The sequence below is a fragment of the Kitasatospora paranensis genome (assembly GCF_039544005.1).
GTDB classification, from domain to species: Bacteria; Actinomycetota; Actinomycetes; order Streptomycetales; family Streptomycetaceae; genus Kitasatospora; species Kitasatospora paranensis.
In genome coordinates this window covers 7,001,736-7,058,547 of the sequence record NZ_BAABKV010000001.1, presented here as the reverse complement: position 1 = coordinate 7,058,547, position 56,812 = coordinate 7,001,736, and the positions used below count along the sequence as shown (strand labels likewise).

The 56,812-nt window shown below is 74.3% G+C and carries 49 protein-coding genes and 5 pseudogenes (2 of these 54 only partly in view); 12 read left to right on the top strand and 42 right to left on the bottom strand.

Translation table 11 applies throughout. The annotated features are described in order from the left end of the window. The 4 genes from ABEB13_RS33550 to ABEB13_RS33535 all read right to left on the bottom strand — a co-directional run. A protein-coding gene (locus ABEB13_RS33550; RefSeq protein ID WP_345708477.1) for a GuaB1 family IMP dehydrogenase-related protein crosses the window boundary here: on the bottom strand, window positions 1-1,063 show its 5' portion. It extends 377 nt beyond the left edge of the window; 1,063 of the gene's 1,440 nt are visible here — the first part of the coding sequence; the start codon lies at window positions 1,061-1,063; its stop codon lies beyond the left edge, outside the window. A gap of 218 nt (window positions 1,064-1,281) precedes the next feature. Further along, complete coding sequence (locus ABEB13_RS33545) at window positions 1,282-1,989, bottom strand: CBS domain-containing protein (protein ID WP_345708476.1); 708 nt, start codon at window positions 1,987-1,989, stop codon at window positions 1,282-1,284. After that, window positions 1,989-2,969: an Acg family FMN-binding oxidoreductase gene (locus ABEB13_RS33540; RefSeq protein ID WP_345708475.1), complete on the bottom strand. Its 981-nt coding sequence runs from the start codon at window positions 2,967-2,969 to the stop codon at window positions 1,989-1,991. The genes ABEB13_RS33545 and ABEB13_RS33540 overlap by 1 nt, the downstream gene beginning before the upstream one ends. Window positions 2,970-3,089: 120 nt before the next feature. Beyond that, complete coding sequence (locus ABEB13_RS33535; protein ID WP_345708474.1) at window positions 3,090-4,118, bottom strand: zinc-dependent alcohol dehydrogenase family protein; 1,029 nt, start codon at window positions 4,116-4,118, stop codon at window positions 3,090-3,092. Between the two features lie 246 nt (window positions 4,119-4,364). On the opposite strand from ABEB13_RS33535, the gene ABEB13_RS33530 reads away from it, so the two are divergent. From ABEB13_RS33530 to ABEB13_RS33520, 3 genes and pseudogenes are all read left to right on the top strand, one after another. Further along, window positions 4,365-4,970 carry an Rv1733c family protein gene (locus ABEB13_RS33530; protein WP_345708473.1) on the top strand — a complete coding sequence of 202 codons (606 nt, stop codon included), beginning with the start codon at window positions 4,365-4,367 and terminating at the stop codon, window positions 4,968-4,970. Window positions 4,971-5,165: 195 nt separating this feature from the next. After that, window positions 5,166-6,622: pseudogene (locus tag ABEB13_RS33525) on the top strand (hypothetical protein). Next, the gene (locus ABEB13_RS33520; RefSeq protein ID WP_345708472.1) at window positions 6,619-7,767 is read left to right on the top strand and encodes an ARPP-2 domain-containing protein; all 1,149 of its coding nucleotides are present in this window, start codon (window positions 6,619-6,621) and stop codon (window positions 7,765-7,767) included. Before ABEB13_RS33525 ends, ABEB13_RS33520 begins: the two are co-directional and overlap by 4 nt. A 44-nt stretch (window positions 7,768-7,811) precedes the next feature. Here the strand turns inward: ABEB13_RS33520 and ABEB13_RS33515 are convergent, their stop codons facing one another. The 4 genes from ABEB13_RS33515 to ABEB13_RS33500 form a co-directional block, all read right to left on the bottom strand. After that, the gene (locus ABEB13_RS33515) at window positions 7,812-8,438 is read right to left on the bottom strand and encodes a hypothetical protein (protein ID WP_345708471.1); all 627 of its coding nucleotides are present in this window, start codon (window positions 8,436-8,438) and stop codon (window positions 7,812-7,814) included. Window positions 8,439-8,528: 90 nt separating this feature from the next. Next, a complete protein-coding gene (locus tag ABEB13_RS33510) occupies window positions 8,529-8,765 on the bottom strand; it encodes a hypothetical protein (RefSeq protein WP_345708470.1) in 237 nt (78 codons plus the stop codon). Then, the gene (locus ABEB13_RS33505) at window positions 8,762-9,121 is read right to left on the bottom strand and encodes a hypothetical protein (RefSeq protein WP_345708469.1); all 360 of its coding nucleotides are present in this window, start codon (window positions 9,119-9,121) and stop codon (window positions 8,762-8,764) included. Before ABEB13_RS33505 ends, ABEB13_RS33510 begins: the two co-directional genes overlap by 4 nt. Window positions 9,122-9,288: 167 nt before the next feature. Further along, window positions 9,289-11,427 carry an RICIN domain-containing protein gene (locus ABEB13_RS33500; RefSeq protein ID WP_345708468.1) on the bottom strand — a complete coding sequence of 713 codons (2,139 nt, stop codon included), beginning with the start codon at window positions 11,425-11,427 and terminating at the stop codon, window positions 9,289-9,291. 264 nt (window positions 11,428-11,691) lie between these two features. On the opposite strand from ABEB13_RS33500, the gene ABEB13_RS33495 reads away from it, so the two are divergent. After that, window positions 11,692-12,474 carry an arylamine N-acetyltransferase family protein gene (locus tag ABEB13_RS33495; RefSeq protein WP_345708467.1) on the top strand — a complete coding sequence of 261 codons (783 nt, stop codon included), beginning with the start codon at window positions 11,692-11,694 and terminating at the stop codon, window positions 12,472-12,474. Here ABEB13_RS33495 and ABEB13_RS33490 read toward each other — a convergent pair. After that, entirely contained in the window at window positions 12,443-13,186 is a 744-nt protein-coding gene (locus ABEB13_RS33490) for a class I SAM-dependent methyltransferase (RefSeq protein WP_345708466.1), read from the bottom strand. The genes ABEB13_RS33495 and ABEB13_RS33490 overlap by 32 nt on opposite strands. Window positions 13,187-13,359: 173 nt before the next feature. On the opposite strand from ABEB13_RS33490, the gene ABEB13_RS33485 reads away from it, so the two are divergent. Together ABEB13_RS33485 and ABEB13_RS33480 are read left to right on the top strand one after the other, a co-directional pair. Then, a complete protein-coding gene (locus ABEB13_RS33485; RefSeq protein ID WP_345708465.1) occupies window positions 13,360-14,847 on the top strand; it encodes an SDR family NAD(P)-dependent oxidoreductase in 1,488 nt (495 codons plus the stop codon). Beyond that, window positions 14,844-15,176: pseudogene (locus ABEB13_RS33480) on the top strand (nucleotide triphosphate diphosphatase NUDT15); the annotation flags it as partial. The gene ABEB13_RS33485 and the pseudogene ABEB13_RS33480, both read left to right, overlap by 4 nt. 156 nt (window positions 15,177-15,332) lie before the next feature. Here the strand turns inward: ABEB13_RS33480 and ABEB13_RS33475 are convergent. The 5 genes from ABEB13_RS33475 to rpe form a co-directional block, all read right to left on the bottom strand. Next, complete coding sequence (locus tag ABEB13_RS33475; RefSeq protein ID WP_345708464.1) at window positions 15,333-15,986, bottom strand: DUF6348 family protein; 654 nt, start codon at window positions 15,984-15,986, stop codon at window positions 15,333-15,335. Window positions 15,987-16,181: 195 nt separating this feature from the next. After that, on the bottom strand, window positions 16,182-19,241 hold the full coding sequence (locus ABEB13_RS33470; protein ID WP_345708463.1) for an acyltransferase family protein: 3,060 nt from the start codon (window positions 19,239-19,241) through the stop codon (window positions 16,182-16,184). 15 nt (window positions 19,242-19,256) lie between these two features. Continuing rightward, window positions 19,257-21,002: a glycosyltransferase family 2 protein gene (locus tag ABEB13_RS33465; RefSeq protein WP_345708462.1), complete on the bottom strand. Its 1,746-nt coding sequence runs from the start codon at window positions 21,000-21,002 to the stop codon at window positions 19,257-19,259. 216 nt (window positions 21,003-21,218) lie between these two features. Further along, window positions 21,219-22,133 (bottom strand): alpha/beta hydrolase, encoded by a 915-nt coding sequence (locus ABEB13_RS33460; protein WP_345708461.1) that lies wholly within the window; start codon window positions 22,131-22,133, stop codon window positions 21,219-21,221. A gap of 139 nt (window positions 22,134-22,272) precedes the next feature. Next, entirely contained in the window at window positions 22,273-22,956 is a 684-nt protein-coding gene (rpe, locus tag ABEB13_RS33455) for a ribulose-phosphate 3-epimerase (RefSeq protein ID WP_100887372.1), read from the bottom strand. Window positions 22,957-23,143: 187 nt separating this feature from the next. Here rpe and ABEB13_RS33450 point away from each other — a divergent pair, with 187 nt between their 5' ends. Then, on the top strand, window positions 23,144-23,998 hold the full coding sequence (locus tag ABEB13_RS33450; protein ID WP_345708460.1) for an SCO6745 family protein: 855 nt from the start codon (window positions 23,144-23,146) through the stop codon (window positions 23,996-23,998). Between the two features lie 26 nt (window positions 23,999-24,024). On the opposite strand, the pseudogene ABEB13_RS33445 reads toward ABEB13_RS33450, so the two are convergent. From ABEB13_RS33445 to def, 7 genes and pseudogenes are all read right to left on the bottom strand, one after another. Further along, a pseudogene (locus ABEB13_RS33445) lies at window positions 24,025-24,848 on the bottom strand (ABC transporter ATP-binding protein). Between the two features lie 119 nt (window positions 24,849-24,967). Beyond that, the gene (locus ABEB13_RS33440; protein ID WP_345708459.1) at window positions 24,968-25,606 is read right to left on the bottom strand and encodes a C39 family peptidase; all 639 of its coding nucleotides are present in this window, start codon (window positions 25,604-25,606) and stop codon (window positions 24,968-24,970) included. Between the two features lie 47 nt (window positions 25,607-25,653). Next, a complete protein-coding gene (locus tag ABEB13_RS33435) occupies window positions 25,654-26,574 on the bottom strand; it encodes an AurF N-oxygenase family protein (RefSeq protein WP_345708458.1) in 921 nt (306 codons plus the stop codon). A 146-nt stretch (window positions 26,575-26,720) separates the two neighbouring features. Continuing rightward, window positions 26,721-27,692, bottom strand: a complete 972-nt coding sequence (locus tag ABEB13_RS33430) for an aldo/keto reductase (RefSeq protein ID WP_345708457.1) — start codon at window positions 27,690-27,692, stop codon at window positions 26,721-26,723. Window positions 27,693-27,812: 120 nt separating this feature from the next. Beyond that, window positions 27,813-29,177, bottom strand: a complete 1,365-nt coding sequence (locus ABEB13_RS33425) for an RsmB/NOP family class I SAM-dependent RNA methyltransferase (protein WP_345709911.1) — start codon at window positions 29,175-29,177, stop codon at window positions 27,813-27,815. 117 nt (window positions 29,178-29,294) lie between these two features. After that, complete coding sequence (gene fmt, locus ABEB13_RS33420; RefSeq protein WP_345708456.1) at window positions 29,295-30,236, bottom strand: methionyl-tRNA formyltransferase; 942 nt, start codon at window positions 30,234-30,236, stop codon at window positions 29,295-29,297. A gap of 26 nt (window positions 30,237-30,262) precedes the next feature. After that, a complete protein-coding gene (gene def / locus ABEB13_RS33415) occupies window positions 30,263-30,808 on the bottom strand; it encodes a peptide deformylase (RefSeq protein WP_100887378.1) in 546 nt (181 codons plus the stop codon). A gap of 230 nt (window positions 30,809-31,038) precedes the next feature. Between def and ABEB13_RS33410 the strand changes: the two genes are divergently transcribed. Beyond that, window positions 31,039-31,620, top strand: a complete 582-nt coding sequence (locus ABEB13_RS33410; protein ID WP_345708455.1) for a hypothetical protein — start codon at window positions 31,039-31,041, stop codon at window positions 31,618-31,620. 31 nt (window positions 31,621-31,651) lie between these two features. On the opposite strand, the pseudogene ABEB13_RS33405 reads toward ABEB13_RS33410, so the two are convergent. The 14 genes and pseudogenes from ABEB13_RS33405 to pyrR all read right to left on the bottom strand — a co-directional run bounded on the left by ABEB13_RS33405 (window position 31,652) and on the right by pyrR (window position 48,085). Then, window positions 31,652-33,716 (bottom strand): annotated as a pseudogene (locus ABEB13_RS33405) (primosomal protein N'). A 91-nt stretch (window positions 33,717-33,807) separates the two neighbouring features. Then, window positions 33,808-35,016, bottom strand: coding sequence for a methionine adenosyltransferase (gene metK / locus ABEB13_RS33400; RefSeq protein ID WP_100887380.1), 1,209 nt, complete (start codon window positions 35,014-35,016; stop codon window positions 33,808-33,810). A gap of 149 nt (window positions 35,017-35,165) precedes the next feature. Next, window positions 35,166-36,368: a bifunctional phosphopantothenoylcysteine decarboxylase/phosphopantothenate--cysteine ligase CoaBC gene (coaBC, locus tag ABEB13_RS33395; protein ID WP_345708454.1), complete on the bottom strand. Its 1,203-nt coding sequence runs from the start codon at window positions 36,366-36,368 to the stop codon at window positions 35,166-35,168. Between the two features lie 159 nt (window positions 36,369-36,527). Next, window positions 36,528-36,794 (bottom strand): DNA-directed RNA polymerase subunit omega, encoded by a 267-nt coding sequence (gene rpoZ, locus ABEB13_RS33390; protein ID WP_100887382.1) that lies wholly within the window; start codon window positions 36,792-36,794, stop codon window positions 36,528-36,530. A 55-nt stretch (window positions 36,795-36,849) separates the two neighbouring features. Further along, entirely contained in the window at window positions 36,850-37,407 is a 558-nt protein-coding gene (gene gmk, locus ABEB13_RS33385; RefSeq protein WP_345708453.1) for a guanylate kinase, read from the bottom strand. A 48-nt stretch (window positions 37,408-37,455) separates the two neighbouring features. Continuing rightward, complete coding sequence (mihF, locus tag ABEB13_RS33380; RefSeq protein ID WP_100887384.1) at window positions 37,456-37,782, bottom strand: integration host factor, actinobacterial type; 327 nt, start codon at window positions 37,780-37,782, stop codon at window positions 37,456-37,458. 234 nt (window positions 37,783-38,016) lie between these two features. Beyond that, entirely contained in the window at window positions 38,017-38,856 is an 840-nt protein-coding gene (pyrF, locus tag ABEB13_RS33375; RefSeq protein ID WP_345708452.1) for an orotidine-5'-phosphate decarboxylase, read from the bottom strand. 70 nt (window positions 38,857-38,926) lie between these two features. After that, window positions 38,927-40,027: a quinone-dependent dihydroorotate dehydrogenase gene (locus ABEB13_RS33370; protein ID WP_345708451.1), complete on the bottom strand. Its 1,101-nt coding sequence runs from the start codon at window positions 40,025-40,027 to the stop codon at window positions 38,927-38,929. Between the two features lie 70 nt (window positions 40,028-40,097). Further along, window positions 40,098-43,406: a carbamoyl-phosphate synthase large subunit gene (carB, locus tag ABEB13_RS33365; protein WP_345708450.1), complete on the bottom strand. Its 3,309-nt coding sequence runs from the start codon at window positions 43,404-43,406 to the stop codon at window positions 40,098-40,100. Window positions 43,407-43,409: 3 nt separating this feature from the next. Continuing rightward, window positions 43,410-44,591: a glutamine-hydrolyzing carbamoyl-phosphate synthase small subunit gene (gene carA / locus ABEB13_RS33360; RefSeq protein WP_345708449.1), complete on the bottom strand. Its 1,182-nt coding sequence runs from the start codon at window positions 44,589-44,591 to the stop codon at window positions 43,410-43,412. Further along, complete coding sequence (locus ABEB13_RS33355; RefSeq protein WP_345708448.1) at window positions 44,588-45,178, bottom strand: PH-like domain-containing protein; 591 nt, start codon at window positions 45,176-45,178, stop codon at window positions 44,588-44,590. The genes carA and ABEB13_RS33355 overlap by 4 nt, the downstream gene beginning before the upstream one ends. Then, window positions 45,175-46,419 (bottom strand): dihydroorotase, encoded by a 1,245-nt coding sequence (locus tag ABEB13_RS33350; RefSeq protein ID WP_380231097.1) that lies wholly within the window; start codon window positions 46,417-46,419, stop codon window positions 45,175-45,177. Before ABEB13_RS33350 ends, ABEB13_RS33355 begins: the two co-directional genes overlap by 4 nt. Before the next feature lie 56 nt (window positions 46,420-46,475). Beyond that, complete coding sequence (locus ABEB13_RS33345) at window positions 46,476-47,465, bottom strand: aspartate carbamoyltransferase catalytic subunit (RefSeq protein WP_345708447.1); 990 nt, start codon at window positions 47,463-47,465, stop codon at window positions 46,476-46,478. A gap of 5 nt (window positions 47,466-47,470) precedes the next feature. Continuing rightward, window positions 47,471-48,085: a bifunctional pyr operon transcriptional regulator/uracil phosphoribosyltransferase PyrR gene (gene pyrR / locus ABEB13_RS33340; RefSeq protein WP_345708446.1), complete on the bottom strand. Its 615-nt coding sequence runs from the start codon at window positions 48,083-48,085 to the stop codon at window positions 47,471-47,473. A 361-nt stretch (window positions 48,086-48,446) separates the two neighbouring features. On the opposite strand from pyrR, the gene bldD reads away from it, so the two are divergent. Continuing rightward, on the top strand, window positions 48,447-48,950 hold the full coding sequence (bldD, locus tag ABEB13_RS33335; RefSeq protein ID WP_014134541.1) for a transcriptional regulator BldD: 504 nt from the start codon (window positions 48,447-48,449) through the stop codon (window positions 48,948-48,950). A gap of 156 nt (window positions 48,951-49,106) precedes the next feature. Here the strand turns inward: bldD and ABEB13_RS33330 are convergent, their stop codons facing one another. The 5 genes from ABEB13_RS33330 to ABEB13_RS33310 form a co-directional block, all read right to left on the bottom strand. Next, entirely contained in the window at window positions 49,107-50,078 is a 972-nt protein-coding gene (locus ABEB13_RS33330) for a hypothetical protein (RefSeq protein WP_345708445.1), read from the bottom strand. A 217-nt stretch (window positions 50,079-50,295) separates the two neighbouring features. Further along, a complete protein-coding gene (locus tag ABEB13_RS33325) occupies window positions 50,296-51,123 on the bottom strand; it encodes a thioesterase family protein (RefSeq protein WP_345708444.1) in 828 nt (275 codons plus the stop codon). A 125-nt stretch (window positions 51,124-51,248) separates the two neighbouring features. Then, entirely contained in the window at window positions 51,249-51,689 is a 441-nt protein-coding gene (nusB, locus tag ABEB13_RS33320; protein ID WP_100887393.1) for a transcription antitermination factor NusB, read from the bottom strand. A 2-nt stretch (window positions 51,690-51,691) separates the two neighbouring features. Next, the gene (efp, locus tag ABEB13_RS33315) at window positions 51,692-52,255 is read right to left on the bottom strand and encodes an elongation factor P (RefSeq protein WP_345708443.1); all 564 of its coding nucleotides are present in this window, start codon (window positions 52,253-52,255) and stop codon (window positions 51,692-51,694) included. 67 nt (window positions 52,256-52,322) lie between these two features. Beyond that, complete coding sequence (locus ABEB13_RS33310) at window positions 52,323-53,429, bottom strand: M24 family metallopeptidase (protein ID WP_345708442.1); 1,107 nt, start codon at window positions 53,427-53,429, stop codon at window positions 52,323-52,325. A 294-nt stretch (window positions 53,430-53,723) separates the two neighbouring features. Between ABEB13_RS33310 and rpmG the strand changes: the two genes are divergently transcribed. Both rpmG and ABEB13_RS33300 read left to right on the top strand, forming a co-directional pair. Beyond that, window positions 53,724-53,888: a 50S ribosomal protein L33 gene (gene rpmG / locus ABEB13_RS33305; protein WP_345708441.1), complete on the top strand. Its 165-nt coding sequence runs from the start codon at window positions 53,724-53,726 to the stop codon at window positions 53,886-53,888. A 110-nt stretch (window positions 53,889-53,998) separates the two neighbouring features. Then, entirely contained in the window at window positions 53,999-54,244 is a 246-nt protein-coding gene (locus ABEB13_RS33300) for a type B 50S ribosomal protein L31 (RefSeq protein WP_345708440.1), read from the top strand. Window positions 54,245-54,320: 76 nt separating this feature from the next. Here ABEB13_RS33300 and ABEB13_RS33295 read toward each other — a convergent pair. After that, window positions 54,321-54,895 (bottom strand): annotated as a pseudogene (locus tag ABEB13_RS33295) (XRE family transcriptional regulator). Window positions 54,896-54,990: 95 nt separating this feature from the next. On the opposite strand from ABEB13_RS33295, the gene ABEB13_RS33290 reads away from it, so the two are divergent. After that, entirely contained in the window at window positions 54,991-55,833 is an 843-nt protein-coding gene (locus ABEB13_RS33290) for an EamA family transporter (protein ID WP_345708439.1), read from the top strand. A 224-nt stretch (window positions 55,834-56,057) separates the two neighbouring features. On the opposite strand, the gene nicT is transcribed toward ABEB13_RS33290, so the two are convergent. Then, window positions 56,058-56,812, bottom strand: partial view of a Nickel transporter NicT gene (gene nicT / locus ABEB13_RS33285; protein ID WP_345709910.1) — the 3' portion only. 388 nt of this gene lie beyond the right edge of the window; only the last 755 of its 1,143 coding nucleotides appear in the window; the start codon falls outside the window, past its right edge; its stop codon occupies window positions 56,058-56,060.

Below are 56,812 nucleotides of genomic sequence, written 5' to 3'. Positions count from 1 at the left end.
CGTTGGAGGCGCCGGCGGCCAGCGCCATCGCGACGTCGCGCGGGTGCCGCACGCCGCCGTCCGCCCAGACGTGCCTGCCCAGGCGGCGGGCCTCGGCCGCGCACTCGAGCACGGCGGAGAACTGCGGACGGCCGACACCGGTCATCATCCGGGTGGTGCACATCGCACCGGGGCCGACACCGACCTTGAGGATGTCCGCGCCGGCCTCGACCAGGTCGCGCACGCCCGCGGCGGAGACCACGTTGCCCGCCACGACGGGCACCTGCGGGTCCAGGCCCCGGACGGCGCGCAGCGCGGCGATCATCGACTCCTGGTGGCCGTGCGCGGTGTCGACGACCAGCACGTCCGCGCCCGCCTCCAGCAGCGACTTGGCGCGGCCGGCGACGTCGCCGTTGATGCCGACGGTGGCGGCGATCCGCAGCCGGCCGGCGGCGTCGACGGCCGGGCTGTAGAGGGTGGCGCGCAGCGCGTTCTTCCGGGTGAGCAGGCCGACCAGGGTGCCGTCGGCGGCCACCACCGGGGCGAGCTTGCGGTGCGCCTCGTTGAGCTTCTCGAACGCCGTGTGCGGGTCGATGTCCTCGTCCAGCAGAAGCAGCTCGCGGGACATCACCTCGGAGAGGCTGGTGAAGCGGTCCACGCTCTGGCAGTCGCTCTCGGTGACGACGCCGACCGGGCGGCCGTGCTCGACCACGACCACGGCGCCGTGGGCGCGCTTGGGCAGCAGCGACAGGGCGTCGGCGACGGTGTCGCCCGGGCTGAGGGTCAGCGCGGTGTCGTGCACCAGGTGGCGCTGCTTGACCCAGCCGATCACCTCGGAGACGACCTCGATCGGGATGTCCTGCGGGATGGCGACCAGTCCGCCGCGACGGGCGACCGTCTCGGCCATCCGGCGGCCGGCGATGGCGGTCATGTTGGCGACGACCAGCGGGACGGTCGTGCCGGTGCCGTCGTGGGCCGAGAGGTCGACGCCCTGCCGCGAGCCCACGGCGGATCGGCTCGGGACCATGAAGACGTCGTCGTACGTCAGGTCGTACGCGGGCTTGAGGTCGTTCAGGAAGCGCATGAAGGGGGCTCTCTGGCTGGGCGGAAGGTACACCTCGGGTGCGGTTGCGGCTCGACCGCAGGGCGCACTCGGGCGCCCCGCACCCAACGTTCAATCCTCATCGATACCCCGCTCGAAAGCCAGTTCACGCCCGAACGCTGAAGGTCCGCACAGTCGGTCCCGTGATCATGGCGCGCAGCCTTGGAGGATCGCACGAACGAGGCGGGCCCCGGCCGGGGTCAGCCCTCCGCCGGGACGGGCTCGGCGCGCGCGGTGCGGTCGGTCACCGACACCACGCCGTCGACCGAGCGGCAGATCCGGAGCACCCGGTCGACGAGCACCGGGTCCTCGATGGTGCCGCTGAGCACCACCCGGCCCTGGTCGACCTCGACCCCGACGGCCGACGGGCTGACCCCGGGCACGGCGCCGAGCTCCTCCACGATCTCGCGGTGGATCGCCCGGTCGTCGCGGAGGAAGACCTGCAGCAGGTCGCCGCGGCTCACCATGCCGGAGAGCCGCCCCTCGGCGTCGACCACCGGCAGCCGTTTCACCCCGTGCCGGCTCATCAGCCGGGCGGCCGCGACCACGCTGGCCCCCGCCGTGGTGCACACGACGGGGCCGCTCATCAGGTCACGGGCGGTGACCGCACCCGCGCCGTGCGGCGACGCGGACGGCGGTCCGGCGGCGGCGTCCGGGCCGGCCGGCGGAAGCGGGTCGGCCGGGCCGGTCACGCCGTCGGGGCCCGGCGGGTCGTCCTCCTGGGCGGCCAGGGTCCGCAGCAGGTCCGCCTGCGAGACGATGCCGACCGGACGCCCGGCCGCGTCCACCACCGGTACGGCGGTGATCTCGAACTCGGCGAGCAGCTCCACGATCTCCCGGAACCCGGTCTCCGGCGCCACCCGGACGACCTGCCGGGTCATCACCGAATCCACCGTGCGGTGCCCCATCAACGCGCTCCCTCGGTCACGGTCAGGATCTCCGCCACCGGCCTGCGCGGGGTGGTGGGGCCGGCCGGGCCGTAGCCCAGCCGCAGCAGCAGCTGCACGCAGTCCGGTCCGGCGGCCGGATCGCGCAGCCCCCAGCGGGTGTCCGGCCACTCCACCGCCTGGTGCAGCACGGTGGCCCGCAGCCCCTGCAGGGTCGCGAGCAGCCAGACCCGCTCCAGCGCCTGACCGGCGCGCAGCCAGTCGGCCGGGCGGTCGGCGAGCGTGGACAGGGTGCAGACCTGCGGAAAGGCCTCGAAGACCCGGCTGGGCGGCGCCGCGACCGGCGGGTGGCCGCTGTACGCCCGCATCGGCACCCGCGCCGCGTGGTCCTGCGGGCCCAGCGCGTAGGTCGGGATGCCGTCGACGGCGGGCCGCTCCGGGCGCAGCCACCGCCGGGTCTCCGCCTCCCGCTCCAGGTCCGCCGAGCTGCGGCGTTCGGCCTCGACGGTCAGTTCCAGGACGCGGTGCGCCTCCGCGGGGGCGAGCGGGACGAGCCGGGCGCCCTCGGCCGCGGCCGCCGCGACGAGCTCGGCGAGCAGCGCCGGCGGCACCGGCCGGTCCTCGAACGGCACCCGGCTGGAGTGCCGCTCGGCGATCGCGGCGTACAGCTGCTCCGGACCGGCGTACGGGCTGCGCAGGTCGACCTCGGCGGCGGTCTGCGGGTCGCCGGCGTACGGCAGCAGCCGGACGACCGGCTCGCGGCCGAAGTGCCGGGCGGCGACCCGGAGGTTGAACAGGGCGGCGCCGACCGACACGTGCAGCGCCCGACCGTCCGGGTCGATCAGTGCGACGGCCCGGGACGGATCGGTGCGGACCCACACCGTCCCGCCGTCCGCCGTCACCTCGAAGCGCCACGGCTGGGTGTTGTGCAGGGACGGCGCCGCCCCGGCGGCCGCGGCCAGGGTGTGCAGGTGGGCCGTGCTGAGGCCGGGCTCGGACATGGTGGGTGCCTCCTTGCCTTCGACGCCCCGCAGCGGCCGGTGGCCACCCGGTGCATCGAGCGTGCGGCGTGTCGCCGGCCGGCGGTAGAGCCGAAGGGCCCTGCGCTGCGGCCGGTCGGGTCAGTCGGGGACGAGGACCGCGACGCCGGTGACCCGGTCGGCGGCGAGGTCGGCGAGGGCTTCGGGTGCCCGGCCCATCGGATAGCGGCGGACCCGGACGGTCGGCGGGCGGGCCGCGGCCTCCGCGAGGTAGGCACGTCCGTCGGCCCGGGTGTTGGCGGTGACGCTGCGCAGCGTCCGTTCCTGGAACAGGTACTGGTGGTAGTCGAGCCGGGGGATGTCGGTCAGATGGATGCCGGCGACCGCCAGGGTGCCGCCGCGGTCGAGTGCGGCAAGCGCCACCGGCACCAGGTCGCCCACCGGCGCGAACAGGATCGCCGCGTCGAGCGGCTCCGGCGGGCTGTCGTAGGCGTCGCGGGCGGAGGACGCGCCGAGGTCCTGGGCGAGCCGCCGGGCCTCGTCCGATCGGGTCAGCACGTGCACGCGGGCGCCGCGGCCCAGGGCCAGCTGGGCGGTCAGGTGGGCGGACGCGCCGAAACCGTAGAGGCCGAGGCGGCCACCGGGCGGGAGTTCGGCGCGGGCCAGCGCGCGGTAGCCGATGATCCCCGCGCACAGCAGCGGGGCGAGCTCCTCGTCGGGCGGGCTGCCGGGGCCGTCCGGCAGGCGGTAGGCGTAGTCCGCGTCGACGACGGCGTGTCCGGCGTAGCCGCCGGGCACGTCCCAGCCGGTGTAGCGGGAGTCCGGGCAGAGGTTCTCCCGGCCGGCCAGGCAGTACCGGCAGGCACCGCAGGTGCCGGCCAGCCAGGCGGCGCCCACCCGGTCGCCGACGGCGAAGTCCGCCGCCCCGGGGCCGGCCGCGAGCACCCGGCCGACGATCTCGTGGCCGGGCGGGCAGGCCGGGCGGTGCGGCGGCAGGTCGCCCTCGGCGAGGTGCAGGTCGGTGCGGCAGACCCCGCAGGCGCCGACCTCGATCAGCAGGCCGCGCCGTCCGGGCCCGTCCAGCGGCTGCTCCGTTCGGCGCAGGGGCCGCTCGGCGGCCGGCGCCGGGTGGTCCACCACCCAGGCCGTGGTGGTCGACACGGCAGCCATGGGCACCGCCTCCCGTCCGCCCGGCCGGGCCCGCGGGGACGCCGGACCCGGTCCTTGCCTCCAGGATGCACCACCCCGGCGGCACCGCCCGCCGGGGTGGCCGGGGGCCACGCCGCCGGGCCGGTGGCGTGGCGTGGTGCCGGTCGGGCCGGTTGGGTGGACGCTTGAGTCAGAGGGACCGGCGGTAGGAGGCGTACGATGCGCAGCCACTCCCCCAGCCGCAGCGGGTGCTCCCGACGGCGGCGGGTGTTCGATCACGTGAGGCTGGCCGCCGGGCTGGGCGGCGGACCGCTCTGCCGCTCGGTGGACCGGGCCCGCAGCCGGGCGCTGCTGGGCGCCTGGCTGGCCATGGTGCTGGCAGCGGTGGGAGCCGTCACGGCCGGAGCAGTCGTGTTCCACTCCTCCCAGGTGGAGGCGTCGCGGGTCGCCGCGCACCTGCACCGGGTCGAGGCGGTGGTGCGGACGGCTCCGCAGCAGGCCGACTTCACCGCGTCCGGGGCCACCGCGGGCGGCTACCGGGCGACCGCGACCTGGACGTACCCGCCCGGGCACCAGGTCACCGACCAGGCTGCCGTGCCGAGCACGGCCGTGCCCGGGTCGAAGGTGGCGGTCTGGGTGGACGCGACCGGCAGCCCGGCGGCCGGGCCCCGCTCGACCACGGACATGGTCGCCACCGCCGGCTTCATCGCACTCGGCGCCTGGTCGGCGGCGGCGCTGACCGTCTCGGTCGCGTACGGGGTGCGGCGCAGCCGGCTGGAGCACCGGGCCGAGGACGAATGGCAGACCGACTGGGCGGTGGTCGAGCCGACCTGGACGGGCCGGGCCGGCGGACGGCCGGGCGGCGGCGACTGACGGACGGTCGACAGCCGCCGCGGCGGCCCCGCGCCCGCGGGCGGAAATCCGCAGGAGGGCGGCGGCCCGGCTCTGTTACGGTCGTCCGGCCGGCCGCGGGACTCCGGTGCGACTTCCGGAACGTGCCTCTGAAGCGATGATTCGCAGTTCGCGCCCCCATTCCCCGGCCGGCCACCGATGTCTGCGGGGGAACCCATGGAATCCTTCGGCGACCTCATCGCCGCCGACGACGTGCTGCTGTTCGTGAACGCGGCCGTGACCGCCACCGGGCAGCGCGAGTTCCACACGGACGCCGACGAACAGCGGCTCTCCCTGGACTTCCTGCACGCCTACATGCTCGGCAACTACCGCGAGCTGTACGCGGCGGTGCTGGCGCTCGACATCAACGACCACAACGCGGCCCTGATCGTGCGCCGCCTGCTGGAGACCGCGCGCGAGGCGGACGACACCCAGCGCCGCACCGAGGGCCGGCTGATCGCGCGCCGGCTCGCACTGCTGCCGCCGCAGCGGGTCTACCGGCTGTTCGCGGCGCTGCGCCGGGCGGGCGTCAACAACCGGCGCACCCGGGCACTGATCCGGGACTGGATCGCCGCCCGGCCCGATCCGGCGCTGGACGCGGTGAAGTACCGCGGCGGGTTCCGCGGCGCCCTGCGGCACGCCCATCTGACGCTCCCGGACAGCGAGCCGGCCGACTTCGCGTTCCGTCCGGCCGCGCGCGGACGGACCTGGACGACGCCGCTGCTGGAGGCCTGGCGGCGCGCCCACTACGAGCGGTCGGCGGTATACGAGCTGCCGTACACGGTGGCCGAGGGCTTCGCCGCGAAGCACGGCATCCCGCGCGAGGTGTTCCTGGAGCGGATCGCACCCCGGCTGACCCGGCTGGAGCGGCTGCGGCTGCAGGGCTCGGCGCAGCAGCACGGCGCCCCGGCGGTCACCGCGGACCTCACCGGGATGCCGCTGACCCGGCTGGCCGGCTACGTGCTGTCGCTGCCCCGCGCGGAGCGTGCCGGGCGGCGGGCCGAGCTGACCGCCGCGCTGGAGGCCGCGGCCCGCCGCACCGCCGGTGCCCGGCGGGGCGGTTGGGGGCGGGTGACGGCGGTGCTGGACGACAGCTTCTCCAGTTACGGCTCCGGGCAGAAGCGCCGCCGTCCGCTGGCCGTGGCGCTCGCCTGCCACCACCTGCTGGGCGCCCTGGCGGGCGAGTACACCGCGCTGTGGACCTCGGGCCGCCGGGACGCGCTGCTGGCGGAGCCGTCCGGCCCGACACCGCTCGGGCGGCGGATCCTGGACGCCCTGGAGACCGGACCGGACCGGCTGGTGATCGTCTCCGACGGCTGGGACAACGCCCCGCCCGGCCTCGCGGCCGAGGTCCTGCGGATCTGGCGCACCCGGCTCGACCCGGCCGGCGCCACCCGGGTGGTGCACCTGAACCCGTGTACGACGCGGACGGCTTCGACGTGCGCCGGCTCGCCCCGGCGGTGCCCACCGCGGGCATCCGCGACGCGGAGGACCTGGTGCCGCTGGTGGAGATCGCCCGCTTCGCGGAGGGCCGCACCGGGCTCGCCGAGCTGACGGCGCACCTGGCTGCCCGCACGGAGGCGTTCCTCGCGGCCGGCCGTGACGAGCCCCGTGACGGGAGGGCGCAGCGGTGAGCGGGCTGGACCTGACGGGCCTGAGCACCCGACCCGCGCAGGTGTGGGGCGGGCTGCGGCTGGTGCCGCTCGTCCGCGAGCGGCCGATCGCCGACCTGCGCCTGCACCGGCGGGTGTACGGCGCGGAACTCGGCGTGGTCGACACCGCACCGCGCGCCGGGTACGTGTCGTACGTACCGCACGGCTTCGTCGCGGACTGGACGGCGGACGGCAGCCCGGCCGCCGCCTACGGCACGGCGCTCGCGAGCGAGGCGGAGCCCGCGGTGCGCGAGAGCGCGGCCGTCCGCAGGCACCAGCGCCTGGCCCGCCGCGAGGGCAGCAACCGGCTCCGCTTCCTGCCGCTGCACCTGGCCGTGGAGGGGTACCTGGCCCTGCACTTCGGCGGGCCGACGGTGCTCTGGGAGGAGTGGTCGCAGCGGGCGGTGCGCGCGGGCCTGTCGCCGCGCGCCGAGGAGGCGTACCTGGGTGCGCAGGTGCGCGGACTGGCCGATGCGCTGCGGGTGTTCGAGATCCACCCGGGGCAGTGCGGGGTGCTGCTGTACGTCGCGGACGCGCTCGCCGCGGCCTTCGTGGTGCCGCACCCGGCCGACTACCGGGCCCTGCACCCGACCCTGGTGCACGACCTGTTCGGCGAACTGGTGCACCACTGCGCGACGCTGATGCTGCCGGTGCCCGACTTCCGCGCCGCGATCCCCGGCCCGGGCATCCGCTCCATGGCCGACCTGCGGGCCGCCGTGGACGGGCAGGAGCGGGCCTGGCGGGAGTTCCACGACTCGACGATGGCCGCCGGGCTGCTGACGGCGGAGTACCGGACCCGCGCGGTGTACCGGATGGGTCCGTTCACGCTCGGCCGCTTCCTGCCGGAGTTCCGGCCCGGGGAGGAGAACCACATCGGGGAGACCATCACCGACCGCGAGGGCCGGATCGCCTACCTGAAGACCTTCCGGCTGTCCGAGGCACAGGTGCGCCGCGGCCACCTGCTGGACGTGCTGGCCGGACACGACTGGCACCTGGGCCGCGCGGCGACCGCACTGGGCACCGGCGTGGCGCAGCTGGGGCTGCGGCTGGAGTCCGCGGGATTCGGGTCGCTGCTGCGCCAGGACGTCCTGGACGGCTACCGCGCCCGGGCCCGGCACGGGCGGTAGTTCCGGCGTCGCCGGGCCGGGCGGGTCGCCTCCGGGTGCGGTGGTCAGGCGGAGGCCGCGAGCCGGCGGCCCTCCTCGAAGAACCGGGTGACGCCGTCGGCGCCGCCGAGGTCCTGCACGGTGCGGGCGGCACCGAACGGGGCGTTCCAGAACGGGCCGGTGCGCGGGGTGTGCGGGCCGACGTAGGCGTACGGCTCGGGCTGGAACCCGTCGCCCGCGGAGACGCCGTAGTTGACCGCGTCCAGGGTCCTGCCGATGTCGAAGTGCTCGGGCCACAGGACCGGTTCGTCGTCGCCGGGGAGGCGGCGCAGTGCGGTGTCGCCGAGGCCGAGACAGTGGGCGATCCACTGGGCGGCCTGCGGGTCGGCGTCGAGCGGGTCGTCGGGGCCGACACCGGAGCCGTCCCCGTACAGGCCGGCCGGCGGCCCGGGGTCGACGCCGACGGCGGCCGCGAGGGCGCCGCTGGTGGTGCCGGTGAGGGGCAGGCGCCTGCCGGGGGCCATCAGCTCGTTGCCGACGACCTGGAGGAACGGTTCGGCCGTGGTGGCGAAGCCGCCCGGGTAGGTACGCAGCCGGATGGTGCCGCTGGCCCGGTACTGCGGCCCGGCGAGCACCGTCTCGGCGACGGCGTGCAGGGCGCGGCGGGTGCGGACGACGGTGTCGGTGTCCATGGGTTCATCGTCTGCCAGGCGGCCCGCCGCGGCATACCCGGAGCCGCCTCATCGACAGGTCGACATGTCGCCACGGGCCGGTGGCGGGGTTCAGCCGGTGCGGCGGCGGCGCAGCACGACCAGGGCGCCGGCGATCGCCGCGACGGCCACCGCGGCCGCACCGGCCGAGAGCCACCAGAGGCCCGCGTGTCCGCCGTCGGCCGCGGCGTGCGGGCCGATGGCGCGGTCCGCCGCGACGGTCGCCGAGGTGCCGCCCGCGGACGGCGCCGGCGGGGTGCCCGGGGCCGTCGGGCCGCTGCTGGGCGCGGTGCCGGGGACGGCCGTCACGGTGAGGTCCGCCTGGCCGCGGCCGAGCGCGGGGAAGCCGGACTCGACGGTGACCTTCCAGTGGCCGGGGGCAGTGGGGTGGTGGTGGTGAAGGTGCCCGGGGAGCCGGCGACCGCCACCAGCGGCCAGGGGCCGACCGTGCGGCCGTCGTCGGCGGTGGCCGCAAGCGTGGCGGCGACCGTGTCGGTGACCGGGTCGTTGTCGTTCTCCCAGGTCGCGACGGCCTGCAGGTGCCCGTCGACCTGGCTGGTGACCGCGAAGGCGATGGTGTCGCCGTGGGCGGCGGCCGGACCTGCGGCGCCGAGCACGGCGAGGCCGGTCAGCAGGGCGGCGGTGACGGGGGTGCGCAGGCGCATGGTCGGGTGGCTCCTCGGCGGGGGTGCGACGTGCTGGTACGGCGGACCGGCACGACGTGCCGGCGCAGGGATGGGACGGTGGGGCGGGAGGGTTGGTTCCCGCCCCACCGGCTCGGGGGCCTGCTCCGTGTCCGGCCGTCTCGCGTCGGCGCCGGACACGGCCTGGGTCAGGAGGCCTGCTGGATGGTCCAGTTCTGGTACGACTGGTTGTTGGGCTGCTGGAGTTCGAGCAGCCAGCCGCCGTAGTACCAGCGCTTGCTGGTCCCGAGGACGAGCGAGGAGCCCTTGGCGGTCAGCGTGTAGCCGCTGCCGGCGGAGCCGACCTTCCAGCGCTGGGTGTCGGCGGCGGAGCAGGGCTGCTGCATCACGTACTGGCCGGCCAGCGGCTGGCCACCGATCTGCAGGCACTTGTCGGAGCGCGCCGAGCGGATCCGCAGGTAGCCGTCACCGGTGTCCTCGAAGCTCCACTGCTGGTTGGCGTAGCCGGTGCGCTGGTAGCCGATCAGCACCGCGCCGTCGCGGGTGGAGCCGCCCCACATGTCCGCGGCCTGGCCGGTGAGGCTGTTGAGCATCAGGTACCGGGTGCCGGGCTTGGTCGGGCCGACCGGTCCGGTGGCCTTGGTGGTGCGGAACGCGGTCGTGCGGCCGGCCTTGCCGACCTTGCCGGCCTGGTCCCGGACGGCCACGGCGACCTTGTACGCGGTGTCGGCGCGGAGGTTGACCAGCCGCACGACGGTGGAGGTGACGGTGGCGATGGACCGGCCGTCGACCTGGAGCGCGTAGCCGGTGGCCCCGGAGGCCGCGGACCAGCTCAGGACCACGGAGTTCTGGGTGATCTGGCCGACGGTCACGTTCGGCGCGGTACCGGTGGAGCCGGACGGGCTAGGGCTGGACGTCGGCGTGGCGCTCCCGGTCGGGCTCGGGGCCGGAGTCGGCGACCCGGTCGGGTCCGAGGTCGGGGTCGGGGTGGGCGTCGGCGTCGGCGTCGGCGTCGGGTTGGGGTTGCTGCCGCCGCCGGTGAGCAGGAACCGGTTGTTCGCGACGTTCCAGTGCGTGGTCAGGTAACTGCCGGGCGACGGGTTGGTGTTGTAGTAGTCGTCGTGGTTGCAGTCGAGCCGGTCGTCGTGGGCGCGATCCGGGCAGTGGGTCTGCATCTGCGGGTAGTACGGCGTGTCCGAGTAGCACATGATGTCCCACTCGTCGACGCAGTGGCCGCCCTTGCTGCTGTTGGGGGCACTGTTGTTGACCGCGCCGAGGTTGTGGCCGAGCTCGTGGGCGGCGGTGGAGCCGCTCCAGCAGCCGTTGTCCGTGCGGCCGTACGACGGGCCGAAGTTGCTCAGGTTGTCCTGGCCGGGGCGCTCGTCGCCGTTGAACGTGCCGATGCCGCAGTAGACCTGGGCATCCGCGAAGATCATGTACTTGCGGTCCTTGCGGTTGAAGCCCTGGGCGGCGAGCGCCTGGTTGCCCGCACCGAACTCCTGGAGCGAGGACGCCGAGAGCTCCACGTCCAGCACCGAGACGCTGCAGTCGGGCTCGGTGACGAAGCGGACGTGCCGGGTGCCGCCGGTCTCCTGGGCACTCGCGTTGTAGATGACGTCCGTGTCGGCGGCCCACTTCTTGAAGGACGCCTGGTACTGGCCGAACCGGTCGTTGCCGGGAGCGTGCACGTACAGCACCTGCACCCGGTTGCCGGTGCTGCCGTCACCGTCGCAGACCACGGTGGAGCCGGCGGCGGGGGCGGTGGCCGCGGGCGTGCCGGCGGCCGGCGCGGCGGTGCCGCCGAGGAGGTCGCCGCTGCGGGCGTCGAGCACCGGCGCGGCGTCCTGCAGCAGGTCGGCGGCGGACGGCGCGGTGTCGGCGGCCGCGGTCGCGGCCGCGGTCGGCACGGCGGGGGCGGCGCCGGCGGCGACCGCGGGCGGGGCGGACTTGTGGACGTCGACGCCCTTGGGCGGAGCGTCCGGGCCGTGCGTGCACAGGCCCTTGTCGTCGGCCTTGAACACACCGACGCACCGGTCGCCCTTGGCCGCGGGGACGAGGCCGTTGTAGATGAGACCGCGGGCGGGGTCGTTCTTGGGTATCGAGGTCACCGGAGTGGGCGCGTCCTTGTGCAGCGGCCCGGCCGCCGGCGACAGGTCGGCCTCCTGGACGACTGCCGCGTCCGCGGAAGTCCGTCCGGGCAGGCCGCCCTCGACGACGGTGCCGATGGCCACTCCTCCCACGAGGAGTCCGGCGGTCACGACTGCGGTGGTGAACAGCAGCCCGCGGCGGTTGCGGCGGCGATGCGCCTTCCTGCTCCTGCGTCCCATGTGTATCTCCCTGTCGGCCTTCGGTCGGGTGTTGCTGCCGACACCTGGGAGACCGCTGGGGCCTGAGGGGATAACAGGAATCGCACGGATTTTCTCGGAAGTTTTTTCGGACGGGCCGTCAGTGCACGTTTCGCCGCAGGTCGGAGGCGGGTCGGGCCGCAGGTGTAGGTCCGGCGACCGATGGCGCCGGCGGCCCCCGTCGGGCTGAATGGTGCCCACGGCACCGGAAGGGCTGCCGGCGGGCCGGCGACGAGGAGGAGAGCAGTGGACGAGCAGCAGGTCGATGCGTACCTGGCGCGGATCGGTGCCGAGCGGCCCGCGTGGCCGGACACGGCGGCGCTGCGCACCCTGCAGCGGGCACACCTCACCGCCGTCCCGTTCGAGAACCTCGACGTGACGCTCGGCGAGCCGATCGAGCTCACCGAGCGGGCGCTGTGGGCGAAGCTGGTCGAGCGCCGCCGCGGGGGCTTCTGCTACGAACTCAACGGCGCCTTCGCCGCACTGCTGCGCGCCCTCGGCTACCGCGTCGAGCTGCTGGCCGCCCGGGTCTTCGACGGCGACCGGCCCGGGCCGCCGTTCGACCACCTGGCACTGCGGGTGGAGTCGGACGGGCCGTGGCTGGTCGACGTCGGCTTCGGGCGGTTCAGCCACGGGCCGCTGCGGCTCGACACGGAGGCGGTGCAGTCCGACCCGGGCGGGGAGTTCACCGTGACCGCGCACGGCGAGGACCTCGACGTGGCGATGGACGGCCGCCCCCAGTACCGGCTGGACCGGCGGCCGTACGCGCTCGCCGACTTCACCCCGACCTGCTGGTGGCAGGCCACCTCGCCCGCTTCGCACTTCACCCGGTCGACGACGTGTTCGCGGCTGACGGCGGACGGCCGGATCACCCTCGCGGGGACCCGGCTGATCCGGACGGCCCCGGACGGCTCGCGCACCGAGCGCGAGCTGACCGGGGACGAGGCCCTCGACGCCTACCGCGACCTGTTCGGCATCGCCCTGGAACGACTGCCGGTCAGCGCACCGCCGCCACCAGCGCGTCACTGACCGAGCGCCAGGCCGTGCCGGCCTCCCGGAAGCCCGCCTCGGTGAGCCGGGCCGCGTGCCACTCGGCCGGGTGACTGTCGCCGTCGGCGTGCTCCCCGTAGAGCGCGTACCGCGCGGCGACGTGCCCGGTGAGGGCCGGCTCCTCGGCAGCCGCCTTCCACCAGGACGTCCAGTCGAGCACCCCGGCGGACCGCTCCTGCTGCTGCCTGCGGCGCTCGAACCCCGCGTGGGCGGCGTTCAGCAGCGGGGTCGCCGGCTGCGGCACGTGGTCGGCGTTGAGGAACACACCGCCGGGGCGCAGCAGGCCGGCCAGGTCGCGGTAGAGCCGGACGAGGTCGTCCGTCCGCAGCCAGTGCAGGGCGGTCGCGGTCACCACCGCGTCGAACGGGCCGGGCGGCAGGGCGGTGGCCCACTGCCCGTCCCGCAGGTCCGCGGTGACCAGGGTCAGCCGGGGCTCGGCCGCGAAGTGGCCGCGGGCGATGGCGAGCAGGGCCGGGTCCTGGTCGACCCCGACGCTCAGGGCGCCGGGCAGCCGGGCGAGCAGCCGTTCGGTGATCGACCCGGTGCCGCAGGCAAGGTCGAGCACCCGGGGCGCCGGCCCGGCGACGGCCTCCACGAGGTCGAGCATCACCCGGAACCGCTCCTCGCGGTCGGGCAGGTACCACTCCTGCTGGCTGTCCCAGCTGCGCTGCCAGGCGTTCCAGTCGGTCATGCGACACCCCCAGGTAAGAGCCCCTTTGCGCCTTCGGTCGTTACGATACTGCCGAGCGGTAATGCCCGCAATGGCTCTCGGATCATTACCGACCGCCGGTTTTCGCCTCGGGTTCCCGTACTCCCGTAGCATTCACCGGGACACGCGAGGCGACAGGGAAGCAGCAGCAGGCAATGACGGCGGGCCCGGACATCCAGAACGAGCAGGACATCGACTACGGCCCGGGCATCGACCCCGAGCGGCTGAAGCTCTGCCTCGGCGTCATCGCCGAGCTCGACACGATCCACGTCGACCACCCGGACGCGATCACCGTGCGACTGGCGGTCGGCGGCATCTTCCGCACGCTGAAGCAGCGGCGCCGCCAGGAGACCCGCGCCCGCAAGACGGCGAACGACCGCGAGGTCACCTCGCGCACCGCCACCGGCGCCCCCGGCCGGATCGACGACGAGACGGCCGGCGCGTTCGGTCTCACCACCGAGACCACCACCGAGATCGCCGGAATCCTGGAGCGCCCCCGCTCCTGCTACACCTGCAAGCAGCGGTTCGTCGAGGTCGACGCCTTCTACCACCAGCTCTGCCGCTCCTGCGCCGCCCTCAACCGGCAGCGCCGGCACGCCCGCACCGACCTCACCGGCCGGCGGGCCCTGCTCACCGGCGGCCGCGCCAAGATCGGCATGTACATCGCGCTCTGCCTGCTCCGCGACGGCGCCCACACCACCATCACCACGCGCTTCCCCAACGACGCGATCCGCCGCTTCAAGGCGATGCCCGACAGCGACCAGTGGATCCACCGGCTCAAGATCATCGGCATCGACCTGCGCGACCCCGCCCAGGTCGTCGCGCTCGCCGACGAGGTCGCCGCCGACGGCCCGCTGGACATTCTGATCAACAACGCCGCGCAGACCGTCCGCCGCTCCCCCGGCGCCTACCGCGAGCTGCTCGGCGCCGAGAACGGGCCGCTGCCCGCCGGCGAGCTGCCCGCCTCCACCGTGATCGGCCGCTTCGGCAGCGGCGGCGTCGAGCTGCGCGCCCTGCCCGGCCAGGCCACCTCCGGCTCCGAGCGGCTCAGCGCCGAGGACGTCACCGCCCTCGCCCTGGTCAGCGGCTCGGCCTCGCCCGCCCGGATCGAGGCCGGCACCGCGATCGACGCCGGCGGCCTCGTCCCCGACCTGGCGGCCACCAACTCCTGGGTCCAGACGGTCAACGAGGTCGATCCGATCGAGCTCCTGGAGGTGCAGCTCTGCAACTCCACCGCGCCGTTCATCCTGATCAGCCGGCTGCGCCCGGTGATGGCCGCCTCCTCGGCCCGCCGCAAGTACGTGGTCAACGTCTCCGCCATGGAGGGCGTGTTCAGCCGCGGGTACAAGGGCGCCGGCCACCCGCACACCAACATGGCCAAGGCCGCCCTCAACATGCTCACCCGCACCAGCGCCGACGAGATGTACCAGGCCGACGGCATCCTGATGACCGCCGTGGACACCGGCTGGATCACCGACGAGCGCCCGCACCCCGAGAAGATGCGCCTGCACGACGAGGGCTTCCACGCGCCCCTCGACCTGGTCGACGGCGCCGCCCGGGTCTACGACCCGATCGTCCGCGGCGAGCTCGGCGAGGACCTCTACGGCTGCTTCCTGAAGGACTACGCCAAGGCCGCCTGGTGACCGCGGGCCCGGCGGCCGGCAGCCCGGTGATCGGGGCGGGCGTCATCGTCCCGACCACCGACGGCCGGGTCCTGCTCGGCCGCCGGACCACCGCCGGCGAGAGCCCCACCTGGAGCCTGCCCGGCGGCAAGGTCGACGCGCACGGCGAGTCCTTCGAACAGGCCGCCGCACGCGAACTCGCCGAGGAGACCGGCATCGAGCTGCCCGCCGAACGGATGCGGGTGCTCGCCGTCCTCCTCGACCACGAGCTCGGCCGGCCCCGGCTCACCGCCGCCGTCCTGGCCCCGCCCACCGATGCCGCGGCGCGGGTGACCGAGCCGCACGCGTGCGCCGGGTGGGAGCGGTTCCCCCTGGACGCCCTGCCCGCGCCGATGTTCCACCCGTCCGGGCTGGTGCTCGCCCGCTGGCTGCCCGGTTACCGGGGCCGGGCGGCGCCCACGCCTACCCGGTGGCGCCGCACTGAGCAGGCCCGTCCGGCGCGGACGCTACGGCTTGTGCACCGGGTGGACCAGCAGGACGAAGGTCCGCGCGTAGGCGAGGCCGTCCGTGACCCGGGGCCAGTCGAGCGCGAGCAGCGCCTTGGACGCCGGCTCGTGGATCTCACCGTCCACCCGCACCTCGGCGGTCTCCCGACCGGCCCGGCCACCGAAGAAGATCTTCACGCCGATCAGCCCGTCCCGACCGAACCCGTCGGCGAACGCCGGTGCCAGCTGCGGCAGCAGCGGGTGGGTGACCGTCCAGTCCTGGACGGCGTTGTGCCGGTCCCCGGTGCCCCAGGCGACGATCCCGCCGTGGATGGCGTGCCAGCCCGGCAGGCCGTCCGCATCGCTCGGGTGGATGTGTCCGGCGAACCGCCCGTTGTGCGCGAGCAGTTCGAGCATCGTCACGCCCGTGGTGGACGCCCAGATCTCCACCGCCCGGCGGACGGCCGCCTCCGAGTCCGCCCCGAAGCCCGCCACGCAGTCCGCGACCGCCGTCCCGTCCGGCCGCGCGGCGTCCGGCAGGAACGTGAGGTCGAGGTGCGCCGGGCCCTCCCCGTGCGGGACGCCCAACGCCACCGCCGCGGCGCCGGGGCCCTTGGCGAGGCCGTCGCCGGCCGTCCAGCGCTCGCCGCTGATCTCGCTCAACTGCTCTGCCACGATGGCGAGTACGGCCTCGTCCGAGAGCCGCCCGGCTCCGCCGTCCTGCTGTCTGCGCGCGGCCGCGGACCCGCCGCGCAACCAAGATCCCAACCCCATGGCGCACACCGTAGCGCTGCCGGACCGGCCCCCACAACGGCGGGCGGTCACGGCAGCGCGGCACGGTCGGGAGCCGCCCCGTCGGCGGCGGCACGGTCAGCGCCGGGCGGCTGCCCGGGTGGAGACGGCGACGTAGTCGACCCGCATCGGGTGGCCAGGTGCGGTGGCCGGGCCCGGGGTGCCGCCGTGCGCGGCGGGCAGGGCGCCGCCCACGGCCACGTCCAGGATCAGGAACAGGCCGTGGTGCACGGCGCGGTCCCAGTCGGCCGGGTCCACCTGGCGCTCTGTCACCCGGTGGTACTCGCGGCCGTCGAGGTACCAGCGCACCTGCTCGGAGCCGGGGGTCAGGTCGACCTCCAGCGCGTACCGGTGGAACCCCGCCCGGCAGTCCGGGCAGGGGCGGTCGCCCGAGCCGAGCCCCACCGGCTCCCGGCACGGCCCGCCGTCCGCGGCGCCGCAGTGCATCGTGCCGACGACCGCGTCGCGGCCGTTCACGTTCTCCATCACGTCGAGTTCGCCGACCGCGGGCCACCCGGTGGACCCGTCGCGCAGCCCGGCGCCGAGGGTCCAGAAAGCGGGCCAGTATCCCGCCGCGGCAGGCCCGGTGACGTCGGGCAGGGCGATCGAGGCCTCGACGCGCAGCACCCCGCCGGGCGGGGGCGCGAGGTCGGCCCGCCGGGACTCGATCCGGCCCGAACTCCACCGGCCGTCCTCCCGGGTGGGCACGATCTCCAGCGCTCCCCGGCCGTCCAGACGGACGTTGGCGGTCGCGTCGGTCATCGTCTCGACCTCCCCCGTGCCCCAGGCGGCGGCCGGGCAGCCCGGGTAGCACGTCCCCAGGTCGTACTGCCAGACGGCGGCGGAGGGACGGCCGCCGGCCGGGCCGTCGAAGTCGTCCTGCAGGAGCGGCGACCAGCCGTCGGCGCCGGCCGCAGGGGTCGGCGCCGGGCCCGTCCCGGGGACGGCCGGGACGAGCCCGGCAGCGGTGAGCAGTCGCTCAAGCCGGGAGGTGAGGACGACCGCGGCGACGTTCGTCAGGTGGGCGTCGTCCCGGTACAGCAGGATGCGGTCCAGGACGGCCGGGCAGCTGCGCCCCGAGCCCGGGCAGAGCACGGAGTCGACCTCGACCGCCCGGACACCGGGCAGCCGGCCGGCCGCCACCGCCTGCGCCACCGGGTCGGGCCTCAGCGCCCGGCTGCGCGGGAACTCGCACGCCGCGAGGTCGCCGGTGTGCCCGGAGACGCAGGCCGGGACGTCCGCGCCGGGCACGGGGGTGTCCTGGAGGTACACGATCGGCACGCCGAGCGCCCGCAGCGGCACGAGCGTCCTCTCCCAGCCCCGGCGGGCGGGTTCGGGGTCGTCGGTGTAGCGGTTGAGGGAGGAGACCACGATCAGCGCAGGTTTCGGCTCGCGGTGCAGCCGGGCCAGGCTGTCGGCCCGCCAGGTGTCGCACTCCCGGTAGCCGCGCCCGAGCTGCGGGTTGATCACGGCAAGCTCCGGAAGCGGGCAGCCCTGTTTGACCAACTCCTCCAGCGCCCAACCCCGTCGGGCGGCGATGGCGAGCAGCGGAGAGAACCACTGGCCGGCGTGCGAGTCGCCGAGCAGGACGATCCGCTCCCGGGCCCCGGTGGCCCCGAACAGGCAGGGCGGGCTGCTGGTGACGGCCGGCGCCACCTCGCAGCCGCCGTCCGGCGGGAAGTCCTTGCGGGCCTGGGCGGCATCCGGGACGACCGGGCCGCCCGGGGCGGGCGGCCGGGCCAGCAGCGAGGTGCCGTCCGCCGCGCCGGGCGGCAGACCTTGCAGGTCGACGGGGGCGGCCGGTCCGATCAGCCGCAGTGCCCCGGTGCCGGCCACCAGCGCCAGCACCACCGGGACGATCACCGCGGCGATGCCCAGCGAGATCCCCCGGCGCGGGAGTTCGGTGAGCGTACGGTTGCGGCGCAGTGGCCGTTCGACGCCGTGCAGGACGGCGGCCGCGGGCAGGGCGGCGGCGGCCGTCAGCGCGGCCTTCGCGGGCCAGCCGAGCACCCCGAGGCGGGCCTCGGCGAGCACCAGGACCGGCCAGTGCCAGAGGTAGAGCTGGTAGGAGAGCCGGCCGATCGCCCGCGGCACCCGGGTGGCCAGCAGTCGGTCCACCCCGAATCCGCCGGTGCGGCCCACGGGTGCCGGTCCGGGCCGGCCGGGTGTACCGGCGAGGACGACGGCGGCGGCGCCGAGGGTCGGTACCAGCGCCGCCCAGCCGGGGTAGGGCGTGGTGGTGTCGTACCGGACGGCACTCCAGCCGATCGCCAGCGCGCCCGCCCAGCCGGCGAGCAGGCGCAGCGGCCGCGGGCCGGGCAGCCGGTGCCAGGGCAGCACGGCGAGCAGGGCACCGACGCCGAACTGCCAGATCCGGGACGGCGTCCCGAGGTAGGCCAGCGAGACTGAGCGGTGCGTCCAGTGCAGCGCGAGGGCGAAGGAGCCGGCGGTGAGCAGACCGGCGGCGACGGCCGCCGTCGCGCGGACGGCCGCGCCGCGGCGGGCGGCCCGGGCCGCGACGAACACCAGCACCGCGAGCAGCGGCGCCCAGAGCAGGTAGAACTGCTCCTCGACGGCGAGCGACCAGAAGTGCAGCAGCGGGCTCGGGTCCCGTCCGGCGGCGAGGTAGTCGGTCTGCTGGGCGACGAAGCGCCAGTTGGCGACGGACAGCGCCGAGGCGAGGACGTCGTACTCCAGGTCGGCGCGGCGCAGCGGCACGGTGAGCCAGGCGCCGGCGAGCGCCACCGAGCCGAGCACCACGGCGGCGGAGGGCAGCAGCCGCCGGGCCCGGCGGGAGAAGAACTCGCCGAGCCGGATGCGGCCGGTGGCGACGGCCTCGCGAATGAGCAGACCGGTGATCAGGTAGCCGGAGACGACGAGGAAGACGTCCACGCCGACGAAGCCGCCGGCCAGGCCGGGGACGCCGACGTGGAAGCCGAGCACGGCGAGGACGGCCACCGCGCGCAGGCCCTCGATGTCGGGGCGGAACGGGACGGGGCCGGGCGCCGGGCCGGTGGCCGGCGCGGGAGCGGCGCCCGGCGTGCCGGAGCCGCCGGGAGGACGGCCGGGGGCGGCGGGAGGGCGGCCGGGGGCGGCGGCCCGCCCCGGGCGGAGGGCGGCCGGTGTGGTCGATGGCATCGGTGTGACGACCTTTCACCCCAGCCAGGTCAGCATGGGGCTGACCCAGCCGGAGGCAAGCAGCGCGGTGAGCACGAGGGCGGCGGTGGCGGCCAGTGCCTCGGGCCAGCGCCGGGGCAGCAGACCGGGCAGGGCACCGGGCACGGCGGGCTCCGGGGCCGGGCCGGTGCGGCGCCCGGCGAGGCCGCCGGCCAGGCGCCGGAGCCGGCCCGGGGCGCCGAGGGCGGGGTCGGCCGGTCCGGTGGGCCGGAGTTCGCGGATCAGGTCGCGGATCAGCGGGAGGCCGATCTGGTACTGCACGGCGAGGTACAGGGCGAGGCCCCAGGTGGGCGCCCAGCCGTGGCGGGCGACGGCCAGGGCGAGCCCGGCGGTGGCCGCGCCGACGGAGGCGCAGAGCCAGCCGAGGGAGACCAGGACGACCCGGCGGGCCAGGCCGCCGGGCTTCGCCGGGCCCGCTCCGGTCGGCACCCAGGCGGCGCTGCGGCCGCGCAGGGTGTGCCAGAACGCGGCGCCGGCGGCGACGCTCATCAGGACGTTCGAGCGGATGACCTCGATCCGCCAGCGGGTGCGGCTGATCCGGGGCAGCAGGACGTGCCAGACCCAGAGCGGGGCGAGCAGCGGGAGGACGTGCCAGGGCCGGATCCCGTCCGGGTAGCAGAACAGCATCACGAGCGGTGGCAGCGGTGCGGCGAAGAGGTTCACGGCGGCGGCCAGGTAGCCGACGACGCCCTCGTAGAAGCAGAGCCGCATCCGCCACGGGGCGCCGATCCGCTGCAGGTCGGGCGAGCCGAGCAGGTGCAGGTTGCCCATCGCCCACCGGTACTGCTGGTTGACGTAGGAGGCCAGGGTGTCGGGCGAGGTCCCCTTGGCGACCAGGACGGGGACGTAGCGCGTGCGGTAGCCCTGCCCGTAGAGCGCGAGCCCGGTGAACAGGTCCTCGCTGTGGCCGAGCCGGGCGAAGCCGCCGGCCGCGTCGATCGCCGACCGCCGGTAGACCGCGTTGCTCCCGCAGCAGATGGCGGCGTCGCTGGCGTCACGGGAGGGCTGGATCCAGCGGAAGAACCACTCCTGCGCCGAGCCGGCGGCGCGCTGGATCCAGCCCATCGACCCGTCGGTGTCGAAGCACTGCGGGCTCTGCACGATGCCGGTCGCCGGATCGGCGAAGTACGGGAGCAGGTGCCGCAGGAAGTCGGGGCGCGGCGCGAAGTCCGCGTCCAGGATGGCGATGTACTCCGCGCGGCTCAGGGTGAGTGCGTGGTTGAGGTTGCCGGCCTTCTTGAGGTGGCCGCGGTCGGGGCGCACCACGTAGGTGTGGCCGTGCGCAGCGGCGAGACAGGCGACCTCGGGGCGGTCGGCGTCGTCGAGGACCCAGACCGTCAGCGCGTCGGGCCAGTCGAGGGCGGCGACGGCCCGGTAGGCATTGGCCAGCACGTCGAGCGGTTCACCGCAGGTCGGCAGGTAGAGGTCGACGGTCGGGAGCCGGGCCGGCCTCCAGGCCTTGACCAGCACCTCGTGCGAGGTCCGGGTGAGCCGGCGCTGGCGCAGTCCGTTGAACGAGGAGAGCGCGAGCGCGGCGACGTTGAGCGCGAGGACGGCGAGGAAGGCCCACAGGGCCGGGGTCCGCAGCGCGAAGGTGGCCATGGTGGCCGCGGTGAACACGAAGGCGAGCGAGGTGCAGACGGGCACCCAGCGGCGCTGCGGCCCGAAATACCAATACAGCTCCTGATCGGAGGGAGGTTGAGGAAGGTGTCGGACAGTCATGAGGCCCCCACAGCCGCGGTTCTGACAGCTCCGCCGCCACAGTACCCCATTGGTATAGACCATTGGTCCGACTCGGGGCCGCGCAGGGGTGAACAGCCGTCCAACTTCCCGACGGCGAAGGGGTACCCGGAACGGACGGCCCGGGCGCAGGGCGAGGCGGCGCGCAGGGCGGACGGCCCGCGCGCACGGGGAGGGGCGGGCCCGGGGGCCTGCGGATCAGGCCGGCCGGCGGCCCAGCGCGTCGCCCAGGAAGGCCGTGGCGTCCGGCAGGACGCGCCGCCAGAAGCCGTCGGTGTGCGCGCCGCGCGGGAAGTGGGTCTCGGCGGCGCGGTCGGCCAGCCGCCGGGCCGCCGGACAGAACGGGTCCTCGGTGCCGCACCACACGGCGAGGCGGCGGGTCAGCGGCTGGTCGAGGTGGAGCAGCGGCTCGTGCGCCCGCCAGTCCGCCTCGTCCTGGTAGCCGTCGACGGTGCGGGCGTCCGGCCAGGAGGCGAACAGCGCCGGACTGAGCAGCGCCACCGCAGCCAGGCCGCCGCTGCGGGCCCGCGCGTACTGGAGCGCGCCGGAGCCGCCCATCGAGATGCCGAGGACGCCGCTCGGGGCCGCCAGGCCACGGGCCCTGAGCCAGCCGGGCACCTCGTCCAGCAGCATCGCCATCGGGTCGTCGCCCGGGGTGCGGCGGTGCCAGTAGGTGGCCTCGCCGCCGTCCACCGCCACCAGGTGGAACGGGCGCACGCCGCGCGCGGTGGCGGCCGCGAGGAACTGCGGGAGGCCGAGGTCGAGCATGCCCTGCGCGCTGCCGCCCCGCCCGTGCAGGGCCAGGCAGACCGGCAGGGCGGCCGGGTCGGCCGTCCCGGGCGGGCTGACCACGCTGAGCCCGACCGGGCGCCCGCGGGCCGCCGAGGCCACCTGCTCGCTGCGGACGGGGCCGGGCGCGACCCGGGGCACCGTCCCGTCCGGACCGGTCATGCCGACGGCCCGGCGCAGCGCGGGCCCGCCGGGCAGCACGTCCTCGATCATCGCCCCGCCGACCACCGCGCCGCCGACCGCGGCCACCGCCAGCGACCGCAGGAACGTCCGACGTCCCGTCCTCGCCGCGGGCACCGCCCGTCCGCCGTCGGGCTCCGCCACGGCCCCGTCCACGACCCGTCCCCCGTCCACGGCCCCTCCCCCGTTCGATCGTGGGCGGTACTCTACGGGCCGTCAGGCCGCGGGCCTGCGCCGCCCTCGGCGCAGCGGCGGCGCCGAGGGCCCCGCGTCCGCCCGCGGATCAGTGCCGGCAGGCCCAGGGGGCGGTGGCGGTGGCCGCCTCGGCCCGGGCGCGCAGGGCGCGGACGGCCTCGGCCGGGTCGTCCGCGCTGTAGACGGCCGAGCCCGCCACGAAGACGTCCGCGCCCGCCTCGGCGCAGCGCTCGATGGTGGAGGCGGCGACCCCGCCGTCGACCTGGAGCCAGAGGCCGAGGCCGTGCTTGGAGATCAGCTCCCGGGTGCGGCGGATCTTCGGCAGCATGATGTCCAGGAAGGCCTGGCCGCCGAAGCCGGGCTCGACGGTCATGATGAGCACCATGTCCAGCTCGGGCAGCAGGTCCTCGTACGGCTCGATCGGCGTGGCGGGACGCAGCGCCATCGAGGCCCGGGCGCCCTTGGCGCGGATCTCGCGGGCGAGCCGGACGGGCGCGGCCGCGGCCTCCACGTGGAAGGTGACGGAGCCGGCCCCGGCCTCCACGTACTGCGGGGCCCAGCGGTCGGGCTGCTCGATCATCAGGTGGCAGTCGAGCGGGGTGTCGGTGGCCCGGGCCAGCGACTCGACGACCGGCACGCCCAGCGTCAGGTTGGGGACGAAGTGGTTGTCCATGACGTCCACGTGCAGCCAGTCCGCCCCGCGGACGGCCTCGGCCTCGTCCGCCAGGCGGGCGAAGTCGGCGGAGAGGATGCTGGGGTTGATCTGCGCCATTTCCGGGTACCTTCACAGCTCGGTGCGGTCGGCGGTCTGCGGCCGCCTCGCCCCCATCATCGCGGGTCGCGACGGCGGGCGGGGAACGGCACTGCCGGGGGTGACCCGCATCACAGCAGGGGGTGCCGGCTGCCGCATGCGCCCCGGCCCGCCCCCGGGCGCCGGTCCGCGCCAGAAAGGTCAGTCGATGGCTGAACTCGTCCATCCCGCCCGCGCCCTGTGGTGGCTCTTCGAGCCCGTGCACGCCCTCACCTACTTCTCGCCGGAGGGCCGGGCGGCCTACGAGGCGGCCGGCCTGCGCGGCTACTGGCGCGGCTACTTCGGCGGCCGGTCCGCCCCGCTGGGGGCGGTGGACGCGGCCCCGGTGGTGGCGGCGTTCTTCAACTTCGCGCCGTCGATGGTCGGGCGGGCACTGCCGGACGTCTGGGACCGGGCCGCACCGGAGGCCGCCCTGGCGGCCCGGGTCGAGGGGGCGACCGCGGCGCTGACCCGGGTGCTGGAGAGCGTGAAGCCGGATCTGATCGACCGCTCGGTGGAGCTCCTGGAACGGGCCGTCGACGGCCTGGACTGCAGCGGCCGCGTGCTGGCCGCCGCCAACGCCGCCCTGCCCCGCCCGGACGGCCCGCTGGCCCGGCTGTGGCAGGCGACCACCGTGCTGCGCGAGCACCGCGGCGACGGCCACGTGGCGGCCCTGGTCGCCGAGGACCTGGACGGCTGCGAGGCGCTCGTCCTGCGCTGCGCCCTGGACGTGCGCCGCGAGGTGCTGCAGCCGCACCGCGGCTGGACGGACACCGAGTGGGACGCCGCCTCCGCACGGCTGGCCGAGCGGGGCTGGCTGGGCGCCGACGGTGCGATCACCACCGAGGGCCGCTCCCGGCACCGGGCGCTGGAGGCCGTCACGGACCTGGCGGCGGCCCGCGTGTGGGCGGGCTTCCACCGGGCGGAGCTGGACGAGCTGGCGGCCGCCCTGCGGCCGATCTCGACCGCCTGCCGGGCGGAGCTGCCGCAGGTCAACCCGATCGGCCTGCCGACCGCGAGCTGAGCCCGGGCGGCGGGGTGCCCGCGGCGTCAGAGATCGGCGGGCGCGCGGCGGGCGGCCCGCGCCGTCCAGCGTCCCTCGTGGCGGGTGATGCTGATGGGGTGTCCGAAGCATTCACTGACCAGCTCGGTGGTGAGCACCTCGTGCACCGGGCCGGAGGCGACCGTCCGCCCGTCGCGCAGCAGCAGGGCGTGCGTGGTCGTCTCCGGCAGCTCCTCCAGGTGGTGGGTGACCAGCACCGTGGCGAGCTGCGGGTGGCGCCGGCGGAGCAGGTCCAGGCTGCCGAGCAGGAGTTCACGGGCGGTCAGGTCGAGGCCGGTGGCGGGCTCGTCGAGGAGCAGCAGCCGGGGCCGGGGCATCAGGGCGCGGGCGATCAGGACCCGGCCGCGCTCCCCTGGGAGAGGGTGGGCCAGGTGTCCTTGGTGCGCTCGGCCATGCCCATGAGGTCGAGCAGGTGCTCGGCGTGCGCGGTCTGGTCGGGGGTGGGCCGGCGGCGGGGTTCGGGTTCGATGCTGTTGGTGAGCCCGGTGAGGACGACGTCGCGCACGCTGAGCGGCGACCGCAGCGGGTGCCGCGGGTTGACGTGCCCGAGGTGGGTGCGCAGCGCCCGGATGTCGACCCGGCCGAGCTGCCGCCCGAGGACGTGGACCTCGCCGTGGGTGGGGTGCGAGACGGCGCCGAGCAGGGCGAGCAGGGTGGACTTGCCCGCCCCGTTGGCCCCCAGCAGCGCCCAGTGCTGGCCGGCCTCCACGTCGAGGCTGATCCCGCTCAGCAGGTACCGGCCGTCGCGTACCACGTCGACCGCGCGGGTGCTCAACAGCGGTGCGTCGGGGAGCGGTTCGGCATGGGTCACGGCGGCCTCCGGCGGTGCGGGTGATCACTGGGGGCCCACGCTAGCAGCGCCTCCGAGCGGGCCGGCCGGGCCGCTCACGGTGCGGACGGACGCCGCACCGCCGGGGCGCCGCGCCGCGGCTACTCGGTGCGGCGGCCGGTGGGCGGCCCCAGCAGGACACCGCGGCCGGCGTAGAAGCGTCCGAGGTCGGCCCACGGGATGCGGGCGAACTGCTGCGACCCGCCGGGGAAGCCGGACGGGTTGTGGACGAGCAGCGCCTCGTCGTCGGCCCCGACGGCGAGCACCAGGTGGCCGCCGGTGCGCGGCGGCGCCGGGTCGAGGGTGCGGACGGACGGGTGGACGGAGATCATCGGCAGCCGTCCGGCGGCGAGGTGGCCGGCCAGCTCCTCCGCGGGCAGCGGGGAGCGCGCCTCGGCCTGCAGGCCCCAGCGGTCGTGGGCGTAGGCGGCGAACGGGGCGTGGATCAGCCCGTCGAGGCGGCCGTCGGGGTGGCGGACGTAGGCGCCGGCGGCGCGGGCCTCCTCGGCGAGCGAGACGATCGGCGGGGCGACGCCCCACCAGTGGTCGAGCGCCATCCGCAGGCAGGCCATGCCGCAGGCGCGCCACGACCAGTAGGCGTACTCCGCGCGGTCGGGCGCCCCGGACTGCTCCCAGCGCGGGTCGTCGTCGGCCTCGACGGTGCCGGCGAGGATGTCGGGGACGAGGTCGGGGGATTCCCACTGGGAGTAGTACGGGACCGGGTGGCTGATCGGCTGCACATGATCATTCTGGCGTACGGCGCCGCGCCGCGCGCCGCGGGCTCCCCTCAGACGACACCCGCGGCCCGCAGCAGCCACCGGTTGGTGCGCCCGACCAGGCCGGCCCGGTCCAGGACGCCGACGACCTTGGCGGCCTTCGCGGTCTTCGCGGCACGCCAGTGCGGGTTCTCCCGAGCGGCCCGGGCACCCGCGGCGGGGTCGATGCCGACGGCGGCGTAGACCCGCGGGTGGATCAGCCGGGTGGTGGCGAAGTAGACGACCACGCCCATCAGCAGCTGCTCGACGCGGCGCCGGACGAAGCCGAGGTCCTGGCGCTGCAGCTCCTCGCGGGCGTACGTGATGTGCCGGGACTCCTCGATGACGTGGATCCGGGAGACCTGCCGGACGAGCGGCTGCAGGGCCTCGTCGTTCATCATCTCGCGCTGGAAGGCGTCGAGGATCTCCTCGACGTACATGGTGCCGCCGAAGGTCTGGCTGTGCGTGGAGATCGCCTTGAACACCCGGCCGAGCTGCTGCGCGAGCCGGCCCGGCCCGTACGCCGGGGCGCCCATCGTGGCGATCATCCGGGCGAACATGACGGAGTGCCGGCACTCGTCGGCGATCTCGGTGAGGGCGTACTGGACATGGGCGCTGGTGGGGTCGAGGTCGTAGGCGTGCCGCAGCAGCATCTGCATCAGGATCTCCTCGAACCAGATGCCGACGCTGGCGACGCTCGCCACCTCGTGCTTGCCGAGCTCGATCCGCTGCTCCTCGGTCAGGCCCGCCCAGAGGCCGGTGCCGTAGAGGGAGGTGTGCTCGGGGGCGATCCAGTGGGCGCCGGGGACGGGCTCGGCGTCCCAGTCGATGTCCTTGAGCGGGTCGAAGGAGAGTTTGGCGGACGAGGCGAGGAGGCGCTCGGCGGTACGCCGGCGCTGCCGGTGCCGCTCCTCCAGGACGCCGGTGGTGGCGGTGCGCGCGGTGGTCGCCATGGGTGGGTTCCTCGGTCGCAGGGGATGGGGGCCTGTCGAGACCGTAGGACGTATTAGACATGTCGTCAATAACTCGCGGCGAAGAAAGGCCCGCCGCGGGACGGCGGGCCTTCCGGCGACCGGCGGTACGGCCGGGGCGCGCGGGCCTACCAGGCGTAGTCCTCCGGGGCGGTGCGGTGACCGGGGAAGATCTCGTCCAGCCGGTCCAGGGTCTTCTGATCCAGCGACACCTCCAGCGCCCGGACGGCCGCGCGCAGCTGGTCCAGCGTGCGCGGGCCCACGATCGGCGCCGTGACGGCGGGCCGGGTCAGCAGCCAGGCCAGCGCCACGTCGCCCGGCTCGTGGCCGAGTTCGTCCGCCAGGTCCTCGAACGCCTCGATCTGGTCGCGGTGCTTCTCCAGCGTCTGCGCGGCCCGGCCCTCCGTCCGCCGGACCCCTTCGCGCTCCTTGCGCAGCACACCGCCGAGCAGGCCGCCGTGCAGCGGCGACCACGGGATCAGGCCGAGGCCGTAGTGCTGCGCGGCCGGCGCGACCTCCAGCTCGACACTGCGCTCCAGCAGGTTGTACAGCGACTGCTCGCTGGTCAGGCCGAGGAAGTTGCGGGCCCGGGCGGCCTCCTGGGCCTGCGCGATGTGCCAGCCGGCGAAGTTGCTGGACCCGACATAGATGATCTTGCCCTGGTTGGTCAGCACCTCCATCGCCTGCCAGATCTCCTCCCACGGAGCGGCCCGGTCGACGTGGTGCATCTGGTACAGGTCGATGTGGTCGGTCTGCAGCCGCCGCAGGCTCGCGTCCACCGCCCGGCGGATGTTGAGCGCGGAGAGCCTGCCCTCGTTGGGCCACTCCCCCATGTCGCCGTACAGCTTGGTGGCGATCACCGTCTTCTCGCGGCGGCCGCCGCCCTGCGCGAACCAGTTGCCGATGATCTCCTCGGTACGGCCCTTGTTCTCGCCCCAGCCGTAGACGTTCGCGGTGTCGAAGAAATTGATGCCGACCTCATGGGCGGTGTCCATGATCCGGTGGGCGTCGGCCTCCTCGGTGTGCGGGCCGAAGTTCATCGTGCCCAGGCAGAGACGGGAGACGGTCAGGCCGGTACGGCCGAGATGGGTGAACTCCATACGGCCCACCCTCCGTCAGCCGCGGCGCGCTGTCCAGCATTTCGTTCGGCCGGTGGATCAATTCCCGGACGGCAGGCGCGGTACGGCGGCCGCACCGCGCCTGCCGTCACAGCACCGGCGTCAGGCCGTGCGGCGCAGGAGGGCCAGGTACATCGCGTCCGTGCCGTGCAGGTGCGGGAAGAGCTGGATGTCCGGGCCCTCCCCGAGCGCCGGGACGCCCGGCAGCAGCGGACGGGCGTCGATCCACTCCACGCCCTCCTCGCCGCGCAGCACGTCGTCGACGACCGCACGGGTCTCCGCCAGGTGCGGCGAGCAGGTCGCGTAGCCGACCACGCCGCCGATCCGCGCCGCACGGATCGCGCCGCGCAGCAGATCGCGCTGGAGCGGGCCGAAACCGGCGATGTCGTCGGGGCGGCGCCGCCAGCGGGCCTCCGGACGGCGGCGCAGCGCGCCCAGACCCGAGCACGGCACGTCGACCAGCACCCGGTCGAAGCTGCCGGGCGCCCAGGCGGGCCGGGTGCCGTCGGCAGTGATGACGGTGTACGGGCCGGGGTTGCCGGCCAGCGCACGGGCCACCAGCCGGGCGCGGTGCGGCTGCTTCTCGGAGGCGACCAGGGCGGCGCCGCGCTCGGCCGCGACCGCGGCGAGCAGCGCCGCCTTGCCGCCCGGCCCGGCGCAGCCGTCCAGCCAGAGGCCGTCCGGCCCGTCCAGCGGGGCGGCGGCCAGCGCCAGCGCGACCAGCTGGCTGCCCTCGTCCTGCACACCGGCGCGGCCCTCGCGGACGGCCTCCACACCGGCCGGGTCGCCGCCCTCGGCGAGCGTCAGCGCGTACGGGGACCAGCGGCCCTCACCGGCCTCCGGCAGGGCCTCGCGGAGCTCCGCGACGGTGGCCCGGCCGGGACGGGCCACCAGGGTGACCTCCGGGCGTTCGTTGTCGGCCCGCAGCAGGTCCTCGATGGCCGCGCGGCCGGCCGCCCCGGGCTGCCAGCGGCCGAGCGCGTCCCAGAGCGAGGAGACCACCCAGCGCGGGTGGGAGTGGACGACGGCGAGGTGGTCCTCCGCGTCGGCGTCGTAGGGCGGTGCGACCTGGGCGATCCAGGCGTCCAGGTCCTGGGCGCTGATCTTGCGGAGCACCGCGTTGACGAACTTCGCCCGGCCGTCGCCGAGCACCACCCGGGCCAGCTCGACGGTGGCGGAGACCGCGGCATGCGGGGGGATGCGGGTGCCGAGCAGCTGGTGCGCACCGAGCAGCAGGACGTCCAGCACCGGCGGGTCGACCTCGCGCAGCGGCCGGTCGATGCAGGCCGCGACGATCGCGTCGTAGGTGCCCTGGAGCCGGAGCGTGCCGTAGACCAGCTCGGTGGCGAGGGCCGCGTCGCGGCGGTCCATGCCCTTCTGCTCGGCCTCGCGGAGCAGCGACGGCAGGATCAGGTTGGCGTAGGCGTCGCGCTCGTCGACGGCGCGCAGCGCGCGGAAGGCGACGATCCGGGCCGGGTCCTTCTTGGGGCGGCGGTGCGGGCGGGGGCGCGCTTGGCGCTGGGGGTGGTCACAGGAACCTCGAAATGTGCTGCGGACAAGTGAGTGGTGGAGGCGGGGCAGAGGCTACCGGTCGCCGCCCAGGCGCTCGCCGGAGTCGATCCGGACGCCCCGGGCCCAGTCTGCCGCGCGCATCGGCTTCTTGCCCTGCGGCTGGACCTCGCCCAGCTCGACCTCGTGGCTGCCCGTGCCGACCCGGACGCTGTTCTTGGCGACCGCCATCTCACCCGGCGCCAGCGACGCCTCGGCGGTCAGCAGCCGCACCGGCCCGGACAGCTTGAGCCGCTCGCCGCGGAAGACCGTCCAGGCGCCCGGCGCGGGCGCGCAGCCGCGGACGAGCCGGTCGACCCGCAGCGCCGGGTGCGCCCAGTCGATCCGGGCGTCCTCGACGTTGATCTTCGGGGCCAGGGTGACGCCGTCGGCGGGCTGCGGGACGGCGTGCAGGGAGCCGTCCGCGATGCCGTCCATGGTGGCGGCGAGCAGCCGCGCCCCGGAGTGCGACAGCCGGGTGAGCAGCTCACCGCTGGTGTCGGCGGGCCGGATCTCCTCGGTCACCACCCCGAACACCGGGCCGGAGTCCAGGCCCTGCTCGATCAGGAACGTCGACGCACCGGTCACCTCGTCCCCGGCCAGCACCGCGTGCTGCACCGGCGCCGCACCGCGCCAGGCGGGCAGCAGCGAGAAGTGCAGGTTGACCCAGCCGTGCTTCGGGATCTCCAGCGCGCCGGGACGCAGCAGGGCGCCGTAGGCGACCACCGGGCAGCAGTCCGGGGCGATCTCGGCGAGCCGGGCCAGGAAGTCGGGGTCGCTCGGCTTCGCGGGCTTCAGCACCTCGACGCCCGCCTCCTCCGCACGCTGCGCCACCGGGCTGGCCACCAGCCGCCGTCCGCGGCCGGCCGGGGCGTCGGGGCGGGTCACCACGGCGACCACCTCGTGCCGGTCGGAGGCCAGCAGGGCGTCCAGGGCGGGGACGGCGACCTCGGGGGTGCCGGCGAAGACGAGGCGCAATTCAGGAGCCTTCCGTGACAGGGGGTTCAGCGGGCGGAGCCGAAGGTGGAGTGCGGGGAGACCCGCACGGTGGGTGCCGGGCCGTCGCCCCAGTCGGCCTCGCGGATCGCCTTGAGCGCGGCCTTGCGGGCCTCGCGGTCGAGCCGGTCGATGAAGATGATGCCGTCGAGGTGGTCGGTCTCGTGCTGGATGCAGCGGGAGAGCAGTTCGGTGCCCTCGATCTCGACCGGGTCGCCGTGCATGTTGAAGCCCTTGGCGACGACCCCGTACGCGCGCTTGGTGTCGAACTGCAGGCCGGGCAGCGAGAGGCAGCCCTCCGGGCCGTCCTGCTCCTCGTCGGTCAGCGACAGGTCCGGGTTGATCAGGTGCCCGACGACGCCGTCCACGTTGTAGGTGAAGACCCGCAGCGAGACGCCGAGTTGCGGGGCGGCAAGGCCGGCGCCGGGGGCCTCCAGCATGGTGTCGGTCAAGTCCTTGACCAGCCGCCGCAGCTCCTTGTCGAAGGTGGTGACCGGACGTGCCGTGGCACGGAGCACCGGGTCGCCGAAGATGCGGATCGGCTGGATCGCCATGGCTACGGGGCTCCTGTCGCTACGGGCGGCGTCGGTTCGCGGGGTCGAAGGCCCCCAAGTCTATGCAATCGCCGCAGGTGCCCGTCCCGGGTCGCGGGGCGCGCGGCACAACCCGTCTCCGACAAGCGCGTTACCCGGGCCAGGGGTCCGGCGTTGGTCAAGTGGAATTGACCGGGACGCGTTCGCGTCCCCGTCCGAGCCGACGCTGTACGGAGAGGTGGCATCAGGCCATGGCCGAGCAGATCAACCACGACGCCCGGGCGCGGGCCAGCCTGCACCTGCTGGTGCGCGACATCGAGCGGGTCCGGCGGCAGGTGGACGCGCTGCGCACGCTGACCGCCCAGCTGGGCAACGTCTACCGGCCGCGCCGCCCGAGCACCTCGGCGGGCTTCGTGGTCTACGGCCGGGCGCCCGCGCCGACCGTCCGGCTGGCGCAGGAGCTGCGCGAGAGCGTGGAGACGCTGGTCGCGGCCGCCGTCGAGTTCGACCGCGCGCTCGGCTTCTCCTGGGACTCGGTGGGCTCGGCGCTCGGCGTGACCAAGCAGGCCGTCCACCGGCGGTACGGGATGCGCCGGCCCGCCACCGAGCTCCTCGCGGCGGCCACCGTGCCCGCCCCGGCCGGCCCGCGCGAGGAGCGGGCGGTGGACACCCCGGCCGCCGCGGAGGAGCCGGCGCACCCCGCGAAGACGCTGGCCCGGACGGTGCCGCAGGCCCGCCAGCACGGGTTGCCGCCGCAGCACGGGCTGCCGCCGCAGGGCGGGCTGCCCGCCCCGGCCGCACTGGCCCCGCAGGGCGCCCGCCTCGCCCGCTGAGCGGGCCGCACACCCGCGCCGGGCGGCGCGGTCAGCCGATGTCGGTCGGATCGATCCGGATTCGGACCGGCTCGGCCGTGCGGAGCGCCAGCCGGGCGATCTGCGCGGCCTTGAGCGCGGAGGCCAGCGCCGCGCCCTGCCCGGGGGCGACCCGCAGCAGGGCCCGTTCCAGCTCCTCACCGCGGCCCCCGGGGCCGGTACCGGGCCGAGCACGTCGGCGCCCTCCGGCAGCCGGACGAGGTTGAGCAGGTCGGTCACGGCCTGCGGGGAGCCGGTCACCGAGGCCATCCTGGAGACCGGCGGGAAGCGCAACTGCTCGCGCTCGTCCAGCTCGATGCCGGCGTGGCCCGCCGGATCCCAGCGGACGAGGGCCTGCACCGGGCGGGCCGTGGGCTCGGCAACCACCACCACCGCACCGCCCGCGGACGCCGGGCGGACCAGCGCGGCCGCGGTCAGCCACCGGCGCAGGGTCTCCTCGCCGGCCCGCAGGTCGGGCCGGGTGAGCAGGGCCCAGCCGTCGAGCAGCAGGGCGGCCGCGTAGCCGCCGTCGGCGACCGGTTCGGCGCCCGGGGTGGCGATCACCAGCGCCGGGGTGCCCGGCACGTCGGCGAGCACCGCGTCCCGTCCGGAGGTGCGCACGGGCACCCGCGGGAAGGCCTTGCCGAGTTCCTCCGCGGTGCGGCGGGCGCCGACCACCTGGGCGCGCAGCCGGAACGAGCCGCACTCCTCGCAGTGCCAGTCCGGCTCGGCGGTGCCGCACCAGGAACAGGTCGGCGGGGTGTCGGCGGCCCCCGCCTCCAGCGGCCCGCCGCACGGACGGCAGCGGGCGGGCGTCCGGCAGCGGCCGCAGGAGAGCCGCGGCAGGTAGCCGCGGCGCGGCACCTGGATGAGCACCGGGCCGCGGGTGAGGGCCTCGCGGGCGGCCTCCCAGGCGACCGAGGGCAGCCGGGCAGCCTGGGCCGCGGCGTCGCGGGCCTGGTCGAGGTCGGTGACCGTGCGCACCCGCGGGGCGAGCGCGCGGACGGTCTCGCGTTCGGCCGCGAGCGGCCGCGCCCAGCCGGTGCGCAGCAGCTGGGCGGCCTCGACGGTGGTGGACAGCCCGCCGAGCAGCACCCCGGCGCCCTCCTCGGCGGCCCGGAGCAGCGCGACCTCGCGCACGTGCGGGTACGGGGCGTTCGGGTCGCTGTGGCTGCCGTCGCCGTCCGACCAGACGACCAGCAGGCCCAGGTCGCGGACGGGGGCGAAGACCGTGGCCCGGGTGCCGATCACGGCGCGGACGGAGCCGCGGCTGACGGCCAGCCAGCTCCGGTAGCGGTCCTCCGGGCCGGCCTCGGCGGCCAGTACGGCGTGCCGGCCGGGGCCGAGGAGTTCGGTGAGCGCCGCGTCGACCCGGGCCACCGCGCGGCCGTCGGGCAGCACGACCAGGGCGCCGCGGCCGCCGGCCAGGGCGGCGGCGACGGCGCGGGCGATCTCGTGCGGCCAGCCGGGGCCGGGCAGCGCCGTCCAGACCGCGCGCGGGGCGTGGCCGGAGGCCAGCGAGGCGAGGAAGGCCGGGCCCTGCGGGTAGCGGGACCAGCCGCCCGGGTCGGGTGCGGGGGCGAGGGCAGCGGGGCGGGCGAGGGCACGGCCTCGGCCCGGGCGTGCCGCGGCGGGACGGCGAGCTGCAGCACGTCGGCGAGGGTGCCCGCGTACCGGTCGGCGACGGCCCGGCAGAGCCGCAGCAGCGCGGGGGTCAGCACCGGCTCGGGCGAGACGACCCGGGCGAGCGGCGCCAGCGGGCCCGGGTAGTCGGAGGCGGCGAGCCGTTCCACGAGGAAGCCGTCGTGCAGGGCGCCGCCCTCGCGCCGACCGGAGGCGCCGACCCGGGCGCCGAACCTGACCCGCACCCGCACCCCGGGGCGGGCCTCCTCCGCCATCGCGGCAGGCACGGCGTAGTCGAAGTACTGGTCGAGGCTGAGCACGCCCTTGTCGACCAGGACCCGGGCGACCGGCAGCTCGGCGGCCAGCTCCAGGCCGCGGGCCGCCCTGGGCCTGGCCCGGCGCACCGTCTCCCGGATGAAGGCCAGCTGCTCGCCGGCCCCGTCTGCGCTGCTCATCGCTCCAGTCGTATCAGAAGGGTCCGACATCGCCGCAGGCGGCGGCCACCCGTGGGGGTGACCGCCGCCTGCGGTTGCGGGACGGGGCCGGTCAGGCGCTGACGGCCTTCTTCAGCTCCTCGACGCGGTCGGTGCGCTCCCAGGTGAAGTCCGGCAGCTCGCGGCCGAAGTGGCCGTAGGCGGCGGTCTGGGCGTAGATCGGCCGGAGCAGGTCCAGGTCGCGGATGATCGCGGCCGGACGCAGGTCGAAGACGTCGGTGACGGCCTTCTGGATGGTGAGGACCGGGACGGTCTCGGTGCCGAAGGTCTCCACGAACAGGCCGACCGGCTCGGCCTTGCCGATGGCGTAGGCGACCTGGACCTCGGCGCGGCGGGCGAGGCCCGCGGCGACGATGTTCTTGGCGACCCAGCGCATGGCGTAGGCGGCCGAGCGGTCGACCTTGGACGGGTCCTTGCCGGAGAACGCGCCGCCGCCGTGGCGGGCGTAGCCGCCGTAGGTGTCGATGATGATCTTGCGGCCGGTCAGGCCGGCGTCACCCATCGGGCCGCCGATCTCGAAGCGGCCGGTCGGGTTCACCAGCAGGCGGTAGCCCTCGGTGACCAGCTTGATGCCCTCGTCGGCGAGCGCCTTCAGCTCGGGCTCCACGACGAACTCGCGGATGTCCGGGGTGAGCAGCGACTCCAGGTCGATGTCGCTCGCGTGCTGCGAGGAGACGACGACGGTGTCGAGACGGACGGCCTTGTCGCCGTCGTACTCGATGGTGACCTGGGTCTTGCCGTCGGGGCGCAGGTAGGGGATCGTCCCGTTCTTGCGGACCTCGGACAGGCGGCGCGAGAGGCGGTGCGCGAGGGTGATCGGCAGCGGCATCAGCTCGGGGGTGTCGTCGCAGGCGTAGCCGAACATCAGGCCCTGGTCGCCGGCGCCCTGGCGGTCGAGCTCGTCGTCCTCGCCCTCGACGCGGTGCTCGTGCGCGGTGTCGACGCCCTGGGCGATGTCGGGCGACTGCGCGCCGATCGACACCGAGACGCCGCAGGAGGCGCCGTCGAAGCCCTTCTTGGAGCTGTCGTAGCCGATCTCGAGGATCTTCTCCCGGACGAGCTGCGCGATCGGGGCGTACGCCTTGGTCGTGACCTCACCGGCGATGTGCACCAGGCCGGTGGTGATCAGCGTCTCGACGGCGACGCGCGAGGTCGGGTCCTCCTTGAGGAGGGCGTCCAGGATGGTGTCGCTGATCTGGTCAGCGATCTTGTCGGGGTGTCCCTCGGTGACTGACTCCGAGGTGAACAGGCGGCGAGACACAGCGCTCCCTGGGGTTGCAGCGGCTGCTGACTGAACGCCCCGGGGATCCGGGGCGTCCGGAAAGACTTGATGTCTGGAGTGTAACCGTCGGCTATCGGGGAGCGGCACTCCCGGGTATGGCAGTCGTGTGACGGATCTCCCCCGACGGCTCACCCCAGCCGGGCTGCGACCTCGTCCCAGACCGCGTCCGCGAGGACGTCCTTCGGGCCGTGCGCCACGACGGTCTCGCCGCCGTCCGCGGCCATGATCGTCGCCGCGTTGGTGTCCCGGCCGAAGGCCTTGCCGTCGCCGACCTCGTTCACCACGAGCAGGTCGCAGCCCTTGCGGGCGAGCTTGGCCCGGCCGTTGGCGAGCACGTCGTCCGTCTCGGCGGCGAAGCCGACCACCAGCTGGCCCGCGAAGGCCCGCTCGGCGGAGAGCTCGGCGAGGATGTCGGGGTTGCGGACGAGGACGACCGGGGCCGGTTCGGCCCCGTCCACCTTCTTGATCTTGCCGGTGGCGTACTCGGCGGGACGGAAGTCGGCGACGGCCGCGGCCATCACCACTGCATCGGCGTCCGCGACGGCCTTCCGGGCGGCCTCGCGCAGCTCCAGCGCGGTGGAGACCCGCACCACGTCCACCCCGGCCGGGTCTGGCAGCTCGACGTTGGCGGCCAGCAGGGTGACCCGGGCGCCGCGGGCGGCGGCGGTCGCGGCCAGCGCCCAGCCCTGCTTCCCGGAGGAGCGGTTGCCGAGGAAGCGGACGGGGTCGAGCGGCTCGCGGGTGCCGCCGGCGGAGACCACCACGTGGCGTCCGGCCAGGTCCTGGCCGCCCGCGCCGCGGGCCAGCACCCGGCGGCAGGCCTCGAAGATCTCCGCGGGGTCGGGCAGCCGGCCCTTGCCGGTGTCGGTGCCCGTGAGGCGGCCGGTCGCCGGCTCCAGGACGACGGCGCCGCGCCGGCGCAGGGTGGCGACGTTCTCCCGGGTGGCCGGGTGCTCCCACATCTCGGTGTGCATCGCGGGTGCGAACACCACCGGGCACCGTGCGGTGAGCAGGGTGTTGGTGAGCAGGTCGTCCGCCAGGCCGTGGGCGGCCTTGGCCATCAGGTCGGCGGTCGCCGGCGCGACCACCACCAGGTCCGCCTGCTGGCCGATCCGCACGTGCGGCACCTCGTGCACGTTCGCCCAGGTCTCGGTGGCCGCGGGCCGGTGCGAGAGGGCGGCCCAGGTGGCCTCGCCGACGAAGTGCAGCGCCGCCTCGGTCGGCACCACGGTGACCTCGTGGCCGGACTCGGTGAGCCGGCGCAGCAGCTCGCAGGCCTTGTACGCGGCGATGCCGCCGCTGACGCCGAGGACCACGCGCGGTGCGTTCATCGTGCTTCCGTCTCTCCTGGGTGGGTTCGCCCTCACCCTACGGCGCATCAGACGGCCGGTGCACCATGACCCGGAGCACAGTGCCGGGCACGGCGAAGGGCCCGCCGGAACGTGTCCGGCGGGCCCTTCGACGTCCGGCCGCGCGAGCGGCCGGGAGGCTCAGACGGCCTCGACAGCCTCGGCGGTGAGCATGCCCGCGTTGATCTCGCGGAGCGCGATCGACAGCGGCTTCTCGTGCACGTGGGTGTCGACCAGGGGGCCGACGTACTCCAGCAGGCCCTCACCGAGCTGCGAGTAGTACGCGTTGATCTGGCGGGCGCGCTTGGCCGCGTAGATCACCAGGCTGTACTTGGAGTCGGTGGCCTCGAGCAGCTCGTCGATCGGCGGGTTGATGATGCCCTCGGGAGCGGTCATCGAAGAGGACACGCGGGAACCTTCCGAAGTGGACTTCTCTGTCGACCGGCTCGGAGAGCCGATCGGGTCAGACTACACCGAGCAAGGTTAGCAGTTCGGCTGCTACCTGCTCGACGGAGGTGTTGACAAGGGTCGTGTCGAACTCCGCCTCGGCCGCCAGCTCGACCTTAGCGGCGTCGAGCCGCTGGTCGATCACGTGCTGCGGCTCGGTGCCCCGGCCGGTCAGCCGGCGGACCAGCTCGTCCCAGCTCGGCGGCGCCAGGAAGACCAGCTGAGCCTCGGGCATCGACTCCCGCACCTGGCGGGCACCCTGCAGGTCGATCTCCAGCAGGACGGGCTCACCCCGGTCGAGCCGCTCCTGGACGGCGGTGCGGGGCGTGCCGTAGCGGTTGCCGGCGAAGACCGCCCACTCCAGCAGCTCGCCGTTGGCGACCAGCTTGTCGAACTGGTCGCTGTCGACGAAGTGGTACTGGACCCCGTCCTTCTCGCCCGGCCTCGGGTGGCGGGTCGTCGCCGACACCGAGAGCCAGACCTCGGGGTGCATCTTCCTCATATGAGCGACGACCGTGCTCTTGCCGACCCCCGAAGGGCCGGAGAGCACGGTCAGCCGCGGACGCTCACTCATGCACCGATTATCCCGGATCGCGGACGTTCCGGGGACCAGGGCCCGGGGTCAGGAGGCGGCGGAGCCGAACTCCCGCTCCAGCGAGGCGATCTGGTTCGTCCCGAGGCCGCGCACGCGGCGGCTCTCGGAGATGCCGAGGCGCTCCATGATCTGCTTGGCCCGCACCTTGCCGACGCCGGGGAGGCTCTCCAGCAGTGCAGAAACCTTCATCTTGCCGATGACCTCGTCGTCGGCCTTGCCGGCCTTGATCACGTCGTGCAGCGAGGCACCGGAGTGCTTGAGCTTGTTCTTCACGTCGGCACGCTTCCGCCGAGCTTCGGCGGCCTTGGCGAGCGCAGCGGCGCGCTGTTCGGGGGTAAGGGGCGGAAGAGCCACGCCGTTCACCTCAGGTGTGAATGGAAGGGATGAGCTATGACTGGTGGTGCCCGGCCCGCCGGAGAGCATGCCCTGACCTGCAGAAGCGACGGAATCCGCCGCCCTCCGGTGACCTACCGCCGGACACTACCCAACTTAGGCCGCCACGTCAGGAAAAGAACACGAAAAGTCCTGGTCAGCCGGGGCAGACACAGGACTTTTCCGGGCAAACCGGTCGCGCTCCGCGCCGATCCGTCAGCCCTTTGTGATGCCGCTCACATCATCGACGAACCGCTGGGCCACGTCGCGGAGCGCCGGCACGGACGGCCCGTGCTTCAGCACGTCCCGGCTGACGCTCGGCACCACGTTGCGGACCGAGTCGCCGAAGACCCGCGGCAGGTCGGCGGCGGTGGCGCCCTGGGCGCCCACCCCGGGCGCCAGCAGCGGCCCGTTGATGGCGAGATCGGCACCGGCCTCGGCGAGGGTCGCACCGACCACCGCGCCGAAGGATCCGAGCGGCTCCGCGCCCGCGTTCTCCGCCGCGAGCCGGCGCAGCACCCCCTGCGCAACGCTCTCCCCGTCGGCAGCCACGGCGCGCTGCACCTCGGCACCCTCCGGGTTGGAGGTGAGCGCCAGCGCGAACAGGCCGCAGCCGTTCGCCCGGGCCAGGTCCACCGCGGGCTGCAGCGAGCCGAAGCCGAGGTACGGGCTGACCGTGAGCGCGTCCGAGAACAGCGGGCTGCCGGGCACCAGGAAGGCCTGCGCGTACGCCGCCATGGTGGAGCCGATGTCGCCGCGCTTGGCGTCCATCACGACGAGCGCACCGGCCGCCCGCGCCTCGGCGACGCAGTCCTCCAGGACGGCGATGCCGCGCGAGCCGAACCGCTCGAAGAAGGCCGCCTGCGGCTTGAGCACCGCGACCCGGTCGGCGAGCGCCTCGACCACGGTGCGGGAGAAGGTCTCCAGGCCGGCGACGTCGTCGCCGAGCCCCCAGGCGGCCAGCAGCGAGGCGTGCGGGTCGATGCCGACGCACAGCTGTCCGCGGGTGTCGAGCGCCTGCCGCAGCCGGGCGCCGAACGGAGCGAGGGTGGTCATGAACGGGTCCTCTCGTAGAAGGTCGGGCCACCGGGGCGGCCCGTGGGCTCCGCGGGGCGCCCCGGGGCCGTCAGGAGGCCTTGGCGGTGCCCACGGCGTCGGCGACGGTGCGGTGCCCGGCGGCACGCACCCGGGCCGCCAGGCCCCGGTGCAGGCGGCGCATCCAGAACGGGCCCTCGTAGATGAAGGCGCTGTAGCCCTGCACCAGGTCGGCCCCGTGGAGGATCCGCTGCCAGGCGTCCTCGGCGGTCTCGATGCCGCCGACCGAGACGATGACCAGCCGGCCCTCGGTGCGGGCGCGCAGGCGCTGCAGGACCTCCAGGGAGCGGGCCTTGAGCGGCGCGCCGGACAGCCCGCCCGCGCCGATCTCCTCCACCCGTCCGGCCGACGTGCGCAGGCCCTCGCGGCCGATCGTGGTGTTGGTGGCGATGATGCCGTCCAGGCCGAGGGTGAGCGCCATGTCGGCGATCTCGTCGATGTCCTCGTCGGCCAGGTCGGGGGCGATCTTGACGAGCAGCGGCACGTGGTGCGAGGTGACCTCGTCGGCGGCCTTGCGGACGTCCCACAGCAGCGGGCCCAGGATCGTCACGGCCTGCAGGTTGCGCAGCCCGGGGGTGTTCGGCGAGCTGACGTTCACCACCAGGTAGTCGGCGTGCGGGGCGAGCCGGCGGGTGGACTTCAGGTAGTCCTCGGTGGCGTCCGCCTCCTCCACCAGCTTGGTCTTGCCGATGTTGACGCCGACCACCGGCGTGGAGCTGGTGCGCACCCGCTGGGCCAGCCGGGCGGCGACCCGGGCGGAGCCCTGGTTGTTGAAGCCCATCCGGTTGATCAGGGCCCGGTCCTCCACCAGCCGGAACAGCCGCGGCGCCGGGTTGCCCGGCTGCGGCTCACCGGTGACGGTGCCGATCTCGACGAAGTCGAAGCCGAGCATCGAGAGTCCGTCGATGCCGATGCCGTTCTTGTCGAAGCCCGCGCCGAGGCCGAACGGGCCCGGCAGGTCGAGCCCGAGGGCGGTGGTGCGCAGCGCCGGGTCGCGCGGGGCGAGCACCAGCCGCACCAGCTGCCGCAGGCCGGGGACGGACGCCGCCAGCCGGATCCAGAAGAAGGCGAGGTGGTGGGCCTTCTCCGGGTCCATCTTCTTGAACACGAGGTCGAACAGGAGCTTGTACACGGCGGGGGTGGGCCTTCCTGCGCATAACGGTGGGGGGCACCAGGATTCCGGTGCCCCCCACTGGATCGGACTACTTGCGGCCGGAGTTGATCAGCGCCGCGTGCTCCTGGAGCGACATCACGCCGACCTCGCCGCGCAGCAGCGCGTCGATGCCCTGGACCGCGGCGCCCATCGCCTGGACGGTGGTCAGGCACGGCACGCCGCGCGAGACGGCCGCGGTGCGGATCTCGTACCCGTCGAGGCGGCCGCCGGTGCCGTACGGGGTGTTGATGATCAGGTCGACCCCGCCCTCGTGGATCAGCTGGACGATGGTCTTCTCGCCCGCCGGGCCCTCACCCTCGCTGTGCTTGCGCACCACGGTGGCGGGGATGCCGCCGCGCTGCAGCACCTCGGCGGTGCCGGTGGTGGCGAGCAGTTCGAAGCCGAGCTCGACCAGCGCGCGGGCCGGGAAGACCAGGTTGCGCTTGTCGCGGTTGGCGACCGACACGAAGACCTTGCCCTTGGTGGGCAGGGCGCCGTACGCGCCGGACTGCGACTTGGCGTACGCCGTGCCGAAGACCCGGTCGATGCCCATGACCTCGCCGGTGGAGCGCATCTCCGGGCCGAGCACGGTGTCGACGCCGCGGCCGTGCACGTCGCGGAAGCGCGACCACGGCATCACGGCCTCCTTGACCGAGATCGGCGCGTCGGCCGGCAGCGTGCCGCCGTCGCCCTCGGCGGGCAGCAGGCCCTCGGTGCGCAGCTCGGCGATGGTGGCGCCGAGCGAGATCCGGGCGGCGGCCTTGGCCAGCGGCACGGCCGTCGCCTTGGAGGTGAACGGCACCGTCCGGGAGGCGCGCGGGTTGGCCTCCAGCACGTAGAGGATGTCGCCGGCCATGGCGAACTGGATGTTGATCAGGCCGCGGACGCCGACGCCCTTGGCGATCGCCTCGGTGGAGGTGCGCAGCCGCTTGATGTCCCAGCCGCCGAGGGTGATCGGGGGCAGGGCGCAGGCCGAGTCGCCGGAGTGGATGCCGGCCTCCTCGATGTGCTCCATGACGCCGCCGAGGTACAGCTCGGTGCCGTCGTAGAGCGCGTCGACGTCGATCTCCACCGCGTCGTCGAGGAAGCGGTCGATGAGCACCGGGTGCTCGGAGATCAGGCCGGCGTGCCGCTCCAGGTAGGAGGCGAGCGAGGCCTCGTCGTAGACGATCTCCATGCCGCGGCCGCCCAGCACGTACGAGGGGCGGGCGAGCACCGGGTAGCCGATCTCGTCGGCGATGGCCTTGGCCTCGTCGAAGGAGAAGGCGGTGCCGTGCTTGGGGGCGGGCAGGCCGGCGTCGCGCAGCACGCGGCCGAAGGCGCCGCGCTCCTCGGCGAGGTCGATGGCCTCGGGCTGGGTGCCGACGATCGGCACGCCGTTGTCCTTGAGCGCCTGGGCCAGGCCCAGCGGGGTCTGGCCGCCGAGCTGGACGATGACGCCCGCGAGCGGGCCGGCCTGCTGCTCGGCGTGGACGATCTCCAGCACGTCCTCCAGGGTGAGCGGCTCGAAGTAGAGCCGGTCGGAGGTGTCGTAGTCGGTGGAGACGGTCTCCGGGTTGCAGTTGACCATCACGGTCTCGTACCCGGCGTCGGCGAGCGCGAAGGAGGCGTGCACGCAGGAGTAGTCGAACTCGATGCCCTGGCCGATCCGGTTGGGGCCGGAGCCGAGGATGATCACGGCGGGCTTGGTGCGGCTCGCGACCTCGGTCTCCTCGTCGTAGGACGAGTAGAAGTACGGGGTCTTCGCGGCGAACTCGGCGGCGCAGGTGTCGACGGTCTTGAAGACCGGCCGGATGCCGAGCGCGTGCCGGACCTCGCGGACGACGTCCGCCTTCAGGCCGCGGATCTCGCCGATCTGCTGGTCGGAGAAGCCGTGCCGCTTGGCGTGGCGCAGCACCTCCGGGTCGAGCTTCTCGGCCTCGGCGACCTCGGCGGCGATCTCGTCGAGCAGGAAGAGCTGGTCGACGAACCACGGGTCGATCTTCGTGGCCTCGAACACCTCCTCCGGCGTCGCGCCGGCCCGGATCGCGTCCATGACGGTGTTGATCCGGCCGTCGGTGGGGACGACCGCCTTCTCCAGCAGCGCGGCCTTGTCACCGGGCTCGCCGACCCAGCTGAACTGGGAGCCCTTCTTCTCCAGCGAGCGCAGCGCCTTCTGCAGCGCCTCGGTGAAGTTGCGGCCCATGGCCATGGCCTCGCCGACCGACTTCATGGTCGTGGTGAGGCTGGCGTCCGCCGAGGGGAACTTCTCGAACGCGAACCGCGGCACCTTGACGACGACGTAGTCGAGGGTCGGCTCGAAGGAGGCCGGGGTCTGCTCGGTGATGTCGTTGGGGATCTCGTCCAGCGTGTAGCCGACGGCCAGCTTCGCGGCGATCTTGGCGATCGGGAAGCCGGTGGCCTTGGAGGCGAGCGCCGAGGAGCGGGAGACGCGCGGGTTCATCTCGATGACGATGACCCGGCCGTCCTCGGGGTTGACCGCGAACTGGATGTTGCAGCCGCCGGTGTCGACGCCGACCTCGCGGATCACGGCGATGCCGATGTCGCGCAGGATCTGGTACTCGCGGTCGGTCAGCGTCATCGCCGGGGCGACGGTGATCGAGTCGCCGGTGTGCACGCCCATCGGGTCGAAGTTCTCGATGGAGCAGACCACCACGACGTTGTCGTGCTTGTCGCGCATCAGCTCCAGCTCGTACTCCTTCCAGCCGAGGATGGACTCCTCCAGGAGCACCTCGGTGGTCGGCGAGAGGGCCAGGCCCTGGCCGGCGATGCGGCGCAGGTCGTCCTCGTTGTGGGCGAAGCCGGAGCCGGCGCCGCCCATGGTGAAGGACGGGCGGACGACGACCGGGTAGCCGCCGAGGGTGTCGACGCCGGCGATGACGTCGTCCATCGAGTGGCAGATCACCGAGCGGGCGGACTCGCCGTACCCGATCTTGGCGTGGACGGCCTCGACGACGCCCTTGAAGAGGTCGCGGTCCTCGCCCTTGTTGATCGCCTCGACGTCGGCGCCGATCAGCTCGACGTTGTACTTCTCCAGCGTGCCGGCCTGGTGCAGCGAGATCGCGGTGTTCAGCGCGGTCTGGCCGCCCAGGGTGGGCAGCAGGGCGTCGGGGCGCTCCTTGGCGATGATCTTCTCGACGAACTCCGGGGTGATCGGCTCGACGTAGGTGGCGTCGGCGATCTCCGGGTCGGTCATGATCGTGGCCGGGTTGGAGTTCACCAGGATCACCCGCAGGCCCTCGGACTTGAGGACGCGGCAGGCCTGGGTGCCGGAGTAGTCGAACTCCGCCGCCTGGCCGATGACGATCGGGCCGGAGCCGATCACCAGGACGGACTTGATGTCAGTGCGCTTCGGCACGGGTCAGCTCCCTGCGGTGGCGGTGGTGCGGGCCGGGGCACCGGCCATCAGGTCAACGAAGCGGTCGAAGAGGTACGCGGCGTCGTGCGGGCCGGCCGCCGCCTCCGGGTGGTACTGCACCGAGAAGGCGGGGGTGTCCAGGCACTGGAGGCCCTCGACCACGTCGTCGTTCAGGCAGACGTGGGAGACCTCGACCCGGCCGTACGGGGTGTCGCTCACCGTGTCGAGCGGCGCGTTCACGGCGAAGCCGTGGTTGTGCGCGGTCACCTCGACCTTGCCGGTGGTGCGGTCCTGCACCGGCTGGTTGATGCCGCGGTGGCCGTACTTGAGCTTGTAGGTGCCGAAGCCCAGCGCGCGGCCGAGGATCTGGTTGCCGAAGCAGATGCCGAAGAACGGCGTCCGGCGCTCCAGGACGCCCTGCGCGACGGCGACCTGGTGGTCGGCGGTGGCCGGGTCGCCCGGGCCGTTGGAGAAGAACACGCCGTCCGGGTTCACGGCGTAGACGTCCTCGACGGTGGCGTTGGCCGGCAGCACGTGCACCTCGATGCCGCGCTCGGCCATCCGCTGCGGGGTCATCGCCTTGATGCCGAGGTCGAGCGCCGCGACGGTGAACCGCTTCTCACCGATCGCCGGCACCACGTACGTCTCGGTGGTGGCGACCTCGGCGCACAGGTCGGCGCCCTTCATCTCGGGCGCCTGCTGCACCTTCGCCAGCAGCGCCGCCCGGTCGGCGACCGCCGGGCCGGAGAAGATGCCGACCCGCATCGCACCGCGCTCGCGCAGGTGCCGGGTCAGCGCCCGGGTGTCGATGCCGCTGATGCCGACGACGCCCTGCGCGGCCAGCTCCTCGTCCAGCGAGCGGCGCGAGCGCCAGTTGGAGGCGACCCGGGCGGGGTCGCGGACGACGTAGCCGGCGACCCAGATCTGCTTGGACTCGTCGTCCTCGTCGTTCCAGCCGGTGTTGCCGATCTGCGGGGCCGTCATGACGACCACCTGGCGGTGGTACGACGGGTCGGTCAGCGTCTCCTGGTAGCCGGACATGCCGGTGTTGAAGACCGCCTCGCCGAAGGTCTCGCCGACGGCGCCGTAGGCCTGGCCGTCGAACGTCCGGCCGTCCTCCAGGACGAGCACGGCGGGCACTCGCTCCCGCCTGGTGCGAGGCGTGGTGGGGGCAGGTGCGGTCATGGGGCGGCCTCTTCCGTCTTCTTCGTCTTCGTACGTGTCACAAGAGCCTCGACCGCCTCGACCCAGGCGGCGTGCTCGTCGGGGTGGTCGGCCCGGAACCCGGAGTCCAGGGCGGTGCCCTGCAGGTCCCAGGTGACGACCAGCAGCCCGGAGGGGACGACCTTGCCGGCGATCCCCGAGTCGCGCCGGGCGCCGAGCAGCGCCCCGGCCGGGATCCACACGTCCGCGTCACCGGGCCGGCGGACCAGCAGGCCCCGCTCGGTGAGGGACAGCTCGGCCAGGCTTCGGGTGCCGAGGCCGTGGGCCACGACCCGGTCCAGCCAGTTCCCCGCGGTGGTGGAGCCGTGGTACCGGCCGTTCGTCGCCAGCAGCGGGGTGCCGGGGTCGGCGGGCACCTCGGGCAGCTGCGGGAGGTCCGACTGGAGCGTGCGGCGCCAGTTCCAGCCCTGCCGCATCAGCCAGTAGACGAGCCCGATCAGGATCAGCAGGCCGACGATCCAGCCGATGTGGCCCGGCCAGTCGGTGACCTTCGCCTTCTCGGTGGCGAGCCGGGCCGCGGCGAGCGGCCCGGTGGCGAGCGCGGTCACGCGAGCCCGTCCCGGTCGGCGAGCTCCCCGGCGAGGACCGTGGCACGGCCGCGCAGGAACGTCGCGTGGACGCGTCCGGGCAGGTCCAGGCCCCGGTAGGGGGTGTTGCGGCTGCGGGTGGCGAAGCTGTCGGGATCCACGGCACCACGGTACGCGGGATCGAAGAGCACCAGGTTCGCAGGCTCACCCACCGAGATCGGGCGACCCTGTCCGGTGAGACGGCCGATCCGGGCCGGACGGTGCGACATGCGGTCCGCGACGCCCTCCCAGTTCAGCAGGCCGGTGTCGACCATGGTCTGCTGCACGACCGACAGCGCGGTCTCCAGGCCGACCATGCCCATCGCGGCGACGGCCCACTCGCAGTCCTTGTCCTCCGCGGGGTGCGGGGCGTGGTCGGTGGCGACGGCGTCGATGGTGCCGTCGGCCAGCGCCTCGCGCAGCGCCTGCACGTCGGCGGCGGTGCGCAGCGGCGGGTTGACCTTGTAGACCGGGTCGTAGCTGCGGACCAGCTCGTCGGTGAGCAGCAGGTGGTGCGGGGTGACCTCGGCCGTGACGTTCCAGCCCTTGGCCTTGGCCCAGCGGACGATCTCGACCGAGCCGGCGGTGGACAGGTGGCAGACGTGCAGCCGGGAGCCGACGTGCGCGGCGAGCAGCACGTCACGGGCGATGATCGCCTCCTCGGCGACGGCGGGCCAGCCGCCCAGGCCGAGCTCGCCGGAGACCTGGCCCTCGTTCATCTGCGCGCCCTCGGTGAGGCGCGGCTCCTGGGCGTGCTGGGCGACGACACCGTCGAAGGCCTTCACGTACTCCAGGGCGCGGCGCATGATCACCGCGTCGTCGACGCACTTGCCGTCGTCGGAGAAGACCCGGACCCCGGCGGCGGAGTCGTGCATGGCGCCGAGCTCGGCGAGCTTCTTGCCCTCCAGGCCGACGGTGACGGCGCCGACCGGCTGCACGTCGCAGTAGCCGGACTCCTGGCCCAGGCGCCAGACCTGCTCGACCACGCCGGCGGTGTCCGCCACCGGGAAGGTGTTGGCCATCGCGTGGACGGCGGTGTAGCCGCCCTTGGCGGCGGCCTGGGTGCCGGTCAGCACCGTCTCGGCGTCCTCGCGGCCGGGCTCGCGCAGGTGGGTGTGCAGGTCGACCAGGCCGGGCAGCGCGATCAGGCCGTGCGCGTCGATGTCGACGTCGGCCTCGACGGTCAGCGCGTCGCCGATCTCCCGGACGACGCCGTCGGCGATGTGGATGTCCTTGGGGGCGCCGCCGAGGATCTGGGCGTTGCGGATCAGGTAGCTCGTCACTGGGCGGCCTCGCTGGAGTCGGTGCGGGAGGAGTCGGCGGCGCCGTCGGCGAAGACGGCGCCCCCGAGCAGGAGGTAGAGGACGGCCATCCGGACGGAGACGCCGTTGGCGACCTGCTCGACCGCGGTGCAGCGCGGCGAGTCGGCGACCTCGGCGGTGATCTCCATGCCGCGGACCATCGGGCCGGGGTGCATCACGATGGCGTGCTCGGGCAGCTGCGCCATCCGGATGCCGTCCATGCCGTAGCGGCGGGAGTACTCGCGCTCGGTGGGGAAGAAGGCCGCGTTCATCCGCTCGCGCTGGACGCGGAGCATCATCAGGGCGTCGGTCTTCGGCAGCACCGCGTCGAGGTCGTACGAGACCTGGCAGGGCCAGTTCTCGATGCCGATCGGCAGCAGCGTCGGCGGGGCGACGAAGGTGACCTCGGCGCCGAGCGTGGTCAGCAGGTGCACGTTGGAGCGGGCGACCCGGCTGTGCAGGACGTCGCCGACGATGGCCACCCGGCGGCCGGCGAGGTCCTTGCCGCTGCCCGGGTTGAGGTGGCGGCGCATGGTGAAGGCGTCGAGCAGGGCCTGGGTGGGGTGCTCGTGGGTGCCGTCGCCGGCGTTGATGACGCTGCCGTGCAGCCAGTCGGACTGGGCGAGCCGGGCCGGCGCGCCGGAGGCGTGGTGCCGGATGACGACCGCGTCCGCGCCCATGGCCTGCAGGGTGAGCGCGGTGTCCTTGAGGCTCTCGCCCTTGGAGACCGAGGAGCCCTTCGCGGAGAAGTTGATGACGTCGGCGGAGAGCCGCTTCTCGGCGACCTCGAACGAGGTCTTGGTGCGGGTGGAGTCCTCGAAGAAGAGGTTGACCACGGTGCGGCCGCGCAGGGTCGGCAGCTTCTTGACCGCCCGCCCGGAGACCCGGGCGAGCTCCTCGGCGGTGTCGAGGATGAGCAGGGCGTCGTCGCGGCCCAGGTCGGCGGTGGAGACGAGGTGGCGCATCACGCGGGTCACTCCGGGAGGTGCTGGTCGGCGGCGAGCGCCTGGGACGAACGGGCGGAGTAGTCGCGGTCGCCGACCAGGACGGCGTCGCGCCCGTCGCTGTCGGCGAGCTGGACCTGGACCGCCTCGCGCAGCGAGGTCGGCAGGTTCTTGCCCACGTAGTCGGCGCGGATGGGCAGCTCGCGGTGGCCGCGGTCGACCAGGACGGCGAGCTGGACGGCGCGCGGGCGGCCGATGTCGCTGAGGGCGTCCAGCGCGGCACGGATCGTCCGGCCGGAGAAGAGCACGTCGTCGACGAGGATGACCAGCCGGCCGTCGATGCCGTCGGCCGGGATCTCGGTGTGCTCCAGCGCGCGGGCGGGCTTCAGCCGCAGGTCGTCCCGGTACATCGTGATGTCCAGGGTGCCGAGCGGGATGTCGCGGCCGGTGATCTGGGTGAGCCGGGCGTGCAGCCGGCGGGCCAGGTGGACGCCGCGGGTGTGGATGCCGAGCAGGACGACGTCCTCCGCGCCCTTGGCGCGTTCCACGATCTCGTGGGCGATCCGGGTGACGACCCGGGCGATGTCGGTGGCGTCCAGCACCTGGTGCGGCGGACGCGGGGTGGCGTTCGTGTCTGCGGTCATGCCGAAGCGGACCTCCTTCCCCGCCTCACGGGACGGGTCTTAAAGGATGTCTGGGATGGGCGCCCGGCGCACCGGGAGCGCCCCCATGCTACCAGTGCGATCACCGGCCCCCGGGGAAGGCGTCACTCCGTTTCGCGTCACCGCAGCTCAATCCCGCTGCCCCGGTCCGGTTCACGGCCAGGCCGCACGCTATTCGCACGACTGCCCCATTCGGCTTGACGCGACTACCTCACTCTACGTAACCTCACAGTGAGTTACGGGACCGGCGCCGTACCCACCGGTTCAGACGCCGGTCCGAGTCGGCACCCGCGCGCTCGTGACTCGTTCACCGCACGCGAAGCAATCCTGTCCGGGGAGATCAATGTCCAGCGACTACGCGAAGCAGCTCGGGGCGAAGCTCCGGGCCATCCGCACTCAGCAGGGTCTCTCCCTGCACGGCGTCGAAGAGAAGTCCCAGGGTCGCTGGAAGGCCGTCGTGGTCGGCTCCTACGAGCGCGGCGACCGTGCGGTGACCGTGCAGCGACTGGCCGAGCTGGCCGAGTTCTACGGCGTGCCCGTCCAGGAGCTCCTTCCCGGCGGCACCCCGGGCGGCGCGGCCGAGCCGCCGCCGCGCCTGGTCCTCGACCTGGAGAGACTCACCCAGGTGCCGTCCGAGAAGGCCGGCCCGCTGCAGCGCTACGCGGCCACCATCCAGAGCCAGCGCGGCGACTACAACGGCAAGGTGCTCTCCATCCGCCAGGACGACCTCCGCACGCTGGCCGTGATCTACGACCAGTCGCCGTCGATCCTCACCGAGCAGCTCATCAGCTGGGGCGTGCTCAACCCGGACGCGCGCCGCGCGGTGCGCGAGGAGGACGCGGGCTGATCCCGGTCCGCCCTGCGGAGCCCAGCAGAAACGTCACGGCGGGGCGTGCGGCGACGGCCGCGCGCCCCGCCGTCGCCGTCGCCGTCACACCGCTCGTGCCGCTCAGCGCGCTCGGGGCGGTCGGGGCGGTCGGGGCGGTCGGGGCGGTCGGGGCGGTCAGCACACCGTGCCCAGGCTGAACCCCGGCTCGGCGGCCACGTCGTCCAGCCGGACGGCGGCCGGCACGTAGCCCTGCCCCTCGCTCTGCCAGGCCCACGCCACCTGCCGGTACTCGCCGCACGCCGCCGCCGAACCCTGCGAGCCGTGCAGCAGCGCGGCCCCCGGGAGCTCGCGGTAGAGCCCCGCGCAGAGCACCGCGCAGACCAGGTCGAGATCCTCGTCGTTGATCCGCACCACACCGTCCTCCCAGTGCAGGATCCGCGCCTCGGCCTCCAGCCGCCCGCCCGGCGCCTCCACCGCGCAGACGAACCGGTACGCGCCGCAGCCCGCCCCCACCAGCATCCGCCGGAACACCTCGGCGCCCTGCTGGTGGGCCCGGCGGACGGCCTGCGCGAGCTCCTCGTCGGCGCCGGCCGGCCCGCCGTCCAGCAGCAGGTCGATGTGGCGCAGCGTCAGACCGTTGTCCCGGGCCCGCACCAGACGCGGGATGAAGTCGCCGGACAGCTCCTCAGCCTGGTAGGGCAGCAGTTGGGTCTGCAGCGGCGGGTTGACCAGGTACCGGTCACGGGCGGCGGGCTCGGCCGGGTCGAGGCGGTGCAGCAGGCAGAAGTCGGCGAAGTCGTCCGGGTGGAACATCCGGGCCTGCACGGTGCCGTAGGTGCGGCGGGCCTCGGCCAGCAGGACCGCGGTGTCCAGCAGATAGCTGTCCCAGTCGGCGGCGTCGGTGAGGTGCCAGCCGCGGGCGCGGTCGAAGTCCTCGGAGCTGGTCAGGATGCCCGTGACGAAGGCCTCCTCGCTGCGCGGCCGGGCGGCGGCGGGGTGCGCGGTACAGCGGGAGGGCCGGGGGTGCGGCTGTTGCGGGGCATCGTGGGCTCCTGCGGGGGCGGGGGCTGGGGCGGGTGCTGCGCTCGGGCGGCGGGCGGCGGGTGCCGCTGGCCCTGTTCCTCCCCGCCTCCGGCGCCCGCACACGCACCCGGTGTCACAGCCTTGTAACCGAGCGTCAGCGGGAGTGGGCGGGCGGAGCGGCCGTTCGCCCGTGCCGCCCCTTTCGCCCTCTTTGCCGCGCCCGCCCGGCATGCCCCTGCGGGCGCGGGCGTCGGCGCGGTGCCACGGCGGACCCGGGCGTCGGCGCGGTACCTCTGGGGGCGCGGGCGTGGTGCCCCACGGGCAGGGGGTCAGCTCGGCGCTACTGCGGGCGCGGGGCGCGGGCGAGCTGACGGGACTGGGCGACGAGGCGGCCGGCCTCGTCCCAGACCTCGCAGTCCTCCTCGAAGTAGCCGCCGGCCAGGTTGCGCGTCGCGTGGGAGACCCGCAGCCAGCCCGGAACGGGCCGGGCCCGCAGGTGGACGGTCAGCTCGACGGTGGGCGCCCAGCCCGGCATGCCGAGGTCGAAGGTGACCGGCGGGAGGGCATCGGCGACCATCAGGAGGAGGAGCGGGTCGGGCTGGCGACCGTCCGCGAGTCTGAACCATCCCTGGATCCGGCCGCTCTTCGACGGCGTGCCGAGCGCCCAGCCGACGGTCGCCGGGTCGAGCCGCAGGTCGAAGCGCTCCAACAGGGCGGCCTGCTCGATGAACTGCGGGGGCGCGTGCTCGACACCGATGCACTGCTCCGGCGGCGGCATCAGCGGCGGCTGGGCGCTGGTCGCCACCTCGCCGTCGAGGGCGTCCAGGTCGCCGTAGGTGGCGAGGACGCGCAGCCGCTCCTCACCGTCCTGGCTGAGCGAGGCGGTGCCGGTGGTCAGCGTGCGGCCGCGGCGGACGGTCTCGGTGCGGACGGTCGCCGGACCGGGCCGGGAGGCGGAGAGGTAGTAGCCGCTGATCGAGAACGGGTCGCGGTGCCCGTCGCCCGCCAGCGAGAGGGCGTGCCCGGCCACCGCCATCAGCAGGCCGCCGTTGATGCCGCCGCCGATCTGCCAGCCGTCACCGAGTTCGGCCTCGTACCGGCCGGGCTCCTCGGCGTGCGGGGTGAGGGCGATGCCCCGGTCGAACTCGCTCAGTGTCGCGGTGGTCATGGGTGGTACGCCCTTCGCCTCTGATCAGTTCAGACATTACTGGCCAGTAGCCTACGCTCCGATGGCGGACGTGCGAAGGCCGCCGGACCGAGTGGTCCGACGGCCTTTCACGGGGGCGGTGCGGCTCAGGCGCGACGGATCGTCGGCTTGAGCTCCATGAACCGCGCGAGCAGGCCGTTGACGAAGGCCGGCGACTCGTCGGTCGAGTACTCCTTGGCGATCTCCACGGCCTCGTCCAGGACGACCGCGTCCGGGACGCCGTCCTCCCAGATCAGCTCGTAGGCACCGATCCGCACGACGTTGCGGTCCGCGACCGGCATCCGGTCCAGGGTCCAGCCGACCGCGTACGACGAGATCAACTCGTCGATCTTACGGGCGTGCTGGGCATACCCCTCGATCAGCTGCATGGTGTACTCGCCGACCTGCGGGGTGGTCTCGCCCGGCTTCGCCTCCCGCGCCCGGCCCACCCACTCGGCGAGCACGCGCTGCGGGTCGACCCCGCGATGGTCGGCCTCGAAGAGGATCTGGAAGGCCCTGGTGCGAGCCTTGGTGCGCGCGTTCGACACGATTACTTGACCCGGCCGAGGTAGCTGCCGTCGCGGGTGTCGACCTTGACCTTCTCACCGGTGGTGACGAAGAGCGGGACCTGGATCTCGGCACCGGTCTCCAGGGTCGCCGGCTTGGTGCCGCCGGTCGAGCGGTCGCCCTGCAGGCCCGGCTCGGTCTCGGCGATGACGAGCTCGACCGCGGCGGGCAGCTCGACGTACAGCGGGGCGCCGTCGTTCTGCGCCACCAGGGCCTCGAAGCCCTCCAGCAGGTACTTGGCGGCGTCACCGACGACCGCGGAGCTGACCGGGACCTGGTCGTAGGTGTCCATGTCCATGAACACGAAGGCGTCGCCGTCACGGTACGAGTACTGCATCGTCCGCTTGTCGACGTTGGCCGTCTCGACCTTGACGCCGGCGTTGAAGGTCTTCTCGACGACCTTGCCGGTCAGGACCTCCTTGAGCTTGGTACGCACGAACGCCGGGCCCTTGCCGGGCTTCACGTGCTGGAACTCGACGACGGACCACAGCTTGCCGCCGTCCAGCTTGAGGACCATGCCGTTCTTGAGATCGTTCGTGGAAGCCACGGGCGCACTAACTCCTGATATAGCTGTCAAGGAACCAAGGGATCGCGTCCTGCGCCCACCTGGGCGGTCACAGGGCGAGGAGCTCCTTGGTGGTGATGGTGAGCAGCTCGGGCCCGCCCTCCTCAAGGGGACGCACCACGAGCGTGTCCTCGATCCGGACCCCGCCACGCCCCGGGATATGGACCCCCGGACCGACGGTGACCGGCACGCGACTGTCCAGTTTACCCATGTCGGCGGGGCCCAGGCGCGGCGCCTCCCGGATCTCGAGTCCGATTCCGTGTCCGACCGGGTGCGCCGGGTTCTCCGTGTGGCCGGCCGCCTGCAGCACCTCGCGGGCCGCGAGGTCCGGCACGGACTCAGAAATACCGGGCCCGAGGGCCTCCCGACCCGCGCGCTGGGCACGGAACACCAGCCGGTGCAGATCCACCTGCCAGGGCGCCGGGGCGGCGCCGATGACGAAGGTCCGCGCCGTGGACACCCCGTACCCGCGGTAGCGGGCACCGAGCACCACGGTGAGGAAGTCGCCCTCCTCCACGCGCCGGTCGGTGGGCTGGTGGGACTCCAGGCCGGAGTGGCTGCCGGTGCCGACCGAGACGGGGAAGGCCGCCCGGTCGGCGCCGTGGTCGATCATCCGGCGCTCCAGTTCCATGGCGAGATGGCGCTCGGTGCGGCCGACCAGGATCGACTCCAGCAGCTCGCTCAGCGCCTGATCGGCGATCTCGGCGGCGATCCGCAGGTCGGCGATCTCGTGCTCGTCCTTGACGACCCGCATCCGCTCGACGGCGGCGCCGAGGTCGGCCAAGCGGACACCTTCGGCGACCCGGCGGACCTCCCGGTGCCGGCTGACGGTGACGTCATGCTCCTCAAGGGCGAGATCGGACACCCGGAGCCGACTGGCCGCCTCGGCGGCGGCCAAGGCCGTGTCCGTCTCGGTGGGTACCGCCAACTGGGCGATGTCCGGGCCCAGCAGGTGCTGGCCCGAATCGTCGGGCGGCAGGTCGTCGGGGAGCGCCAGCAGCGCCCGCTCCCGGGTGAGCAGCAGGGTGGCCCCACAGGGCGGGCACCCGGTGAGATAGCGGACGTTGGCGGCGCGGGTGACGAGCGCCGCATCGGCGCCGGCCGCGCTGCAGTGCTCCCTGAGCCGCTCCCGCCGGACCGCGTACGCATCGGACATGAAACGAGCGTACGAAGCGGGCCCGGCCGCCGCCCGTCGAGCCGCGCCCGACGGCGTCCCGTCCGATGGCGTTCCGCTGGTGGGGTCCCGTTCGGTGGGGTCGCGTCCGGTGGGGTCGCGTCCGGTGGGGTCGCGTCGAGTCGCGTCCCGTCCGGTGGAGTCCGCCCGGCCGGAAGCAGGGCGGCGGAGGGAGACCGCGGGCGCGGGAATGGACGGCGAGGGGGGCGCGTTACACCGGGCGAACATGATTACCGTTTCGGATTGGCGGTCGGAACCCGCCCGAAGGAGGAGCCCATGGCCCGCAACGAGCTGCGCCCGATCGTCCGGCTCAGGTCGACGGCCGGCACCGGGACGAGCTACGTGACCCGCAAGAGCCGCCGCAACGACCCCGACCGGATGGTGCTGCGGAAGTACGACCCGGTTGCGCGGCAGCACGTGGTGTTCCGCGAGGAGCGCTGACCGACCCGAGAGCGGCGCCGCACGGCACCGGCCGGGCCGACATCGGCACCGGCACCGCACCGGCACTGGCACTGGCACTGGCACTGGCACTGGCACTGAAGGGAATCACCATGAAGCACGGCATCCACCCCGCCTACCGCCCGGTCGTGTTCCGCGACCGCACCGGCGACCTCGCGTTCCTGACCCGCTCGACCAGGACCTCCGACTCAACCGTCGAGTGGACCGACGGCCGCAGCTACCCGGTGATCGACGTGGAGACCTCGTCCGCGAGCCACCCCGTCTACACCGGGCGGTCGCGGATCCTCGACACCGCGGGCCGGGTCGAGCAGTACCGCCGCCGCTACGGGCTCGGCTGAACCGCCGACGGAGCGACCGCCGCAGGCGCCCTCCCCATCGCGGGGAGGGCGCCTGCGGCATGAGGAGATTACGGGCTCACCGGGGCGGCAGCGGAACGGAGACCACGAGGGTGAGCCGCACCGGGACATCGCCGTCGTTGCGGTAGCCGTGCGCCCAGCCGGCCTCGTACGACGCCGTGGATCCGGCCGGGACGACGTGATCGCGGCCATCGAGGGTCAGGACGAGCTCCCCTGTTCGACCCGCGCGATCTCGACCGTCCCCGCCGGGTGCGGGTCCGAGGTGTGGCCCTCCCCCGGCATGATCAACCACTCCCAGAGCTCCAAGGGGCCGGGCGCCTCGATGCCGTTGAGCAGGACCCCGGAACCGCCGGAGGACCCGGCCCACAGCTGCACGGCCTGGTCGTCGGTGACGATCCGCACCTCCGACGTCTCGTCGTAGTCGAGCAGCCGGGCGATCGAGACCCCGAGCGCGTCGGCGATCCGGACGACGGTGCCGACGCTCGGATTGGTGCGCCCCTGTTCGATCTGCACGATCATGCCGCGGCTCACCCCGGAGCGGGCGGCCAGCGCGTCGAGGGTGTACCCGCGCTCGTTGCGCAGCCGCTTGAGGTTGCGGGCGAGGGCCTGGGTGATGAGGTCGAGATCAGGCACGTCAGTCCAAAATATTGAGTCGGAAAGTTCACTTCACTGTTCTAAGCTGCGACCGAACGATGAGTCCATCCGACAGTACTTCGGAGTCCACTGTGGTGTCCCAGCTCCTCGCACTCTCCGCCAGCCTGCTGTGGGGGATGGCCGACTTCGGGGGCGGCTCGCTCACCCGGCGGCTGCCCGCACAGACCGTCGTGGTGGTCTCCCAGGGCTCGGCGGCCGCCGTCCTGCTGGCGGCCGTACTCGCCACCGGCGCGGTGCGGGACGCCTCGCCTGCGCTCTGGTACGCCGTGGCAGCGGGAATCATCGGCCCCTTCGCGATCCTCGCCTTCTACCGGGCGCTGGCACTGGGACCGATGGGCGTGGTCTCACCGCTGGCCACGGTCGGGGTCGCCGTCCCGGTCGGGGTCGGCCTGGCGGTCGGCGAGCGCCCCGGGCTCGGACAGGTCGCGGGTATCGCCGTCGCGGTGCTCGGTGTGGCCCTGGCCGGCGGGCCGCAGAGCGGCGGGGCCGCGATCGGGGTCCGGGTACTGGCCCTGACCCTCGCGGCGGCTCTCGGCTTCGGTGCGGTCATGGCGCTCATCGCCCATGCCTCGACCGATGGCGGCCTGTTGCTGGTTCTCTGCGTCCAGAGGCTCTGCAACGTCGCCGTCGGCATGGGCATCCTGCTCGCCGGCCGCGGCTGCCGCACCGAACCGGGAGCCATCCGCCCCAGCCTGCCCGCGCTGACCGCCGTCGGACTCGCGGACGTCGGCGCCAACGCCACCTTCGCCCTTGCCTCGCACGGCGGCGCGCCCGCCGTGGCCGCCGTGCTCGCCTCGTTGTACCCCGTGGTGACCGCACTGATGGCTCGCGGTCTGCTCAAGGAACGCCTGCGCCGCGTCCAGGTCGCGGGCGCCGGACTGGCCGTCCTCGGAACCGTGCTGCTGGCGGCGGCGTAGCGCGGGCACGGGTGCGGGCACGTGCCTATGCCCGCCCGTGCACGCGCGCACCCATGCCCGTGACCATGGCTGTGCACCGCAGGACGGCGCCGCCGGGATGCGGGGCCCTGCGGGGTGCGGGGCGGCGTGGGGCAACGGGCCGGTGCGGGGGTGCGGGCCCAGCAGCGTGACGGGGCGCAGCGGTGTGACGGGCGCAGCGGGTCATGGGGCACCGGAGGTGAGGTTCATCCGTCCGACCTCGACGCCCAGCGCTGCTCGACCCGGGCGATCCGCCAGTAGCCGATCGCCGCCGCCCAGACGACCACGAAGAGGCCGACAATCACGAACCCGACGTTGTCCAGGCTCAATCCGGCCACCCAACCGCTCACCGGATCGGTCAGACCCAGCTTGTCGTGGAACACCGCCACCAGTTCGATGGTGCCGATGACAAAGGCCACCGCGATCGACAGCCCGGTGATGGTCAGGTTGTAGAAGACCTTCCGCACCGGGTTGGAGAACGCCCACTGGTAGGCGAAGTTCATGAACGTGCCGTCCAGCGTGTCGAACAGGCTCATGCCGGCCGCGAACAGCAACGGCAGGCAGACGATGCCGTACCACGGGAGGCCGGCCGCCGCGCCCGAACCCGCCATCACCATCAGGGTGACCTCGGTCGCCGTATCGAACCCCAGCCCCAGCACCATCCCGACCGGGAACATCTGGCCGGGCCTGGAGATCGACCGGGTGGCCCGCCCGAGGATGCGGTTCATCAGGCCGCGCGAGTTGAGCTGAGCCTCCAACTCCGTTTCGTCGAAACGGCCCTGCCGCATCGCACGGAACACCCGCAGGATGCCGGTCAGCGCCACCAGATTGAGCGCGGCGATGAGGTAGAGGAAGGCGCCGGAGGCGGTGGTCCCGATCGCACCGAGCACCTGGTGGATCGTGGAGTCCTCGTCCATCAGCACACCCGCGAGCCTGGCGCCGCCCGCCACCAGGGCCGCCA

Coding starts and splice junctions, on each gene's coding strand:
- ABEB13_RS33515 (WP_345708471.1), bottom strand. CDS start 8,438: ATGGACACCGACACCGTCGTCCGCACCCGCCGCGCCCTGCACGCCGTC.
- def (WP_100887378.1), bottom strand. CDS start 30,808: ATGGCGATCCAGCCGATCCGCATCTTCGGCGACCCGGTGCTCCGTGCC.
- pyrR (WP_345708446.1), bottom strand. CDS start 48,085: ATGACCGCAGACACGAACGCCACCCCGCGTCCGCCGCACCAGGTGCTG.
- ABEB13_RS33535 (WP_345708474.1), bottom strand. CDS start 4,118: ATGGCTGCCGTGTCGACCACCACGGCCTGGGTGGTGGACCACCCGGCG.
- pyrF (WP_345708452.1), bottom strand. CDS start 38,856: ATGACCACCCTCGCTCCGTTCGGCGCCCGGCTGCGGCAGGCGCTCGAC.
- ABEB13_RS33505 (WP_345708469.1), bottom strand. CDS start 9,121: ATGCGCCTGCGCACCCCCGTCACCGCCGCCCTGCTGACCGGCCTCGCC.
- ABEB13_RS33300 (WP_345708440.1), top strand. CDS start 53,999: ATGAAGCACGGCATCCACCCCGCCTACCGCCCGGTCGTGTTCCGCGAC.
- bldD (WP_014134541.1), top strand. CDS start 48,447: ATGTCCAGCGACTACGCGAAGCAGCTCGGGGCGAAGCTCCGGGCCATC.
- ABEB13_RS33410 (WP_345708455.1), top strand. CDS start 31,039: ATGGCCGAGCAGATCAACCACGACGCCCGGGCGCGGGCCAGCCTGCAC.
- ABEB13_RS33465 (WP_345708462.1), bottom strand. CDS start 21,002: ATGACTGTCCGACACCTTCCTCAACCTCCCTCCGATCAGGAGCTGTAT.
- ABEB13_RS33310 (WP_345708442.1), bottom strand. CDS start 53,429: ATGTCCGATGCGTACGCGGTCCGGCGGGAGCGGCTCAGGGAGCACTGC.
- ABEB13_RS33435 (WP_345708458.1), bottom strand. CDS start 26,574: ATGGCGACCACCGCGCGCACCGCCACCACCGGCGTCCTGGAGGAGCGG.
- ABEB13_RS33450 (WP_345708460.1), top strand. CDS start 23,144: ATGGCTGAACTCGTCCATCCCGCCCGCGCCCTGTGGTGGCTCTTCGAG.
- ABEB13_RS33325 (WP_345708444.1), bottom strand. CDS start 51,123: ATGACCACCGCGACACTGAGCGAGTTCGACCGGGGCATCGCCCTCACC.
- ABEB13_RS33540 (WP_345708475.1), bottom strand. CDS start 2,969: ATGTCCGAGCCCGGCCTCAGCACGGCCCACCTGCACACCCTGGCCGCG.
- ABEB13_RS33485 (WP_345708465.1), top strand. CDS start 13,360: ATGACGGCGGGCCCGGACATCCAGAACGAGCAGGACATCGACTACGGC.
- carA (WP_345708449.1), bottom strand. CDS start 44,591: ATGACCGCACCTGCCCCCACCACGCCTCGCACCAGGCGGGAGCGAGTG.
- rpmG (WP_345708441.1), top strand. CDS start 53,724: ATGGCCCGCAACGAGCTGCGCCCGATCGTCCGGCTCAGGTCGACGGCC.
- rpe (WP_100887372.1), bottom strand. CDS start 22,956: ATGGCGCAGATCAACCCCAGCATCCTCTCCGCCGACTTCGCCCGCCTG.
- ABEB13_RS33470 (WP_345708463.1), bottom strand. CDS start 19,241: ATGCCATCGACCACACCGGCCGCCCTCCGCCCGGGGCGGGCCGCCGCC.
- ABEB13_RS33545 (WP_345708476.1), bottom strand. CDS start 1,989: ATGGGGCACCGCACGGTGGATTCGGTGATGACCCGGCAGGTCGTCCGG.
- ABEB13_RS33430 (WP_345708457.1), bottom strand. CDS start 27,692: ATGGAGTTCACCCATCTCGGCCGTACCGGCCTGACCGTCTCCCGTCTC.
- ABEB13_RS33500 (WP_345708468.1), bottom strand. CDS start 11,427: ATGGGACGCAGGAGCAGGAAGGCGCATCGCCGCCGCAACCGCCGCGGG.
- coaBC (WP_345708454.1), bottom strand. CDS start 36,368: ATGAACGCACCGCGCGTGGTCCTCGGCGTCAGCGGCGGCATCGCCGCG.
- ABEB13_RS33490 (WP_345708466.1), bottom strand. CDS start 13,186: ATGACCGACTGGAACGCCTGGCAGCGCAGCTGGGACAGCCAGCAGGAG.
- gmk (WP_345708453.1), bottom strand. CDS start 37,407: ATGAGTGAGCGTCCGCGGCTGACCGTGCTCTCCGGCCCTTCGGGGGTC.